Annotated in this window: 54 protein-coding genes and 1 pseudogene (1 of these 55 running past the window's edge); 42 read left to right on the forward strand and 13 right to left on the reverse strand. The window is 38.7% G+C overall.

Annotated features, from left to right (window positions below; genetic code table 11):
* The first annotated feature begins 26 nt into the window (after positions 1-26).
* Together IRB43_RS05545 and IRB43_RS05550 are read left to right on the forward strand one after the other, a co-directional pair.
* The gene (locus IRB43_RS05545; RefSeq protein WP_203362468.1) at positions 27-512 is read left to right on the forward strand and encodes a DUF4879 domain-containing protein; all 486 of its coding nucleotides are present in this window, start codon (positions 27-29) and stop codon (positions 510-512) included.
* Between the two features lie 4 nt (positions 513-516).
* A complete protein-coding gene (locus tag IRB43_RS05550) occupies positions 517-876 on the forward strand; it encodes a hypothetical protein (RefSeq protein WP_203362469.1) in 360 nt (119 codons plus the stop codon).
* 109 nt (positions 877-985) lie between these two features.
* On the opposite strand, the gene IRB43_RS05555 is transcribed toward IRB43_RS05550, so the two are convergent.
* The 4 genes and pseudogenes from IRB43_RS05555 to lexA form a co-directional block, all read right to left on the reverse strand.
* Positions 986-1843, reverse strand: coding sequence for a hypothetical protein (locus IRB43_RS05555; RefSeq protein ID WP_203362470.1), 858 nt, complete (start codon positions 1841-1843; stop codon positions 986-988).
* 117 nt (positions 1844-1960) lie between these two features.
* Positions 1961-2747: pseudogene (locus IRB43_RS18140) on the reverse strand (helix-turn-helix domain-containing protein).
* 642 nt (positions 2748-3389) lie between these two features.
* On the reverse strand, positions 3390-5261 hold the full coding sequence (asnB, locus tag IRB43_RS05565; RefSeq protein ID WP_203362471.1) for an asparagine synthase (glutamine-hydrolyzing): 1872 nt from the start codon (positions 5259-5261) through the stop codon (positions 3390-3392).
* A gap of 183 nt (positions 5262-5444) precedes the next feature.
* The gene (gene lexA, locus IRB43_RS05570) at positions 5445-6062 is read right to left on the reverse strand and encodes a transcriptional repressor LexA (protein ID WP_203362788.1); all 618 of its coding nucleotides are present in this window, start codon (positions 6060-6062) and stop codon (positions 5445-5447) included.
* A 155-nt stretch (positions 6063-6217) separates the two neighbouring features.
* Between lexA and yneA the strand changes: the two genes are divergently transcribed.
* From yneA to IRB43_RS05605, 7 genes are all read left to right on the forward strand, one after another.
* Positions 6218-6541, forward strand: a complete 324-nt coding sequence (yneA, locus tag IRB43_RS05575; RefSeq protein WP_203362472.1) for a cell division suppressor protein YneA — start codon at positions 6218-6220, stop codon at positions 6539-6541.
* A 102-nt stretch (positions 6542-6643) separates the two neighbouring features.
* Positions 6644-7303 (forward strand): YneB family resolvase-like protein, encoded by a 660-nt coding sequence (locus IRB43_RS05580; protein ID WP_203362473.1) that lies wholly within the window; start codon positions 6644-6646, stop codon positions 7301-7303.
* A gap of 72 nt (positions 7304-7375) precedes the next feature.
* Positions 7376-7609: a DUF896 domain-containing protein gene (locus IRB43_RS05585; RefSeq protein WP_203362474.1), complete on the forward strand. Its 234-nt coding sequence runs from the start codon at positions 7376-7378 to the stop codon at positions 7607-7609.
* 129 nt (positions 7610-7738) lie between these two features.
* Complete coding sequence (gene tkt, locus IRB43_RS05590) at positions 7739-9748, forward strand: transketolase (protein WP_203362475.1); 2010 nt, start codon at positions 7739-7741, stop codon at positions 9746-9748.
* A 194-nt stretch (positions 9749-9942) separates the two neighbouring features.
* A complete protein-coding gene (gene sirA / locus IRB43_RS05595) occupies positions 9943-10389 on the forward strand; it encodes a sporulation inhibitor of replication protein SirA (RefSeq protein WP_203362476.1) in 447 nt (148 codons plus the stop codon).
* Positions 10390-10469: 80 nt separating this feature from the next.
* Positions 10470-10685 (forward strand): YneF family protein, encoded by a 216-nt coding sequence (locus IRB43_RS05600; RefSeq protein WP_203362477.1) that lies wholly within the window; start codon positions 10470-10472, stop codon positions 10683-10685.
* A gap of 311 nt (positions 10686-10996) precedes the next feature.
* Positions 10997-12556 carry a hypothetical protein gene (locus IRB43_RS05605; protein WP_203362478.1) on the forward strand — a complete coding sequence of 520 codons (1560 nt, stop codon included), beginning with the start codon at positions 10997-10999 and terminating at the stop codon, positions 12554-12556.
* Positions 12557-12707: 151 nt separating this feature from the next.
* Here the strand turns inward: IRB43_RS05605 and IRB43_RS05610 are convergent, their stop codons facing one another.
* Positions 12708-12911, reverse strand: a complete 204-nt coding sequence (locus IRB43_RS05610) for an aspartyl-phosphate phosphatase Spo0E family protein (RefSeq protein ID WP_238941841.1) — start codon at positions 12909-12911, stop codon at positions 12708-12710.
* A gap of 197 nt (positions 12912-13108) precedes the next feature.
* Here IRB43_RS05610 and IRB43_RS05615 point away from each other — a divergent pair, with 197 nt between their 5' ends.
* From IRB43_RS05615 to IRB43_RS05625, 3 genes are all read left to right on the forward strand, one after another.
* The gene (locus tag IRB43_RS05615) at positions 13109-13816 is read left to right on the forward strand and encodes a cytochrome c biogenesis CcdA family protein (protein WP_203362479.1); all 708 of its coding nucleotides are present in this window, start codon (positions 13109-13111) and stop codon (positions 13814-13816) included.
* 42 nt (positions 13817-13858) lie between these two features.
* On the forward strand, positions 13859-14218 hold the full coding sequence (locus IRB43_RS05620) for a response regulator (protein ID WP_203362480.1): 360 nt from the start codon (positions 13859-13861) through the stop codon (positions 14216-14218).
* A gap of 80 nt (positions 14219-14298) precedes the next feature.
* Positions 14299-14763 carry a CcdC family protein gene (locus tag IRB43_RS05625; RefSeq protein WP_203362790.1) on the forward strand — a complete coding sequence of 155 codons (465 nt, stop codon included), beginning with the start codon at positions 14299-14301 and terminating at the stop codon, positions 14761-14763.
* 103 nt (positions 14764-14866) lie between these two features.
* Here IRB43_RS05625 and IRB43_RS05630 read toward each other — a convergent pair whose 3' ends face one another.
* A complete protein-coding gene (locus IRB43_RS05630) occupies positions 14867-15292 on the reverse strand; it encodes a DUF2621 domain-containing protein (RefSeq protein WP_203362481.1) in 426 nt (141 codons plus the stop codon).
* Positions 15293-15458: 166 nt separating this feature from the next.
* On the opposite strand from IRB43_RS05630, the gene IRB43_RS05635 reads away from it, so the two are divergent.
* The 9 genes from IRB43_RS05635 (at position 15459) to IRB43_RS05675 (ending at position 27041) form a co-directional block, all read left to right on the forward strand.
* Entirely contained in the window at positions 15459-16604 is a 1146-nt protein-coding gene (locus tag IRB43_RS05635; protein WP_203362482.1) for an exonuclease SbcCD subunit D C-terminal domain-containing protein, read from the forward strand.
* Positions 16601-19717, forward strand: a complete 3117-nt coding sequence (locus tag IRB43_RS05640) for an AAA family ATPase (protein WP_203362483.1) — start codon at positions 16601-16603, stop codon at positions 19715-19717. The genes IRB43_RS05635 and IRB43_RS05640 overlap by 4 nt, the downstream gene beginning before the upstream one ends.
* A gap of 145 nt (positions 19718-19862) precedes the next feature.
* The gene (locus IRB43_RS05645; RefSeq protein ID WP_203362484.1) at positions 19863-22019 is read left to right on the forward strand and encodes a heavy metal translocating P-type ATPase; all 2157 of its coding nucleotides are present in this window, start codon (positions 19863-19865) and stop codon (positions 22017-22019) included.
* A 97-nt stretch (positions 22020-22116) separates the two neighbouring features.
* Positions 22117-22704: an SCO family protein gene (locus IRB43_RS05650; RefSeq protein ID WP_238941842.1), complete on the forward strand. Its 588-nt coding sequence runs from the start codon at positions 22117-22119 to the stop codon at positions 22702-22704.
* Positions 22705-22929: 225 nt separating this feature from the next.
* Positions 22930-23109: a hypothetical protein gene (locus IRB43_RS05655; RefSeq protein ID WP_094835296.1), complete on the forward strand. Its 180-nt coding sequence runs from the start codon at positions 22930-22932 to the stop codon at positions 23107-23109.
* Positions 23110-23373: 264 nt separating this feature from the next.
* Positions 23374-23799 (forward strand): DUF1284 domain-containing protein, encoded by a 426-nt coding sequence (locus IRB43_RS05660; protein ID WP_203362792.1) that lies wholly within the window; start codon positions 23374-23376, stop codon positions 23797-23799.
* A 52-nt stretch (positions 23800-23851) separates the two neighbouring features.
* Positions 23852-25090, forward strand: coding sequence for a PucR family transcriptional regulator (locus IRB43_RS05665; protein ID WP_203362485.1), 1239 nt, complete (start codon positions 23852-23854; stop codon positions 25088-25090).
* A 103-nt stretch (positions 25091-25193) separates the two neighbouring features.
* Positions 25194-26306, forward strand: a complete 1113-nt coding sequence (gene ald / locus IRB43_RS05670) for an alanine dehydrogenase (RefSeq protein WP_203362486.1) — start codon at positions 25194-25196, stop codon at positions 26304-26306.
* Positions 26307-26531: 225 nt separating this feature from the next.
* Positions 26532-27041 (forward strand): hypothetical protein, encoded by a 510-nt coding sequence (locus IRB43_RS05675; protein ID WP_203362487.1) that lies wholly within the window; start codon positions 26532-26534, stop codon positions 27039-27041.
* A 92-nt stretch (positions 27042-27133) separates the two neighbouring features.
* On the opposite strand, the gene IRB43_RS05680 is transcribed toward IRB43_RS05675, so the two are convergent.
* Together IRB43_RS05680 and IRB43_RS05685 are read right to left on the reverse strand one after the other, a co-directional pair.
* A complete protein-coding gene (locus tag IRB43_RS05680; RefSeq protein WP_203362488.1) occupies positions 27134-28660 on the reverse strand; it encodes a solute symporter family protein in 1527 nt (508 codons plus the stop codon).
* Positions 28657-29013, reverse strand: coding sequence for a DUF485 domain-containing protein (locus IRB43_RS05685; protein ID WP_203362489.1), 357 nt, complete (start codon positions 29011-29013; stop codon positions 28657-28659). Before IRB43_RS05685 ends, IRB43_RS05680 begins: the two co-directional genes overlap by 4 nt.
* Before the next feature lie 222 nt (positions 29014-29235).
* Here IRB43_RS05685 and IRB43_RS05690 point away from each other — a divergent pair, with 222 nt between their 5' ends.
* The 5 genes from IRB43_RS05690 (at position 29236) to IRB43_RS17970 (ending at position 34220) form a co-directional block, all read left to right on the forward strand.
* Positions 29236-30807, forward strand: a complete 1572-nt coding sequence (locus IRB43_RS05690; RefSeq protein WP_203362490.1) for a hypothetical protein — start codon at positions 29236-29238, stop codon at positions 30805-30807.
* A 173-nt stretch (positions 30808-30980) separates the two neighbouring features.
* A complete protein-coding gene (locus tag IRB43_RS05695) occupies positions 30981-32498 on the forward strand; it encodes a glycine betaine uptake BCCT transporter (protein WP_203362491.1) in 1518 nt (505 codons plus the stop codon).
* Between the two features lie 129 nt (positions 32499-32627).
* Positions 32628-33218 (forward strand): lytic transglycosylase domain-containing protein, encoded by a 591-nt coding sequence (locus IRB43_RS05700; RefSeq protein WP_203362492.1) that lies wholly within the window; start codon positions 32628-32630, stop codon positions 33216-33218.
* A 19-nt stretch (positions 33219-33237) separates the two neighbouring features.
* Positions 33238-34014 carry a thermonuclease family protein gene (locus IRB43_RS05705; RefSeq protein WP_203362493.1) on the forward strand — a complete coding sequence of 259 codons (777 nt, stop codon included), beginning with the start codon at positions 33238-33240 and terminating at the stop codon, positions 34012-34014.
* Positions 34015-34088: 74 nt separating this feature from the next.
* On the forward strand, positions 34089-34220 hold the full coding sequence (locus IRB43_RS17970; RefSeq protein ID WP_275296752.1) for a hypothetical protein: 132 nt from the start codon (positions 34089-34091) through the stop codon (positions 34218-34220).
* A gap of 78 nt (positions 34221-34298) precedes the next feature.
* Here IRB43_RS17970 and IRB43_RS05710 read toward each other — a convergent pair whose 3' ends face one another.
* Positions 34299-36014 carry an AAA family ATPase gene (locus tag IRB43_RS05710; protein ID WP_203362494.1) on the reverse strand — a complete coding sequence of 572 codons (1716 nt, stop codon included), beginning with the start codon at positions 36012-36014 and terminating at the stop codon, positions 34299-34301.
* A gap of 207 nt (positions 36015-36221) precedes the next feature.
* On the opposite strand from IRB43_RS05710, the gene IRB43_RS05715 reads away from it, so the two are divergent.
* The gene (locus IRB43_RS05715; RefSeq protein WP_203362495.1) at positions 36222-36677 is read left to right on the forward strand and encodes an OsmC family protein; all 456 of its coding nucleotides are present in this window, start codon (positions 36222-36224) and stop codon (positions 36675-36677) included.
* A 51-nt stretch (positions 36678-36728) separates the two neighbouring features.
* On the opposite strand, the gene yppF is transcribed toward IRB43_RS05715, so the two are convergent.
* Positions 36729-36950 carry a YppF family protein gene (gene yppF, locus IRB43_RS05720; protein ID WP_203362496.1) on the reverse strand — a complete coding sequence of 74 codons (222 nt, stop codon included), beginning with the start codon at positions 36948-36950 and terminating at the stop codon, positions 36729-36731.
* Positions 36951-37140: 190 nt separating this feature from the next.
* On the opposite strand from yppF, the gene tlp reads away from it, so the two are divergent.
* The 11 genes from tlp to IRB43_RS05775 all read left to right on the forward strand — a co-directional run bounded on the left by tlp (position 37141) and on the right by IRB43_RS05775 (position 51351).
* On the forward strand, positions 37141-37377 hold the full coding sequence (tlp, locus tag IRB43_RS05725) for a small acid-soluble spore protein Tlp (protein ID WP_203362497.1): 237 nt from the start codon (positions 37141-37143) through the stop codon (positions 37375-37377).
* Between the two features lie 175 nt (positions 37378-37552).
* On the forward strand, positions 37553-40228 hold the full coding sequence (locus IRB43_RS05730; RefSeq protein ID WP_203362498.1) for a YhgE/Pip domain-containing protein: 2676 nt from the start codon (positions 37553-37555) through the stop codon (positions 40226-40228).
* A gap of 119 nt (positions 40229-40347) precedes the next feature.
* Positions 40348-42501 (forward strand): DNA topoisomerase III, encoded by a 2154-nt coding sequence (locus IRB43_RS05735; RefSeq protein WP_203362499.1) that lies wholly within the window; start codon positions 40348-40350, stop codon positions 42499-42501.
* A gap of 125 nt (positions 42502-42626) precedes the next feature.
* Positions 42627-43619, forward strand: coding sequence for a dihydroxyacetone kinase subunit DhaK (gene dhaK / locus IRB43_RS05740; protein ID WP_203362500.1), 993 nt, complete (start codon positions 42627-42629; stop codon positions 43617-43619).
* Between the two features lie 18 nt (positions 43620-43637).
* Positions 43638-44261 (forward strand): dihydroxyacetone kinase subunit DhaL, encoded by a 624-nt coding sequence (dhaL, locus tag IRB43_RS05745; protein WP_203362501.1) that lies wholly within the window; start codon positions 43638-43640, stop codon positions 44259-44261.
* Positions 44258-44635, forward strand: coding sequence for a dihydroxyacetone kinase phosphoryl donor subunit DhaM (gene dhaM / locus IRB43_RS05750; protein WP_203362502.1), 378 nt, complete (start codon positions 44258-44260; stop codon positions 44633-44635). Before dhaL ends, dhaM begins: the two co-directional genes overlap by 4 nt.
* 39 nt (positions 44636-44674) lie before the next feature.
* Positions 44675-47209 carry an AAA domain-containing protein gene (locus tag IRB43_RS05755; RefSeq protein WP_203362503.1) on the forward strand — a complete coding sequence of 845 codons (2535 nt, stop codon included), beginning with the start codon at positions 44675-44677 and terminating at the stop codon, positions 47207-47209.
* Between the two features lie 187 nt (positions 47210-47396).
* Positions 47397-50117 (forward strand): aconitate hydratase AcnA, encoded by a 2721-nt coding sequence (acnA, locus tag IRB43_RS05760; protein WP_203362504.1) that lies wholly within the window; start codon positions 47397-47399, stop codon positions 50115-50117.
* Between the two features lie 152 nt (positions 50118-50269).
* On the forward strand, positions 50270-50413 hold the full coding sequence (locus tag IRB43_RS05765; RefSeq protein WP_203362505.1) for an FbpB family small basic protein: 144 nt from the start codon (positions 50270-50272) through the stop codon (positions 50411-50413).
* A gap of 197 nt (positions 50414-50610) precedes the next feature.
* Positions 50611-51030 (forward strand): acyl-CoA thioesterase, encoded by a 420-nt coding sequence (locus tag IRB43_RS05770; protein WP_203362506.1) that lies wholly within the window; start codon positions 50611-50613, stop codon positions 51028-51030.
* An 18-nt stretch (positions 51031-51048) separates the two neighbouring features.
* On the forward strand, positions 51049-51351 hold the full coding sequence (locus IRB43_RS05775) for a hypothetical protein (RefSeq protein ID WP_203362507.1): 303 nt from the start codon (positions 51049-51051) through the stop codon (positions 51349-51351).
* Between the two features lie 36 nt (positions 51352-51387).
* On the opposite strand, the gene IRB43_RS05780 is transcribed toward IRB43_RS05775, so the two are convergent.
* Positions 51388-51684: a HesB/YadR/YfhF family protein gene (locus IRB43_RS05780; RefSeq protein WP_203362508.1), complete on the reverse strand. Its 297-nt coding sequence runs from the start codon at positions 51682-51684 to the stop codon at positions 51388-51390.
* A gap of 167 nt (positions 51685-51851) precedes the next feature.
* Here IRB43_RS05780 and IRB43_RS05785 point away from each other — a divergent pair, with 167 nt between their 5' ends.
* On the forward strand, positions 51852-53813 hold the full coding sequence (locus IRB43_RS05785; RefSeq protein WP_203362509.1) for a FapA family protein: 1962 nt from the start codon (positions 51852-51854) through the stop codon (positions 53811-53813).
* Between the two features lie 59 nt (positions 53814-53872).
* On the opposite strand, the gene plsY is transcribed toward IRB43_RS05785, so the two are convergent.
* Positions 53873-54454 carry a glycerol-3-phosphate 1-O-acyltransferase PlsY gene (plsY, locus tag IRB43_RS05790; RefSeq protein ID WP_203362510.1) on the reverse strand — a complete coding sequence of 194 codons (582 nt, stop codon included), beginning with the start codon at positions 54452-54454 and terminating at the stop codon, positions 53873-53875.
* Between the two features lie 172 nt (positions 54455-54626).
* Between plsY and IRB43_RS05795 the strand changes: the two genes are divergently transcribed.
* A complete protein-coding gene (locus tag IRB43_RS05795) occupies positions 54627-55928 on the forward strand; it encodes a purine/pyrimidine permease (RefSeq protein WP_203362511.1) in 1302 nt (433 codons plus the stop codon).
* Between the two features lie 41 nt (positions 55929-55969).
* A complete protein-coding gene (locus tag IRB43_RS05800; RefSeq protein ID WP_203362512.1) occupies positions 55970-56386 on the forward strand; it encodes a CoA-binding protein in 417 nt (138 codons plus the stop codon).
* 138 nt (positions 56387-56524) lie between these two features.
* On the opposite strand, the gene IRB43_RS05805 is transcribed toward IRB43_RS05800, so the two are convergent.
* Positions 56525-56920 carry a DUF1259 domain-containing protein gene (locus IRB43_RS05805; RefSeq protein WP_203362513.1) on the reverse strand — a complete coding sequence of 132 codons (396 nt, stop codon included), beginning with the start codon at positions 56918-56920 and terminating at the stop codon, positions 56525-56527.
* Between the two features lie 287 nt (positions 56921-57207).
* On the opposite strand from IRB43_RS05805, the gene parE reads away from it, so the two are divergent.
* Positions 57208-57671, forward strand: partial view of a DNA topoisomerase IV subunit B gene (parE, locus tag IRB43_RS05810; RefSeq protein WP_203362793.1) — the 5' portion only. Its footprint extends 1489 nt past the window's final position; 464 of the gene's 1953 nt are visible here — the first part of the coding sequence; it begins with the start codon at positions 57208-57210; the stop codon falls past the right edge of the window.

The following is a 57671-nucleotide window of genomic DNA, read 5'->3' on the forward strand; positions in this document are numbered from 1 at the left end:
TTACATATATAAGGAGGAATGGTAAAATGAAGAAAGTATTTTCGGTTTTAGTAACATTAGCTTTAACTATGTCTGTAGTATTTTGGGTCACTCCAAGTAAGTCTTTGGCAGGACCAGCCCCAGCGTTAACGGATTTACAAATTATTGGCATTACATCGGATGGTAACAACTTTGTGTGGGAAGATATCCATCCTTATCAAATGGCAGCAAAAAAACCTTTAAACGGATCTGAAGTTCGTATCGCGGTATATTACAAAGGTACTGAGAGTTATGGAGGGTCACGAATTTATAGTGATGGAGTGGATATCACTTCACAAACAAGCAAGGCAGCTAATGATGATTTATTATCGGGAGCGGATAGAATTGTATATGGATATATAAAGTATTACAAAATCCCAATTGAATTATTAAGCTCTGGGGGAATAACTGTTTCTGCAAAGAATTATTATCCTCCTAATAAAGTTTTTAATGATCGTTTAAGTTTCACAATAAATAATGGAGAGGTGAATTGATTCAATGAGTGTTGATTTTAGCAATCCTAGTAATAAAGCAGCTTTTCAGGCGTATAGTCAATTGACTTTAGTTTCTCGTTTCAAACAGCACCTGGAAACAGGGAGTGATTTTGGAGATCAAACAATAGAAGAAATAGAAAGTCAGATGGGTTTAAGCGAATTTATGGATACAATTAAATCCGACAAAGTGGTTAATCCTGATTTATCTCGTGAAGTATCAGACTTTCATAATGGGATTTTACAGGACAGAATGCGACTCTCTGGAGACGTAGCTTATGCTGGCCAAGTATCTTCTATCATTAATAAAGCTTTTAAGTTAGGGTTAGTAGGTAATGACCAAGAGCTCATTAAAAAATACAAATAATAATTTATTATAAGTTAAAGCATAGATCACAAGCAGTCACTATTTATAATGTGGTTAATTGCAAGGTAAGTAGAACAAGCCCTTCTCGTGTGAGAGGGGCTTTGGTATATTATTTATCGTTTTCGTTTGAAGCAGAAAACAAAATTCCTATTTCTTTGGAGGCGCTGAGGTAATATTCGATTCCGTTTCTTGTAGTTCTTTCTTCTTTACCAATTATATCACTTCCATCAAGACCTAAATCTTTGATCACATTTCCTCGCTCATTTTGTGACAAATCGGGGTTAGTAGTCGTGATAATAAGTCCTAATACGGTTAGTATGTCCAATGCAGATTCTTGACTGCCGTCGCCTACTCCTATCATAGAAACGTCTCTGACTGTATCATCTTTTTTATTGATCGTTATAGTTAAAATAATGTTGTCATTCAAAGTTACCTGTGAAACATCTTGGGCTTTGCCAGATTGGACGCTAGGATTATTAATTTTAAAATCGGATTTAAATTCGTCAGAAGCAGCATTAAATCGTTTAGCAAATTCATCTAAGTTATATCCTAATGATTTATTTTTTAATGCTTGAGCTTCTTCCTTTTCTTTAGCTAGTCGTTTCTCTTCGGCTTCTTTTTTAGCAAGTTCTTTTTCTTTCTTTTTCTTTTCTTCTTCAGTTCTTTTTAATCTTTCTTGTTCTTTTATCTTTTCTTCCTTTTCTTGTCGCTTAGCTTCTTCTTCAGCTAGCCTTTCTTCTTTTTCAATCTGCTCGGCTTCTTTTTTTGCTTGTTCTTCCTGTTTTGCTTCTTCCATCGCATCTTTAGTTTCTGGAGATACAGCTGCAGCAGTAAACATCACTAAGAACCCGGCAGCGATAGTAATTACTGAATTTCGTTTTTGTTGTTTCTTAAATAGATTCTTGATTAATAAAATAATACCAACAATCATTGCTACAAAACCTATAAACACTATAAAACTAATCATTCCACAATCCTCCTGTTTAGTATAATCAACTATATTTTACCTTTCATTGGAGAGATGTGGAAGGAGAGATTTAATTATCTAGTACCAAGTGTTTGCTCCTTTCACATGTAATCAGGACTAGAAATCAAACACACTGGTAGCAAGAGCTTTAATGTGTGCAGATTTCAACTGTTTACGAACGATAGCTGTGTACAATCCAAACTGGTTAGTAACCTTCGAGTTTTTAATCTTCCACACAAGGTCTTTAAATGATTGCAGCGCCACTTCAACCATTTTTGGAGTATTAATATTGTCATACTTTTTGGAGTTAACCAGAGCGATTCTGTACAGCTCTACGATGTCTTTTGAGTCATTAAAAAACATAGATACATAGTCAGCAAAGTCTTTATCGATCCAAGAAGGAATAATTCTGGATAACTCCTTTTCGACACGCTCTGTACGTTTGTTATTAATCTTTTGTTTTAAAGAAATAGATTTTGTTTTATTGGTGTGACAATTTTCTTCATTTTTAATAGGTGCTTGTGTGACAACTTGCTTTTCTTCCACAATTAAAGGTTGGATAACAATAAGGTTGCTTGTTTGCTTCATGTCGCTTCTGCGCTTCATTTCTAGTTGCTTAATAATCCCTAACGACTCCTAAGTGTTGACATGCACGAATAACCGTTCTGCGGCTAATTTCAAGCGATTCAGCAATATGTTTCTTTGTTCTAAAAGACACACCAAAATATTTAGCTGAATAATTGTGTAGGTGATTCAATACAGCCAACTGGTTCTTGTTCAGTTGATCGACAAACTTCTCCTTATATGCGCGAACAGTTTCGTTCAGATCGTCAATCGTTTTAAATGTTGCTAGGTTTTTATACGTTTCATTACCAGCAATAATTGTGATCGCTTGTTTCTTCATATTATATGTCTCCTTTTTGGAAACAAAAAAGCAACGGCCTGTGTAAGCAAACCGTTGCTTGAAGAACCCATATGGTTTAAAATATCCATATGAGCATAGCAAGTGTTTGCCTGGTGTGATCAGGCGGACGGTACATGAGTGTTGGTAGCACTACATGCACACGCTGTGCTCTTTTGTTTTTAGTATAAAAATGCCCGATAAATACCCGATAATTGCCCGATTTTACAACGTCTATACTGATTTATTTTGACGGGTTTAAATTTAAAAACATTGATAAACAATGATTTTTATATTATTTTGATGTGTTTTTCTTCTATAATATATGTTCCGCACACAAGTTCACCCTTGGGAGCGCGAGCAATATTTGCAAATGTATTAATAGAGAAACCCCTTGAGCCATAAGGCTTTGAGGGGTTTTTGTGTAGGGGCAGAATACAAATATAAAATTACTTTTTTAATTCTTGCCCCTTTTTCGCCCCCAATGTAATTTTTGGAATGTATTTGCTTCAGTTTCGATCTGAATCAAATACATAACTACGGAAAACATAATACTGTTTCGTGAAATATACGGTTGTTTCATTTAACAAGTTATATAATAAAAAAGGCCCTTAAAGCTTAATATTCGCTTTAAGGGTCTTCTTATTATGCACCAACTACTTGCCGGTCATATGACTTTTCAACAAACACAGCATGCCAAATCATGAAGATCAGAACGGTCCATATTTTGCGGCTGTAATCGCCTTTGCCTTGGCAATGGTCTTCTAACAGCTGCAGAACATACTGTTTATTAAGAAGGTGGTCTGTTCCGCTCGTCTTAATAATTTGAACAGCCCAGTCGTACATTTCGTCTTTTAACCAATGTCTAATAGGAACAGGGAATCCTAATTTCTTTCTATTTAGAACGTGATCTGGTACAATTCCTTCCGCTGCTTTACGTAAAATATATTTTGTTGTGCCGTCAGCTGTTTTCAATTGTGTAGGAACTTGAGAAGCTACTTCAAATACACGTTTATCTAGAAAAGGAACCCGAAGCTCCAATGAATGCGCCATGGTCATTCGGTCTGCTTTTAATAAGATATCGCCGCGCATCCAAGTATGAATATCGATATATTGCATGCGGTCCACATCGTCGTAGCCAACGGTTTCTTTATACAACTGCTTCGTAATGTTCGTATAGTCCATGCCTGTTTGGTAGTTCTGCAATAATGTTTGTTTCTCTTGCTCTTCAAACATTTTCGCATTCCCGATATAACGTTCCTCCATCGGGGTTACTCCGCGTTCAATAAAGCTTTTTCCTTTTACTCCTTCAGGCATAATTTGCGACAATTTTTTCAAAGAAGCTTGGAGCATAGAAGGTACGTAATTAAAGAATTTCAATGATTGAGGTTCGCGATAAATATTGTAACCGCCAAATAATTCATCGGCGCCTTCGCCAGATAGTACAACAGTTACATGTTTTCTCGCTTCTCTAGCTACGAAATACAGTGGAACACAAGCTGGATCAGCTAGTGGATCGCCCATATGCCAAATGATTTTTGGAAGTTCCTTCATGTATTCTTCAGGAGAAATGATATAACTGATATTTTCTAATCCTAACTTTTCCGCTGTTTCTTTCGCTACATCAACTTCGCTAAAACCATCACGCTCGAAGCCGACAGAGAACGTCTTAATGCTAGGGTGATAAGTTTTTGCAATCGCAGCAATAACGGAAGAATCGATTCCCCCTGATAGGAATGAACCCACTGGTACATCACTTCGCATATGTACTTTTACAGAATCGAAAAGTACATCTTGGACCATTTTGACATAATCTGTTTCAGAACGAAGAACTGGAGAAAAAGAAGCTTTCCAGTAACGGTGAATTTTCATTTCTTCTCCGATCTTTTTCGTGAAGTAGTGCCCAGGCTCTAATTTATATATATCTGTATCCATCGTTTGCGGTTCAGGTACATATTGATAAGTTAAATAATTTTGCAGCGCAGTCTCATTTAAGTTAGTGGCAGACAACGCTTGTAAAATACTTTTCTTTTCAGATGCGAAATATGTCCGGTTACCGTCTTGTTTGTAGAAGAACGGCTTAATGCCAAAGGGATCGCGGGCACCGAATAATTCTTTACGCTTTTTATCCCAAATAACGAATGCGAACATTCCACGCAGTTTATCTACCGTTTTCTCTCTTATTTGACTGTATAAAGCGATAATAGTTTCAGTATCAGAAGAAGTATTAAACTTAACACCTTGTTGTTCTAACTCTTCTCTTATTTCTACATAATTATAAATTTCGCCGTTGAAAATGATCCAATAATTCTCGTTTTCAAAAGACAGCGGTTGTGTACCACTTTCAATATCAATAATACTTAGTCTTCTGAAACCAAATTGGACATAATCATCTTGATAATATCCTTCCTCATCAGGACCTCTATGATAAATAATATCATTCATATCTTTAAACTGCTGATCGGACAATCGGATAGCAGTTGTTTCATCGTAAGCACAGCCTATAAAACCACACATATCTTTCACCTTTCTATCATTGATTATTAAAATATTAAATGCAGTCAGTAAAGCATATTAACTCATTATACAGGGTAACACAATCTGCTTCAAACGGGAAACAATATATAAACTTATTTCTTTAGTAAATAAAAAAAGCTTTCTCATAGGGAGTGGTATCCTACGTGAGAAAGCTTCTGATTTTTAATGGATTTGGCGGAAAACCCCAATCACTTTTCCGAGAATCTTGACAGTTTTTAAGATGATTGGTGCCATGGAAGAATTTTCTGGTTGTAATCGAATGTAATCTTCCTCTTTAAAAAAACGTTTAACGGTCGCTTCATCTTCCTCCGTCATCGCTACAACGATATCACCATTTTTTGCTGTTTGTTGTTGCCGAACGACCACGTAATCCCCATTTAATATACCTGCTTCAATCATGCTGTCTCCCATGATTTCTAACATAAAAACATGCTCATCCCCAGCTGCTAGTTTTTCTGGGAGTGGGAAATATTCTTCAACATTTTCAATGGCTGTGATGGGAAGACCAGCAGTTACTTTCCCGATTAATGGTACGTTAATAACATTTTGTTTCGGAACCGTTTCGTCGATATCAAGAACTTCAATTGCTCGCGGCTTTGTAGGATCTCTGCGAATATATCCTTTACTTTCAAGACGTGCAAGGTGTCCATGTACGGTTGAACTTGAGGCAAGACCAACGGCTTCTCCGATTTCCCTGACAGATGGGGGATATCCTTTCGTTCTAACTTCTTGTCTAATAAAGTCTAATATATCCTGTTGCCTTTTCGAAATTTTCATCATCATTTACACCTCTTCCATTCGACTCTTTTCTTCATTATACCATGTTTGAAAATTAGGTACAAACATAAGTTCGAAAATAGACTTGACACAAACAAATGTTCTAAATAGAATAATAGTAGGTTTACGAACAAATATTCGATCAAGGGGTTGAACATATGCAAACTTTAATAAAAAATTACTCTTTCGTCTTATTATTTATAGTTGTGACAGTAGTTGCTGGTGCTATATTAATTTTTAATATCGGTGAAGAAAGCGATCCCTATTTAGAGGTTGTTGTACAAGAAGGAGACTCATTATGGACGATTGCAGAAAAATATCATAAGATAAACGGCATGAAACAGGAAGATTTTATTATTTGGGTTCAGACAGAAAATGAGCTGCATACAGCAAGAATTCAACCAGGTGATGTGTTAGTGCTTCCGTTGAGTTCCGCTCACTCAACCTACTCTGACCATCAGTTAGCTTTTAAAAAGAACTAAATGGGTAACGGCCATGTCTTATAGAAAAAGCGAGTAATAGTGGATAGATGTGTTTGCGCACTGGTTATTCGTTCAGTTTTTTATCAAGGAGGAGTATTTTTAATGAAGGCGATTATTTATTGCCGGGTCAGTACGAAGAAGGACTCGCAAGAAACGTCTCTTGAACGGCAAGAAGAAGAGCTATTACAATTAGCAGCCACCTATGGATATGAAGTGGAAGCTGTTATTAAAGATCAAGCCAGCGGTTATGAGCTTGACAGAGAAGGGATTCTACAATTATTAGATGTCATAAAAGAAGGAAGAGCTGAAGTGGTTCTCATTCAAGATGAGACGAGGATTGGCCGCGGTAACGCTAAGATTGCTCTTTTGCATTCTTTATTTAAAGATGGAGCAAAGGTATATACTATAGCCGATGAAGGAGAACTGCAACTATCCGAATCTGATTCGATGGTCATCAACATTGTAAGTATGGTGGAGGAGTATCAAAGAAAAATACATAATTTAAAAATTAAACGCGGCATGAAGAGAGCTGTAGAAAATGGCTATCAACCGGAAAAAAACTTAAAAAATCGAGGGAATTTAGCAGGAAGAGAGCGTAAAGAGGTACCAATAGAAGAAATTGTCCAGTTGAGAAAGAACCGGCTGACATTCGGGGAAATTGCCGCTACTTTAAGAGGATTTGGATATGATGTTTCGAAAGCGACCGTACATCGCCGATATAAGGAATACATAGAAAGTCAGCCGAAGACAAGCGAGCAGTAGCGTCTTGCTTGTTTGCCTGCTTTTTCTTTAGTAAAATAGTGTCGGAAGTTGCGAGGAAAAGAGGGGAAATCCATGCTATCTGCAGAAAAAATAGCGAGAATTAATGAATTGGCTAAAAAGTCCAAAACAGAAGGTCTAACCGGTGAGGAAAAACAAGAGCAAGTACATTTACGCCAAGAGTATTTACAAGCGTTTCGCCGTTCAATGAGAAATACAGTTGAAACCGTTAGAGTTTTTGACCCTGAAGGCAATGAAGTAACGCCTAAAAAAGTGAAAGACATACAAAATAAAAAAAGAATGCACTAAGCTGGGAAATCCCAGCTTTTTGTGTATAGTAAGAAAAGTAAAAGAGGAGTTCACCTACGTCTTGTATATTTGGACAAAGACCTATAATATTAAGAATGACTATTATGCGCTGAAGAAAGGATGTTTGTGATGTTTGATAAAGTAGATCAACAGGCAGTGAATACTATTCGCACACTTTCAATTGATGCAATTGAAAAGGCTAATTCTGGCCACCCAGGTTTGCCAATGGGAGCGGCACCGATGGCCTATACTCTTTGGAGCCGTTTTTTAAATCATAACCCTAAAAATTCAAAGTGGTTTAATCGTGATCGTTTTGTATTATCAGCTGGTCATGGCTCCATGCTATTATACAGCTTGCTTCATCTATCCGGTTATGATCTTTCCATGGAAGAGATTAAAAACTTCCGTCAGTGGGGAAGTAAAACGCCGGGGCATCCAGAGTATGGTCATACAGACGGGGTAGAAGCAACGACAGGTCCTCTTGGACAAGGAATTGCGATGGCAGTAGGAATGGCCATGGCTGAACGTCATTTAGCAGCTGTTTACAATAAAGAGGACATGGAAATTATCAATCATTATACATACACATTATGTGGAGATGGTGATTTAATGGAAGGTGTTGCGTCAGAGGCGGCATCTTTAGCAGGGCATTTGAAATTAGGACGCTTAGTTGTATTGTACGATTCCAACGATATTTCTCTTGATGGGGATCTGGATAAATCGTTCTCAGAAAGTGTAAAAGGCCGATTTGAATCATATGGATGGCAATATTTACGAGTGGAAGATGGGAATGATATGGAGGAGGTTGCCAAAGCAATAGAGGCAGCTCAAAAAGATACAGATCGTCCATCTATCATTGAAGTTAAGACAGTTATTGGTTATGGTTCGCCAAATAAATCAGGTAAATCAGATGTTCACGGCGCTCCGTTAGGCGAGGATGAGCGGAAATTAACAAAAGAGGCTTACCAATGGACGTTTGAAGAAGATTTTTATGTGCCTGATGAAGTGTATAATCGTTTTGAAGAAATGATTGTTCAGCCAGGACAAACGAAAGAAAATGAGTGGAATCAGTTATTCGAACAATATAAAAATCAGCATCCTGAACTTGGCAAACAGCTAGAACTTGCTATTAAAGGAGAGTTAGCAGAAGGTTGGGAAAAGGATATTCCTGTTTATGAAGAAGGAACGAGCATTGCTAGCCGCTCTTCTTCTAGCGAAGTCATTAACGCGATTGCTAATAACCTTCCGACTTTTATTGGCGGTTCTGCTGACCTTGCCGGCTCGAATAAAACAATGATCAAGAAAGCAGAAGATTTCTCTGCTACTTCCTATGAAGGACGCAATATTTGGTTCGGTGTTCGCGAATTTGCGATGGGAGCGGCAATGAATGGAATGGCGCTTCATGGAGGTCTTCAAGTATTCGGTGGAACATTCTTTGTTTTCTCTGACTACTTACGTCCAGCGATACGTTTAGCTGCTTTAATGGGTCTCCCTGTTTCTTACGTGTTTACTCATGATAGTATTGCAGTAGGGGAAGATGGACCTACGCATGAGCCGATTGAGCAACTTTCATCGTTGCGCTCGATGCCTAACTTAAACGTATTACGTCCGGCAGACGGGAATGAAACAGCGGCCGCTTGGAAAATCGCACTGACATCTAAATCTACACCTTCTGTACTCGTGCTAACTCGTCAAAACTTACCGACTATTAAAGGGACAGCTCAAACAGCAGAAGAAGGAGTAGCGAAAGGGGCTTATATCATTTCTGCCTCTGAGAAAGAAACTCCTGATCTTCTTCTTTTAGCAACAGGTTCCGAGGTTGGCCTAGCGGTTGAAGCGCAACAAGCTTTACTTCAAGAGGGAATTCACGCTTCAGTTATTAGCATGCCTTCATGGAAGTTATTCGAACAGCAATCAGAAGAGTATAAACGTTCGGTGCTTCCGAAATCTGTTAAAAAGCGTCTTGCGATTGAAATGGGTGCTTCTTTAGGTTGGGAGCGTTACACTGGCGATGAAGGTGATATTATCGCTATTGATCAATTTGGTGCTTCTGCTCCGGGCGAGTTAGTGATGAAAGAATATGGCTTCACTGTTGACAATGTAGTTTCACGCGCTAAATTATTATTAGAAAATGAATAAGCTACAGCCAACTCCTGTATAAGGGGTTGGCTTTTTTACTTTGTTAAACCATAATGTTGCTACTTGAACAGAGTTATTCTTTAAATAGAATAGCCGAATCGACAAAACTAGTGGTGTTTTTTTTCAAGCTTCAACAAGTTTACGTTTAGTTATTGACTATAATTAGGATAAAAAGCTTGCAGGAGGTTCAATAGATGAGAAGCTATCAAATTTACTGGATTACTGAAGAATTTGCTCATTATTTTTATGGACGAGAACAAAATTTTTTTCAGCTATTTTTTGAAAGCTCCTGTGGGGAAAGTGAACAGCAACAAATTATTGAAAAACAAATTCAATACATTACAAACAAGTTTTTGATTTCTGAAGTGAGAGATTTGCTCTGGGAAGCTTTATCAGCAAGAAGTTGGTTTAATATACACAATGATCATTATTTTCAGATTGATCTCCCAAATAATAAGGGACGAGCAGAATTGTTTGTTGATGAACAATGCTTATATTTACAGGCCTCGGGAAGCTATGAATCAGAAGCAATTTTTTTCCATGCACTGAAAAAAATGAACGCATATCTGTTTGCAGTTGACTTTAAAAGGAAAAATTATGGCTGGCTTGAGCCTATCAAGAAAGAAATCCTGTTTAGATGAGGAAAATTTCTCTTTCATGTTGTATAATGACTTGTGGTTTAGTAAACTTTTAGTAGACAACATGAAGGAGGAAGTATTTTATGTGGTATGTGCTAGTTGGAATTCTGGCTCTAGCGGCTGGAGTTGCAATTGGGTTTTTCATTGCTCGTAAGTACATGATGGATTACTTGAAGAAAAACCCACCAATTAATGAACAAATGCTACGCATAATGATGATGCAAATGGGACAAAAACCATCCCAAAAGAAGATAAATCAAATGATGGCGCAAATGAACAAGCATATGGATGGGAAGTGATTCAGAGTCATTTCAATGATTTTCACAAGGAGGACTGAATGCTCCTAGAAACTCTTGAAATTATAATTGAGTTTACTTTTCATGCTTAAAACGCTTCTTTTCTATGTATTGTATAGAAGAGAAGCGTTTTTTTATTGGTAGGAGATGGATCATTTACAAATGCGGTGATACATGCATACTATCAATAAAATAAATTCGAAATTATCAATTATAAAAATAATCAATAAATGCCTAAAGCTGTATAAATTAATATCATATATATGGTAACAGAAATACTTTAAAGATAATTATATGCAGGAGGAAAATGTATAATGCCGAAAAAAATAAGTGAAGATATGATGGATCCGAACTTTGTTAAAAAAGTGAATGATACCGTTGAGTATTTGGATGATGTTTCAATTAATATAAAAAAATTCGGAGTTGTTGGAGATGGTATTATTGATGATACAAACGCGTTACAAGCAGCATTTGATTACTCATCTATCCATAAAGCTAAAGTCTTTAATGGAGATAAAAATGCTGTTTTTAGAATCACTTCACCACTTTATATTCAATCACATGCAAATATTGATCTTGGCCATGCTGAAATTAGAAAAGTGAATAACAAAAAAGGTGAGGGTTCAAATCTTTTTTTTACAGCTGAAGGAATCATCGATTATTACACTGTTGATGCTCATATGATTATAAAACATCAAGATAATGAATATGCAGAAAATGTAAAAATTAAAAATGTGTATTTTGGATCAAAGCACACAAATCAATGGCATGAATATGGTATTTTTGCGCCTAGACTGACTAACTCAGAAATGGATAGTATTAAAGGTGAAGCGTATAAGTTCAATACTTTAGTTAAAGGCTTTACATGGTGGTTGATACCGACATTGGATAACCTCAGACAGGATGGAGGCTTTTGTGTTTTTCATTTAGATGACGATGGATCAGGGGCTGGTGGATCAACTTCTATTCACTCAAAACAGATTGTTGGTACTGATATGAAAAACTGTCTAAAAATTTTCGGGTTGTCATATTCTGTATTTGATGTTCCTTTGGTGGATTATTCTAGGGAAGAAGCTTTTTATATAGAATCATCTGAAAGTCTTATTTTTAATTCTCCATCGGCAGAATGGCTTAACTCTGGTGAATTTCTGGTTATGACAAATTCAAAGGTGGTAATTAATAGTCCTAGAGCTACTGAGATAAAAGGGTCGGATATTAAAGAAACGTACCTACTGTCTATTGACAATGGAAGTTCTTTAGTGATGAATGGTGGCATTTTTAAAGACTATATTTCAGGGAATTATGCTGTAAACTTACCTCTTGTAGTAAACAATGATTCTCATGTAACATTAAACCAAACCATCCTTCCTAGTAATGGAAATTTATATAATCCTCTTACTGGCGGATCAACGGTCACAGAAATCAATTCTAACGGGATAAGTGTAAAAAATTCAGAAGGAAAAGGAATAATAATTAATGGTAGGAAGATTTTTTTTGAATCGGACATTCCGACAAGTGGTGAATATGCACTCGGCGATGTGGTCATCAACTTATCTCCACAAAAGCATGGCGTCGGTTCGTGGGTATGCTTAGAGGCTGGAAGCCCTGGTAAATGGGGAGTTTTATCAATTATAAAAAGCGAGAAATCAGGTACTTCTTATTTGAGTGGTAATAGTATTCAAAAGACGTATAGTATACCACATGGGCTAGGAGAAGTACCTAATGTTGCGTTTGTACAGCCAAGTAATGCAGTAGCAGGTGAAGCAAAAATCAATTATATTACTTATAATGAAAAGAATTTGATCATCAATTTTTTAAATGCACCTAAAACGGGAACGAATAATGTAAAAGTTCACTGGAAAGTGGAGGGGTAAGCAGTGTGACTTTTGGCTTGTTATGCTAAAAAAGAGCAAATAGAAAAAGAGTTTGCTCTTTTTAATTTTAGCTCTTGGTTTGATAAGAAAAGGTGAGGGCTGAAATTGTTAAGCCTTATAAAGAATATGGGCTTTCTTTGTTTTTGGATAATTAGGTCAACGGTTTATTTTTATCGACTAAAGGTTGAATATAATTACGATCATAATCATTTAATAACGTATCTAGTTCTTGGCTGTATTGAATCGCTAATGGAGAATTTAATCCGTAAATGGATACAATGTCTAATAATTCTAGGCGTTTTTTTTCTATTGTATCTAATAAATGTTCTTTAGACACTCCGGTAAATCCTTTCATGATTGTATTTAATGGATTATTGATAGTATAACCAATTTTTTTCTTTTTTTCAAAAAATTCTTCTTCCGCTATTTTCTTTGTCTGAATAAGATCATTAGGAGGGGAGGTTGTTATTTGTCACAAAGTATTCATAAATTATTTTTTCGCGTATCTTTAAAAACTTTGTTACAATAGCAAAAGAAAGGCGGGGGGTCTTTATGAGTGATGTCAATATTTTTATAGCCTTCGGGGCTGGGTTTTTAAGTTTTATTTCACCTTGCTGCTTACCACTTTATCCAGCATTTTTATCATACATAACGGGAATGAGTGTAAATGAAGTAAAAAATGATAATGCGATGCTCCAAAGAAGAAGCATGCTGCACACTCTCTTCTTTTTACTAGGTTTTTCTATTATTTTTATTGCGCTCGGCTTTACTAGTTCTTTTATTGGGAATATTTTGTTTCAGTATCAAGATTTAATTCGCCAAATGGGCGCGATATTTATTGTCTTTTTTGGTTTAGTCGTAACAGGTATTTTGCAGCCTAAATTTATGATGACGGATCGTCGGATAGAGTTTAAAAATCGGCCGAGCGGTTATTTAGGATCTGTATTGATTGGGCTTGCTTTTGCGGCAGGATGGACTCCTTGTACAGGGCCGATATTACTATCTGTATTTACCCTTGCAGCATCCAATCCAGGTTCTGGTTTGCTTTATATGCTTGCTTATACACTTGGATTTGCTATTCCCTTTTTTGTACTTTCTTTCTTTATTGGCCGTATGAAGTGGATTCGTACGCATAGTGCGAAAATTGTGAAAGTGGGCGGCTATGTTATGATCATCATGGGGATTGTTCTATTTTTCAACTGGATGACGAAGATTATTTCGCTGTTAAGTCCGATTTTTGGAGATTTTACTGGGTTCTAACAGGGCATATGAAATAGAGGTTAAAATTGGGGAGGAACGTATGTGGCGAGTGTTTTGATTGTAGATGATACAAAGTTTATGAGAGCAACGTTAACAGACATGTTAGTCAAGTTGAATCATAATGTCATCGGTGAAGCTGAAAACGGAGCAGAAGCAGTGAGCTTATATCGAAAGCTACGGCCGGATATCGTGACGATGGATATCACAATGCCTATTATGAATGGGATTGAAGCAACAAGTAAAATCAAAGCTGAATTTCCTGAAGCGAAAATTATTATATGTTCAGCGATGGGGCAGCAAAGAATGGTAATGGAGGCGATTGAGGCGGGAGCAAAGGATTTTGTGACTAAACCATTCGATGAAGCACGTGTAGATGAATCCTTGCGGCGCATACTAAGTTAAATCATTTGCGACGGTTTCGAATGATTCCGTTGCTAATATGGCTACTTATAAAATTTATTTTAGGATAAGGGTTGATGAAGATGTTATATGTAGCTTCATCTGTGTTCGCAGTTCTGATGGGAATTGGCGTGATTGTTATTCGAATGAAAGCTTCGAAGAAACCAACGTCCGTTAAAAAGATTATTTTGCCTCCTGTATTTATGAGTACAGGGGCATTAATGTTTATTATTCCTGAATTCAGAGTGAGTTTAATGGAACTATTAGAAGCGATGATAGTAGGCATGTTGTTTTCCATTTTATTAATTAAAACATCTAATTTTGAGATTCGAGATCAGCAAATTTATTTGAAACGTTCTAAAGCGTTTCCGATTATTTTAATTAGCTTGCTTATTATCCGGATTATTGGCAAAGGAATATTAAGTAGTTCGATTGATGTGGGCGAGCTAAGTGGCATGTTTTTTATTTTGGCCTTCTCCATGATCGTTCCTTGGCGTATTGCGATGTATATAAAATATCAAAAGTTAAGCCGAGAACTAGGTAAATAGAATGAAAAGAACACGCAGAGAAAAAATTTCTGCGTGTTCTTTTCATTCTGTTCAAATAAGCTCAAAATCCATTATCACATTTTAATGAGACAACATAATAAGATTAAAACAAATGTTCATAGGGAGAGATATCAATGTTCATTTCGTCGAGTTTTTTTCGCAAAAACTTATGGTCTCGTTTTGGAGTCGCAATGATGTATCCGCGGATTACTAGGTCCTGTGTGACTTCTGTTGCCTTTTCTTTTAACGTGATCTCACCAATTTTTCCGGCAATTTTATGACGAGCAACATCGCGGAACAATTCAGGTACTGGGCTGACAAGCTCCTCTAGTAAGTCCTTTTCTTGCTGTTTCCATAAGTTTCTCGTTTGTGTTACATAGTATTCTTCCCAATCCATATCCGAAAAGCCATCTTCTTTTGGAAAGCGTTTTAAAAATTTTCTAAACATAAAGAAGCCACCAATAGCAAAGCTTCCCATTAATATAACGACCCAGAATAAAATAAAATAAGAAAACCAGCCTTCTAGCATTATGCAACCTCCAACTATCACTTACTTTCGTTACTATTATAGACAATTGATGGAGGTGAAACAATAGATAAACAGTAGGTGCGGAGCTGTTTGCATTTTGTTCATTTGCATTCATTCAATAATTCGTTACTATTAAATATACAGATTATGATAGAGGTGAGACAAGGTGAAGTTTATTCATACAGCGGATTGGCACTTAGGAAAGCTCGTTCACGGGGTATATATGACGACTGAACAAAGAGAGGTGCTTAGGCAATTTGTTGCTGTTGTTGAGCAAGAAAAACCGGATGCTGTCGTCATTGCTGGGGATTTGTATGATCGTTCCGTTCCGCCGACAGAAGCGGTAGAGTTGCTGAATGAGGTCATGTTTCAAATCAATGTGGAGCTTAAGACACCGATTGTGGCGATTGCGGGAAATCATGATAGTGCTGAGCGGCTTTCTTTCGGTGCTTCGTGGTTTAAACAGAGTAGCTTTTATTTAAAAGGAAAGCTTGATCAAGATTTTGCACCTGTATCGATCAATGGCGTAAATTTTTACTGCATCCCTTATGCAGAACCTGGAGTCGTTCGCGAATTGTTAGGTGATGATTCGATTCAGTCTCATCAACAAGCAATGAAGGCAATTATTGAAAAAATAGAAGAAGAGATGAACAAGAAAGAGATTAACGTATTTGTCGGTCATGCGTTTGTTCTTGGCGGTCAAACGAGTGACTCGGAACGAACGTTGTCTGTCGGTGGTTCAGGTTGTGTCAGTATCGATTTATTTGAGCCTTTTCATTATACAGCCCTTGGTCATTTACATAGTCCTTATGCGATTAAACATGATACGGTTCGCTATTCTGGTTCTCTATTAAAATACTCTTTTTCCGAAGTGAAACAGCGGAAAAGCATTTCGATTGTTGAGATTACAGATGGAGGAAAAGTGACGATTGAAGAGCGAACTCTCACGCCGAAAAGAGATATGCGTGAAATAGAAGGAACGCTTGAAGAACTGCTGGACCCAAGTCGTATTCAAAATGAGAAAGTGGAAGATTATTTAAAAGTTACCTTGCTAGACAAGGGGGCGTTGATTGATCCGATGAACAAATTGAGACAAGTATACCCAAACGTCTTACATCTCGATCGGAAAATCGAGCTTACTGATCAAAAAAAGAAACAAAATTATACTTCGGTGCGTGATGAAAAGAAAACTGAACTCGATCTTTTCGCAGACTTTTACACCCAAATGACGACGGAGCCATTCACAACAGATAAGGAGAAAGTAATGAGAAAGCTAATCCAGGAGGTCAAATTGGAGGTTGAGCAAACATGAAGCCGTTAAAATTAACGATGCAAGCATTTGGTCCTTATGCGGGAAAGGAAGTCATCGATTTTGGTCAGCTTGAAAATCATACGATGTTTGTTATTTCTGGCCGAACAGGTTCAGGAAAAACGACGATTTTTGATGGGATTAGCTTTGCGATTTACGGACGGGCAAGCGGTGATGGAAGAACGGGTGCGGAACTTCGCAGTCACTTTGCCAGCGATGACTTATTGACCGAAGTTATGCTTCAATTTTCATTGAATGGTCATACATATGAAATTTCTCGTGCACCTCAGCAAGAGAAGAAGAAAGAACGGGGAGACGGTTATCGAACTGTAACAGCAAAAGCGGAGCTGTATGAGTGGACAAATGATGGAAAAAGAAAGCTCTTAGCAGCGAATGTGAGAGACGTTGATGAAAAGATTAAAGAAATTGTGCAACTAGATGCCAATCAGTTTCGCCAAATTTTAATGATCCCTCAAGGAGAGTTCAGAAGGTTACTTGTTTCGGACAGTAAAGATAAAGAACAAATACTTCAGCGGCTGTTTCACACTCAGTTTTACAAAAAGATTGAAGAGAAATTAAAAGTAGAAGCGAATTCCTTAAAACAGAAGGTGCAATCGGGTGCAGAGGAACGAACGCAGCTGTTAAAAAGTATTCAATCATCTTCGGAAGAAATGGTTCAACTACTTCAAGCATCACCATTAAACGAAACAGCTGTCATCACTCAACTAGCCAAAGATATCGAAGATTTGACAGTTCAATCAAATCATATTCAACAAACTCTTTCCAAGAAGAGTCATTTGCGCGATGAATGGAATAGAAAGTTGGACCAAGCTGAGCGAATTGTGGTGCAAATTGAGAAAAAAGAGCAGTTAGACAAACAGCTCGAACAATTGCAGGAAAGACAAGAGGAGATGGTACATAAACAAGAAGAAATTATCTGGGCTGAAAAAGCAACGAAACTTGAACAGCAAGAGAAAGAGTGCAAGGCGTTAAAAAGGGAGCTAGATCGGCTTCACGAGAGAATGGAAGGGACACAAAAGGAACTAGCTCTACAACAGGAAGCTTATATGCAAGCAGACAGAGTATGGGAAGAAGAGAATTCTAAAGAGGAAGAACGGCATCGGGCGACCGAGGATGTCAGCAGATTAAATGCAATGAAAGAAGCGGTTTACTCCCTTGACCAAGAACAGCAACAGCTTGAGCGATTGAAGAGACAAACGAAACAATTAGAGGAGCATCAACTTCAATTGTCAGATAAATATGAGGAAGTCGAGCGCCGAATTGATCAAGTAGAGATAGAGCTGTCTTCTCTAGACCAACAGCAAAGTCAGCTTTATCAAGAGGAAATGAAGCTAACTAAAGTAACGCAGCATATTCAGCTTTATCAAGAAATAGTAACGAAGCAAGCAGACATTTCACGCTTGCAGCGCCAGCATTGCGAGTTAACGAACCAAGAAGAAGAAAAAAGTGCGCAGCTCCTTCAAGTGCGAATGAAACTGCAGACGCTAGAATCGGAATGGAATAAACATCAAGCCGGGATATTAGCTGCAACATTAGTACATGGTAAGCCTTGCGCTGTCTGCGGTTCTACTCATCACCCGCATCCTGCTTCAGAAATGTTAGGGGGGCCTAAGAAAGAAGAGATTCAATTAGCAAAAGCCGAAGTAGAAAGACTAGAACATGAACATCGTCAAATAGAAAAGAACAAGATGGAGAAGCAAACCCGCCTGGAAGTAACTGCGGAAGCGTTGGATAAGCTAGAGAAAGAAGCAAAAATGATTGGTTTAGATCACGATCTCGCCATTCATGAGCTGTTGGAACAAAAACGAGTGAGTGAAGCGACCATTCAAGAAGCGAAGGAAAGACTCAAACTAAAAACAAAATGGATCGAAACGAAGGAAGAGTTGAAACAAGCGAAACAAAAGCTTCAACAAGAGATAAGTGAGTTTCAAACAAAGGCAGATCAAGTCCAAGAACGATTTGTAACAAAGCGTGCAGAAATGGAACATTTATTAAAAAGTATCCCTGTTGCTATTCGGCAAAAAACAGCTTTTGATCAAGCGCTCCAGCAGGCGGAAAAACGGAAGCAACAACTGTTTGAACGATTAGATCAAGCGTTGAAGCAAAAACAGTTAAATGAAAAAAATGTCGCGACGGTAGCAGCGACTCTTCAAGAAGTCGAATATATGCATAGAGGTAAACAGGAACAACTGGAAAAAGAGCGGAATGTGTTTTTGGAGTTAATGAATCAGTATCAATTTAAAGATTATAAGCAATACGAAAGTAGCAAACGATCGGAAGCTATAATTAAGCAAATACAGCAAGAGATTATGACCTATAATGAGGACTTGCGATCAGTATCAGACAGAAGACATGAGCTAATACAATTGTTAGAGGGTGTGGAAAAACCGGATGTGGATCGAATAAAGCAGGAGCTAGTATCGATTACAGAGCAGATCACCGCCGAGCAGGAGAAATGGGCGCTCTCATCCGCTCTCATTCGCGACTGCCAGAGGATTAAAGAACGAGCAGAAGAACTAAACGAAGATTTAAAAGAATTAGAGGAGCAATATCAATTAATTGGTCATCTGTATGACATGACACATGGGAATAATGTTCATAAGTTAACATTTGAAAGATATGTACTCGCCTCATTTTTAGATGATATTTTAGCGGTAGCAAATGAACGGCTCGTCAAAATGACGGCAGGGCGGTATCATTTACGCCGAAAAACAGACCGAGCGAGAGGCAATGCACAAAGTGGTCTTGAATTACTAGTGTTTGATCAATATACAGGACAAGAACGGCATGTGAAGACGTTATCCGGCGGAGAAAGTTTTAAAGCCTCTTTAGCGTTAGCACTCGGTTTAGCAGAAGTAGTTCAGCAATATGCAGGTGGTGTATCGTTAGAAACGATGTTTATTGATGAGGGCTTTGGTACGCTTGACCAAGAATCGCTCGATCAAGCGATTGAAGCGTTAATGGACATTCAAAGCAGTGGTCGATTAGTGGGCGTTATTTCGCACGTTCCGGAGTTGAAAGAGAGAATTGAAGCGCGTTTAGAAGTGATTTCTACTCAAAGTGGAAGCTACACGGAGTTTCAATTTTTCGGATAACGATCATTGGAGGTTTGGGGGGTGAACGAGCTTCACGCCCCTTATCATCGGTACGCATTTTCTAATATGAGCATATAATCATATATGTGATTTGGAAAATATGCTATCATTAATTTAAACGATATTTAAGAAGTGGGGGGGTTTGATGGCGGAGTATCGGTTGAAAGGTCTTTCATGTGCGAATTGTGCTCGGGAAATGGAAGAAGAAATACAGAAGCTTCCACATGGAAAAGAAGCCAAAATACATTTTAACTCAGGTAAGCTGTCCGTACCTGAAGGGATGAATTTGCCTCATGTAGAGAAAATATTAGCGAAAGATGGAGCGGCGATCATTAAAGAAGAGGGTTTTTCCGATGAAGAAGGACATCAGCATGTGGAGGATCATGGTGGTCCAAATTGGAAAGTATTACTCTCTCTTTCTGCGGTCTTGTTTGTTGCTGCTTTTCTGCTTGAAGATGATTTGCATATGGCGGCAGTTGTATCTATTTACGTCGCTGCAACAGCGATTAGTGGCTACCAGACGTTTATGAAAGGAATAAAAAATCTTTTTCGTTTGAAATTCAATATTGATACGTTAATGACTGTAGCCTTAATTGGTGCATTTAGCATTGGGGAATGGCGAGAAGGCACGCTAGTAGCGATTCTTTTTGGATTAAATGAATATTTAGAAGGACTAGGAATGGAAAAAGCGAGACAATCGATGGCTGCTTTACTTCAAGTGGCGCCGAAAGAAGCAGTCTTAATCGATGGAGGGCATGAGAAAGTCGTTCAGATCTCTACTTTGAAAATCGGAGACATCGTTCTTGTGAAGGCAGGCGAAAAAATTCCTTCTGATGGGAAAGTGATTGAAGGGAAAAGTTCGGTCAACGAATCAGCGATTACAGGAGAATCGATGCCTGCTGATAAGCAAACCGGAGACGATGTTTTTGGAGGAAGCGTCAATAATGAAGGGGTATTAAAAATTGAGATCGTAAAGGCTTACGAAGATTCTTCATTGGCAAAAGTTTTACACCTTGTCGAAGAAGCTCAAGAAACAAAAACACCTACTGAGTTATTTATTAATCGATTTGCTAAATATTATACACCGGCGATTATGTTGATTTCAGTTGTCGTGATGATTGCGCCGCCCCTTTTGTTTGGAGGTGACTGGGGAGCATGGTTTTATCAAGGATTAGCAGTTTTAATTGTTGGTTGTCCATGCGCTTTAATCTTATCTTCCCCGATTGCCATTGTGTCTGGAATTACGAGAAATGCTAGAAAGGGCATCCTTGTAAAAGGTGGAGTTCATTTAGAACAATTAGGAAAAATAGAGACGATTGCTTTTGACAAAACGGGTACTTTAACAAAAGGCGAGCCCCATGTAGAACAAACGATTGTCTATGAATCGAGTTTTTATCAAATTGCTGGGGCTATTGAGAAAAACTCCTCTCATCCACTAGCGATAGCTGTCATAAGAGAAGTGGCAAAAAAAGAATCTCATATAGAGGAGGCAGTGGACGTCCAAACAATTGTGGGGCAGGGGGTTTCCGCACGCGTTAATGAAAAAAGCTATTATTTAGGAAATGAAAATAGTTTGTCTCATCTATCATTACCGAATAACATAAAAGAAGATATCGCACAATTAAAAGAAAATGGGTATACTTTAGTAGCGGTAGCTGATGAGGATCAAGTGCTTGGCTTATTTGGTATCTCTGATCAAATTCGTCCAGAAGCTCATCAATTAATGAAGGATCTTCAAGAAAATGGAATCAAACGAACCGTTATGCTGACAGGCGATCATGAAAAATCTGCAGAAAAAGTGGCAACAGCTATTGGCTTAACTGACTATTATGCAGGTTTACTGCCAGATGAAAAAGTGCAAAAAATTAAAGAATTAACGAAAACGTCTATTATAGCGATGATAGGTGACGGCATTAATGATGCCCCGGCATTGGCGACAGCCGACCTTGGCATTGCGATGGGAAAAGGAACGGACAGTGCCATTGAAACGGCTGATATTGTGTTAATGCAAGATCATCTCGGGAAACTTCCTTCAGCTATTTCCATTAGCAAACGAGTCAATCGCATTATTAAGACCAATATTACGCTTGCTTTAGGCTTAAAATTAATTGCTTTATTGTTAACGATTCCAGGATTACTTACCCTTTGGATTGCGATTTTATCTGACATGGGCGCAACGATCATAGTTACGCTCATTAGCTTAACAATCTTAGTTGAAAAGAAACAAGAAAAAATAAAGAGTGTTCCAGTAAACGGCAGTGACAAAGGGTCTTCCTCCACTGTTCTTCAAAGACGTTCATAAATTGTTCAGATTCATTTACAGTATGCCATTGAGAAATAGAAGAGGATACAATACGATTGAACTAGCATACCTTGCATTGATGTAGGAGGGAAATTATTTGAAGTTATATCGTTTCATTATACTTATAATGGTGACATCACTTGTTTTGATCACCGGATGTAGCAATAGTGACTTTCAAGGCAATATGGATGTGAAAATGCAAGATTTCACTCATGTTAATCAAGACAATAAAGAAGTGAGCCTGAAAGATTTGAAAGGCACAGTGTGGATCGCTGACTTGATCTTTACGAACTGCACAACGGTTTGTCCGCCGATGACTAAAAATATGTCTGAGCTGCAAAAAATGTTGAACGACAAAGGCATTGAAGATTATCGGATTGTTTCTTTTAGTGTGGATCCTGAAAATGATACCCCGGCTAAATTGAAACAATACATCTCTTACTATAATGCTGATGAAAGTAATTGGGATTTATTAACGGGATATGATGCGGACTATGTTAAAGAATTCGCTGAGAAAAATTTTCAAACATTAGCTATTCCTGAGCCTAATTCAAATCAAATTATGCATGGAACAAGCTTTTATTTAATCAATAAAGACGGAACGATTGTAAAAAGTTATAACGGTAATGAAGATGTACCATTTGATGAAATTGTGCTCGATGTTAAACAACTAACTGAAGAATAAAAATGCGGCTGCCTAAAGATGCTATATTTAGGTAGCCGTTTTGCATAAATGAGCTGAAAATGATTGAATCGCTTTCATTGTTTTACAAGGTCTAAATAAAAAAACAAGACTTGACTTTATTAAAATTAACAAAAAATTCACATTTTTCAATTGAAATTCAAGCTTGTATTGTGTAATATTAGACTACAGAAACTATTCTGAAAATTTATTCGAGGGGTGAGTAATATGAACTATGGCGTGTATAAGTTTGGCTCATTTAATAAAATTAAATGTGATTGCGGTTGGGAAGGTGTTCGTGCTGATTTGCGAAAAGCTTTAGTTGTTCTTGAGCAAACGAAGTGCGGAACCATTTTTGACGCAGAAGATGTATATGTTTGTCCGAACTGTGACTCTAGAAAATATTGATTCCCTCCCTAGCCTTCGTATTTTTTCCCTACTTGTCTACCGTCAATTTTGACCGTCTGCAAACTTAAAACCTTTCAGTTAATTTATAATATCAAAAAAGAAGTGTCCCATGCTAAAACGGACGCTTCTTTTTTTCTTTGACTCATTCGGATAAAATGGCTATTTTTCCTAATTTAACATAACCTTTTCTGTTAGAAAGCAAGTCTTTATTACTGTATCAAACAAGAATATTGTATAATAAACACATAATGGAGGGAAACGATGATGAAACAAATGAGAGGACATCATCTTCTATGTGTTCATGGATTTCGGGGAATGGGATATAGTCAAGACTTTATTCAGATGATGACAGAAATCGTTAAGGATATAAGAGATAACCAAAAGGATTTTACCATCCGGGTTGTGGTCGGGTTTGATGAAGCTTGCTTTTCTTGTCCGAATAAGGGAGAAAACATATGTGAAGCATCACCGACATCGCAGGAGCATGTCACTACGCTTGATCAAAATGTTATTCGTCACCTAGAACTAGAAGTTAATGGGGTATATCACAAATCTGATTTAATGAAACGAACAGTTGAAAGGGTCAATCCGGAAGACTTGGACTTTCTTTGTAAAGGATGCTCCTGGCTGAGTACAGGTGTTTGTAAAGAAGGGATTCGTCAGCTGAAGCAGAGTAGTGAGAGACTGTAATAAAATGATTATAATATTTTGTGTATGAAGTTAATGGAGGAACAAAGTTTATATGGCAAATGCAACAGGAAATTATTTTGCAAATGATTATGAGTCGATCGAACTACTAGCCGATCGAATTAGTGAGGAGTTAGAATGCCCGATTACGATAGAGGATGCCAATCATCGGATTATTGCTTATAGCCGACATGAGGATGAAGTGGATTCAGTAAGAATTGCTACGATTATGGCTCGGCGAGTGCCAGAACATGTGATCAATAGCTTATGGAAGAGTGGAGCGATTCCGAAATTATTTGAAACGGAAGAACCGGTTATTATTCCACGAATTGAACAAGTGTCGTTGGGAGAACGTGTAGCGATTTCCGTTCGTAAACAAAATCAAGTAGTAGGATTTATTTGGGCTCATCCTAAGAAAAGCTTTACGGACGAAAAGCTAATGATTTTGCAGGAGGCCGCTAAGGCCGTGAAAAATCAACTGCTTCAACATCAAAAAAAGAAAAAAGAAACAGAGAAAAGCTACCAAGAATTTTTTTGGAAACTGTTAACTGGTCATTTTGCTAAATTGAAAGAGATTGAATCGATGAATGAACAACATCATTTGCAGTTGAAAGGACCGCTTGCAGTAATTATTTTTGATTTTCCTCAACCAATTAACCAGTCAGTTGAGCGGCAAACAGATTATTTAGTAGAAACGATTCATCAACTGCCAATTGTTGCGAGAACATTCGATAATACACAATTAATTTTATTGGCGAAACTACCTGAAAAAGATCACGTGAATAGTCTGCTTACTTTTATTGATAGCTTTATTTCAAAAATCAATGAACGCCAGCAAATCGATGGCATCACAGCAGCGGCAGGCGGTGTGGCTGATCAGCCGTTGCATATTGGTCGGAGCTATCAAGAAGCATTGTTTGTTTTAAAGATTAAACATCAATTTCCAAAAATCACGAATGAGATTTGCAGTTATGAAAAATTAGGCGTATTTCAATTCATTGAAGACTTAGCGGCTATTCGCAAAAAAACGGGATTTCAAAATTCAATGATTACAAAGTTAATGAAATATGATCGTGATCACCATTCAAATATGAGAGAAACGATTTTTGTTTTTCTTCAACACGATGGGAATATGAATGAAGCGGCGAAAGCATTGCATATTCATGCCAATACATTAGCCTATCGATTGAAACGAATTTCGGAAATCGCTGAAATTAATTTAAAAGATGCTAATCAAAAGATGACACTTTATTTAGATTTATTAATTCAGCAATTAGAGGAACATGATTTGTAAGAATTCACAAAAATATCTCCCTGAATTTTTTATTTATAATGATGAAATGTTATGAAAATTGTCATACTATAGACATATAATAAAAAACAGGGAGATGGTCAACATGATTATTGGAATTCCTAAGGAAATAAAAAACAATGAAAACCGCGTAGCAATTACTCCTGCAGGCGTTAGCACATTGGTTCGTGCAGGTCATAAAGTTCTTATCGAGAAAGACGCAGGTATTGGAAGCGGTTTCACGAACGAAGAGTATAAAGAATTCGGTGCGGAACTTATTGATTCGGCTTCTGATGTTTGGGGTAAGTCAGAAATGGTCATTAAAGTAAAAGAGCCGTTAGAATCCGAATATCAATATTTCCGTAAAGATCTGCTTCTTTTCACTTATTTACATTTAGCAGCAGAACCTTCTTTAACAAAAGCTCTTGTTGACCATGGAGTGACAGGAATTGCTTATGAAACTGTTTCAGTGAACCGCACGTTGCCTCTTCTTTCACCAATGAGTGAAGTGGCAGGCCGCATGTCTGCTCAAATTGGGGCACAATTTTTAGAGAAGAATAAAGGCGGTAAAGGAGTTCTTCTTGGCGGAGTTCCTGGAGTAAGAAAAAGTAAAGTAACGGTTATCGGCGGCGGAATGGTAGGAACAAATGCTGCGAAAATCGCTTCTGGATTAGGTGCAGATGTAACAATTATCGACTTAAGTGCCGATCGTTTACGTCAGTTGGAAGATATTTTCGGATCCAGCGTGCAAACGTTAATGTCTAACCCATTCAATATTGCTGAAGCAGTAAAAGAATCGGATCTTGTGATCGGGGCTGTGTTAATCCCAGGAGCAAAAGCACCAAAATTAGTAACAGAAGAAATGGTCAAAACGATGTCACCAGGTTCTGTTGTTGTTGACGTAGCTATTGACCAAGGTGGTATCTTTGAAACAGTTGATCATATTACAACGCATGATAATCCAACATATGAAAAACATGGTGTTGTTCATTATGCTGTTGCTAATATGCCGGGAGCGGTTCCGCGTACGTCAACAGTAGCTTTAACAAACGTAACGATTCCATATGCTCTGCAAATTGCTAATAAAGGATTTGAAAAAGCAATTGCTGAAAATCCAGCATTAAAGCTTGGTGTCAATACGCTTAACGGATATGTTACTTACGAAGCGGTAGCAACAGATTTAGGTTATGAATTTAAATCTGTTGATGAATTACTATAAAATATAACATAGAAAAGACTAGGCTTCTCCACTATGGAAAGCCTAGTTTTTCTTTTGATGAACGTTTCACTTTATATTCTTCCTTGCTTATTTCATAAACTATTTTTTGTGAAAATAACAAAACTTTTCTTCTAGATGAAACGTATAGATATACGAGGAAGAAAGTACGAACGAAAAATTGTATACATATGTTTATAAAAATAGTGGGGAAGGGTAAAGAGTTATATGAATAAATCTACTTTGCAATTAATACGTCTATTCATTGTTTTGGCCGGTTGTTTCTTTTTTTTATTTGGCGCTCTCTTTTATCAACAACATAAACTACAAAAGGAGAAAGTCATTTATGCAAGAAAAATGCAGAAAATATATTTTTTGATGAAAGAGAACGCCACGACTGCACAAAAAATGATGGCTAGTGAGTCTGAATGGTTATCTGCTCTAGATTATAAGGAACAAGCTGTTCAACAAATGCAACATGAAATGGAAGAGTGTCAAGTGATGCTATCTGAATTACCTGAGCCGCCTGAGACGATGGTTGAAGAATATTCTACCTTACTTGATGTTCATATTGTTTATAAACAATACATGAACTTAGCGATTAGTCATCAAAAAGAAGTATCTCACTCTGTTGCGGTGAAAGAAGAAAAATTAAAAAGTGAATTAAACGCTCTTTTAAGCAACTTTGAAGAAATGACACGACAGCAGCAAGAAAAGAGGGGTGAAGTTGTGTTGTGAATCAACCTACGATCAATATGACATGTGACTCTAGTTCTCAAAGTATGCTCCACTAAGTTGATTCGCTTAGTGGAGCATACTTTGAGAAAATATTACCCTTTATACCCTGTATTTGCCTTGACGGTGACTTCTGCGAACTTGCGAGTATCAGTTTTTGCAGATAGTACAGTGCCAAGGTAGCCAGCTAGGAAACCAGCAGGAACAGATACGATGGCAGGATTCGTTAATGGAAAGATGGGGGTACCAACAAAAATAGCTGTACCTTCAGGGCCGAGAACGTTTGGACTGATAGCCACAAGGATTAAAGCAGTAGCCAGTCCTGTAATCATCGCAGCAAGTGCGCCGGTTGTATTAAAGCGCTTCCAATAAATTGTGTAAATGATCACTGGCAAATTTGCACTGGCAGCCACACAGAAAGCAAGTGAAACTAAGAAAGCGACGTTCATTTTTTGAGCAAACAGTGCCAAGATGATCGAAAAAACGGCGACAGAAATGGAAGCGTAGCGGGCTGCTAGCATTTGCTGCTTTTCTTTAATTTGCCCTTTTTTAATAATTTCTCCGTAAATATCATGAGCAAACGCCGATGCACCTGATAATACAAGCCCGGCGACTACGGCTAAGATGGTTGCAAAGGCTACCGCGGATACAAAGGACATAAGCATGTCCCCTCCAAGTGCCTGTGCGAGTAAAGGAGCGGCCATATTCCCTGCTGCATTGGCAGCGATAATCTTGTCCGAACCGACAAATGCTGCTGCTCCAAATCCTAAGAAAATCGTTAAAATATAGAAAACACCTACAATCCAAGTAGCTACTACGACAGAACTTCTTGCTGTTTTAGCATCTTTTACTGTAAAGAAACGCATTAATATATGTGGCAATCCGGCTGTACCAAGAACGAGAGCGATCGTGATAGACATCGTGTCCACTGGATTTTTATATTTCACTCCAGGATGTAAAAAGCTTTCGCCGAGCGGTGTGGCTGTTTTCATTTGAGAAAACATGTCGAAGATATTGAAGTTGAATTTCGCTAAAACGAGAAAAGAGATAATGACTGTTCCGATCATCAATAGAACAGCTTTGACAATTTGTACCCAACTAGTGGCAGTCATACCACCAAAAAGAACATACACCGTCATCATTACACCGACGATTAATACAGCGATCCAATAATCGATGCCTAGTAATAATTGAATAAGTGCGCCTGCTCCAACTAATTGAGCAATCATATAAAAGATCACGATAGTAATTGTGCTGAGAGCAGCGGCTGCTCGAATCTTTTTTTGATCGAATCGAGCATGAATCATATCCGCCAGTGTGTATTTACCAAGGTTTCGCAGAGGTTCAGCCACAATATATAAAACGACTAAATAAGCCACGAGATACCCGATACTGAAGAAGAAGCCGTCAAAGCCATTTAAGGCAATAGCTCCCGCAATACCAAGGAAAGAAGCGGCCGACAAATAATCCCCGGCAATCGCTAATCCATTTTGCCATCCGGTTAATCCGCCTCCCGCTGTGTAGAATTCGCTTGCTGAATTTGTCTGTTTTGCCGCCCAGTAAGTAATTACAAGTGTTAATGCTACGATAGCCACAAAAAATGTTAATCCTAATACACTCATAAATGAATCTCTCCCTTGCTTTGTTGATCGATGTCTTCTAAAATTTCATTAGCCATATGATCAAATTGATTTGCTTTTTTGACATACAGCATACAAAGAGCCCATGTCATAATAAATTGAGCAAATGCAAACAACCAGACCCAGGAGATTGAACCAATAGCAGGAGTGTTTAAAATGGTTGTGTAAGAAGTCAATAGAGGCAATGAAAAGTAGAAAAGTAAGAAAAAACACGAAACTGAGATAATGAATTTGTTTTTTGTTTGAATTAAATGTTTGAAGTCGTTTCTTTCTGCAATTTTTTCATATTTTGTTTTCGATTCTGCCGTTGTAGCATGTAGTAGTCGATTGCTCATGTAAAACCCTCCTTTTTAATTGAAATCGCTTTCAAATTTCAGAATTATAAGTTAATTTTAAGAAAGTGTGGTTATTTTCGCAATAAAAAATTCATAATTTGTCAATTTTTTTGAAGACATGTTTCGACAACACTATTGATTAACTACTGACAGGAAATTTTTCTCTTTCTCTGTTTTGATATATAATAGAACATAGAGATTACGTAGATTGGACGGATGGGAATGAAGGAAGGAAAACAATTAGCACAATCACTCGTTTTCTTAACAGGCAAACAGTTACGTTTTGTCTATGTCTTGCTTAACGATGTGAATCTTTGGGAGATCATCTCTTCAAAAACGAAGGATGCTGTTTCTAAAGATAACCCAGCTCATTTTTATGCATGGTTAAGTAAAGAGGCAGAAAAGTTAAACGATGTTGACGATCAGGAGCTTCAGCTTGATTTATTGTTGCAGTTAAGTAAGGTATTGAAACTGCCTGCAAAATTATATAATGAGTCTTATGAAATTGAAAACCAATGCGCAAATATTGTGCAAGAAGTATTTAATATTTTGCAAAAAAAATATAAACAATTTGCTAATCAGTATGAGCAATTTCACCTTAAAAATAAGTTGGAATTTTTCATACATTGGGAAATAGCTGAAATGTATATTCATTTAAATGAACAACACTATAGAAAAAAAGAAGAGAATGTTATTGCGTTATGGACAGAAGAAGTTTTAACATTTTTACAAGAAATGCCCACTTACCAGCAAGAACAGGTCATACAGCAGTTAAATTTAAGCGCATGTACACAAAACGAGTTGTCAAAGGCTCTACAAACAGATGCTTTTTCTGTATTTACAGCTATAAGCGAAAGGACAGGATTTCATTTTTATCAATTTCTTCTACGAAATTTTTCAAGAAATAGAACAGCTACTATTCAGGAGGATGCCTATTTTTCATGGATGACCAATCCTAATTTATTGCTATCTTTAATTTTCAAAGGTGGGGGTATCCTTTCCCGATACCAAAACCTTTTATTTAATAAAGGATTGCTACCAATCGTTCTTTTACAGGCTACATTGCCCTTCTTATCCGAGGGTATGGAAAACCAGAACGATTTATCGCCATTGTCATCTTCTTGGCGATCTCGTTTTGATCACTACCGTTCGATGTTAAGGACAGTAAACGAATTAGTGAGAAAACAAAATGATTGTCAAGCAGCTCTAGACATACTTTATAAAGAAAAACAAACGTTAGAAGAAACGGCTTATCAGACAAAGAGTTATCACGAACAAATGCTTCAAAAACTGACTCAGCTGTTGAAGCAAGATCCGTCGAGACCATATTTTGGTGAGTTAAGTGTTAAACAGAACCGTTTGCAAGAAAATTTAAAAAAAGTCAATGAAAAAATGAATGCCCAGTCATCCGAAACAAAAGGAGTTGTCGGCAAAATTTCCTCTTTTGTCAAATCAAGTTATTACGGGACAGAAAAAGCGCAATTGGAAAAAAAATTAGAGAAAGTATTTAATGAAATTACGGAAACCGTTTTAGCCAAATATCCAGATTATGAGCCTGAAATTGTTCAAGAAATTATTTATTTGAGGGAACACTTAGCAGAGATTGAGCGAGAATTGACATCGATCAAGACAAAAATTGATCAACTCGAGCAAAATTTATTGTCTTTCAAACAGAGTGAAAAGGAAGAAAGAGAGAAAATCGTTAGTGCGGAAAAACGCACATATGGCTTGGCGGAAATGTATCAATTAGTTGTAGAAAAAGAAAATAAACAGTCCATTGGATTAAATGATTAACCTCCGCAAAAGCGGAGGTTTTTTCGTCACTCTCGTGTGTAAAGTTTTAAATTCTTGATTGCTGGGTAAATATTTGTTAGGGTTATAAAGGGTTTCCCAATCACTCCCAGATCATTTAATACTACCCATTCCCATGTGCACTAATGAACAATTCAACTAGAGAGGAGAATTTTGTGAGGAGAATTTCTAACGTTTTTTGGTATGCAGCTTCAATCACCTTGATTGCTGTGATTTTTGGAGTTGCTGTACCAAAGTCATTTGAAACAGTAACAGCTAATCTACAAGCATTTTTTACATCAACATTTGGATGGTATTATTTAATATTAGTCTCAGTCATTGTTCTATTTTGTCTACTGTTAATATTTAGTCCGATCGGAACGCTTAAATTAGGCAAGCCGAATGAACAGCCAGATTATTCAACACCAACGTGGTTTGCGATGTTATTTAGTGCAGGTATGGGAATAGGTTTAGTATTCTGGGGTGCTGCTGAACCATTAAGTCATTTTGCTACAAACCCTCCTTTATCAGAAGCAGGTTCAAATGCTGCTTTAAAAGAGTCGATGAGGTATACATTTTTTCATTGGGGCATTCATGCTTGGGCGATTTACGCGCTCGTTGCATTAGCGTTAGCTTACTACAAATTTAGAAAAGGTGAGCCAGGGTTAATCAGTGCGACATTGGTTCCTATTTTAGGAAGCAAAGCAAAAGGCCCGGTTGGAACTGTAATCGATGTGATCGCTGTATTTGCTACGCTTGTTGGGGTAGCAACAACGCTTGGTTTTGGCGCAGCACAAATCAATGGAGGCTTGTCTTATTTATTTGGTATCCCTATTAGTTTTAACATTCAGCTATCCATTATCATCATCACCACTATTTTATTTATTATTTCAGCAATGAGTGGACTAGGTAAGGGAATAAAAATTTTAAGTAATACTAATATGATTCTTGCTGTAGCATTACTTAGTTTAGTACTAATCTTTGGACCAACACTGTTGATTTTTAATATGTTTACTGATACGATTGGCTCGTATTTTCAAAATTTAATTACAATGAGCTTCCAAATTGCGCCGTTAAACGAGGAGCACCGCTCATGGATCAATGGTTGGACCATTTTCTATTGGGCATGGTGGATTTCTTGGTCTCCTTTTGTTGGGATCTTTATTGCTCGGGTATCTAAAGGACGGACGATACGTGAATTTTTAATCGGAACGCTTCTAATGCCAGCGGTTGTGAGTTTTTTCTGGTTTTCTGTATTTGGTGTATCAGCGATGGATTTACAAATGTCTGGAGCAGTTGACTTAACAAAGAATGCGACAGAGACTGTGCTGTTTGCTGTCTTCAATGAATTTCCTTGGTCGTCTGTACTTTCCGTTATCGGGATTACTTTAATAGGCACTTTCTTTATTACATCTGCCGATTCAGCGACATTTGTTTTAGGGATGCAAACGACTTACGGATCGTTAACACCGCCGAATAACGTGAAACTGACTTGGGGTATTGCTCAATCATTAATTGCCATTGTTTTATTATACAGCGGAGGGCTACAAGCTTTGCAAAATGCATTAATTGTCGCGGCCTTCCCATTTTCCTTCATTATGATCTTAATGATGCTGTCTTTATATAAATCTTTATCTTTGGAACGAAAACAGTTATTAAAAATGTTAAGGTCCCAACAAACAGTTGAAAAATAAGTCTATAGAAGGACCATCCTTTCAGCCAAAGGGTGGTTCTTCTATGAAGAGCACTTATTTTACTTGCAGTTTTGCAAAAGCTTATCTAATATAGATTCGAACCTATTATTTAGACTTGAGGAGATGGATATGGCTAGACGAAAGTTAAAAAAATCAGTGAAACGAGCTTTATTTTTAATTCCATTACTCAGCTTTGTTATGTATATGTTTGTCGCGCTAGATTATCCGCAATTGAAGGGGATTTCAAACGCTTCTATTCCGGATGAATTTATTCCGATATATAAAGCAGCTGAACAAAAATATGGCGTGCCTTGGGAGCTTTTAGCTGCTCATCATCGCGTTGAAACGAAATTTTCGCAAATGGACCCGCTAATCTCGCCAGCAGGGGCAGAGGGGCCTTTGCAGTTTATGCCATGCACATTCGTCGGTTGGGGTCATCCCACTTGCTCAGATCTTGGAAAAGGCAATATCCCTGATGAGGAAAAGACCAATCCTGACGTTATTAAAAAGTATGGGGGTTATGGAGTGGATGCTAACGGCGATGGAATAGCTGATCCATTTGATATAGAAGATGCTGTTTTCAGTGCTGCTTACTATTTGCAGAAGCATGGAGCGGCAGATGGAGAATTAAAGAAAGCAATCTTTGCCTATAACCATAGTGATAAATATGTTGATGATGTCCTTTATTATTTAAAGGAATATAAATCGATAGAAAAATAAAGAAAAAAGGAAACGGTTTATGCGGTTCAAAACAAAAGTTAGTCTATTGTTTGTTGTCCTTCTTGTGCTTAGCGGGTGTTCGCTAGATGCGGGAAGTCACAGCACAAAAGAAGCAAACGTCACCAGTAATGAACAAAAGCATGATACAAATACAGAAAAGAGAGAATCCTCTGCAAAGAATGATGAGATTAGGGGAGTTGTCTCTTACGTTGTGGATGGAGACACAATGGATGTGTTGCTCCCCGATCATACGACTGAGCGAGTGCGTATGATTCTTGTTGATACGCCGGAGACAAAACATCCTCGTTTAGGGGTTCAGCCATTTGGTCCAGAAGCATCCGCATATACAAAAGAACTGTTAACGGACAAAGAAGTGAAATTGGAAATGGATGTGCAAGAGCGAGATCGATATGGCCGAATGCTCGCTTATGTTTGGCTAGATGGAGAATTAGTGAATGAACAGTTAATTGCTGAGGGGCTAGCTCGAGTAGCGATCTTTCCGCCAAATACGAAATATGTGGACCGCTTTGAGAAAGTGCAAAAAGAGGCTCAAAAGCAAAAAAAAGGTATTTGGTCGATAGAAGATTACGTCACTGACCGGGGCTATCAACCAGACGTAAAAGATGAGTCTGTTCGTTCGAATAAAGAATGTGACATAAAGGGAAACATAACGAGTTCAGGTGAAAAGATCTATCATGTTCCTAGTGGTCAGTCTTATAACGTAACGAAGGCAGAAGAGCTGTTTTGTACGAAGGAAGAAGCAGAAATGGCTGGGTATCGCGCGGCGAAAAGATGACATAGGACTAGGAACTTTTCTCGATGGTCTGCATAAAATGTGGTGTCAACCATTATGAGAAAGGAGTTCTTATCATGGCTAATGAAAGACAACCAGAAAAAAGAAATGAAATGACAGAGGAAGAACGCTTAGAGCTGATGAAGCGCCGTCATGAATTTTGGTGGGGAAAACGTCGTCCACGTCCAGATGAAAAAGACGAAAAATAATTTAGTGAACATCTCACTCATGCCAGTGCGATTGATGCAAAAAAAAAACGATCCTATAACAGGGTCGTTTTTTACTGATTAACTGGCGACTGATCCGCTAATAATCTCCTCGATTTCGTGGCCTTCGAGTGTCTCTTTTGTCAGCAAAGCATCAACTAGCTGTTGAAATTGTCGTTTATGTGCTTGAATGATGCTCTCTGATTTCTTTAGTGCTTCTTGGAAAATCTCTTGCATTTTTGTTTCGCGGTCTGCTGTGTTAAAGGTTAAGGTGAAGCCGTCTTGCAGCATACCAGAGTCAACCATTTGTTCAATAATTTGTTTTGCTTGTTGCACATCCCCACTAACTCCAATACTATGTTCTCCTAGAAACAATCGTTCCGCTACCCCGCCAGATAAAATCATAGCTACTTGGTTAAGCAGTTCTGTTGTTGTTGATAAATGGAGATCTTTTGGAATTGGAGCCATATAGCCAAGAGCCTGTCCTCTTGGGATAATCGTCGCTTTTCGAATCGATCCGGGCTTGGTTACCGATTGAACAATTGCATGCCCAGCTTCATGGATCGCGACTCTTCGTTTCATTTCACGGTCATGAAGGGAACGGGAAGAATGGCCAAGGACAATGCGATCTAGCGCCTGGTCCAAGTCGCTTTTTTCTATGTGATCACGCCCGTTTCGAATGGCATTTCGGCTTGCGCTTTCAAATAATGAATGCAGTTCGGCGCCAGAAAAGCCGGATGTGCTTTCGGCTAAATGATCCAAGCTAGCATGGACAGCTGCGGATAATTTTCGATCTTTTACATGGATATCAATAATTTCCCTTCTTCCTTTCGTATCAGGAAGCGGGATGAGAAAAGAAAAATCGATTCGCCCTGGACGAAGAAAGGCTTCATCTAGCATATCTTTTCTGTTAGTTGCGGCGATAAATAAAATATCATCGTTCGCATGTCCTCCGTCCAATTGTACAAGCAGCTCTGTTAATGTTCTTTCTGCCTCTTCTCCTCCGTGTGCTTTCCGGCGAGCAGCCAGCGCGTCCACTTCATCAATAAAAATGACAGCGGGTTTTTGTTTTCTTGCCTGTTCAAACAAGCTGCGTACTCTAGATGCGCCCACTCCGACAAATAATTCCGTAAAGGCCGAACCGCTTGCTGAGAAGAAATGGGCATTTAATTCTTTAGCAATCGCTTGAGCAAGCAAGGTCTTACCTGTTCCAGGGGGGCCGTAAAATAAAATGCCTTTCGGAGGCTTGATTCCGACCTCTTGCGAACGTTCCTTATGTTTGATAATGGATACGGTCTGTAAAATCTCTTCCTTTATTTCTGTAGAAAGCCCTCCTACATCAGTTAAGGAAATAGAAGGAAGCGGCTTTGCTCGTGATAAGCTATGTTTCATGGATTTGCTACTAGCGCTGCTTTTTTTCTGACTAACGATAAAAGCGCCTACAGCGATGAGTAAAATTGTGAATCCGCCCATGATCCAATTATCCGCGGGGGCTTGATCAGAATACGTATATTGAACATTATATATTTCTACTAATCTATCAACGGACTGACTTCCGGGAGAAATATGAGATACATATTGTTTATTTTCCGTTGTAAGATACAGTGTGCCGTCAGAGGTTTCCTGAAGGCTCACTTTCTCTTCGGCATGACGTTGAATAATTTTTTCTATGGAAGAAAAGGGGATCGGTGTAGCTTGATCTACATTTCTCATATATATAGCAATTCCAGCGGCAACGACGATTAACACCGCAAGGAGCGGGAGGATTTTCTTCATCATTTTCGATTTGGAATTCACTGATGTCATCTCCTTCATTCATGTATTCCCATTATAAATACATGTCACTAAAGTTGAATAGATGTAATCTAGTGTAAAATATGTTTAATAAAACCTTTATTAAATTTTCAGAAAAAACTTTACGGATTGTTGATTTCGTTATATATTTAAACATATAAAACAAAGTTGATTTATAGGAATTAAATATATTGTGAGGAGTAAAGGAAAATGGCTGATATTAAACAATTGGTGAAATTAACAACAAAAGGGGCTTGGGATGAAGGGGTGAAAACATCCATTTATATTAGAGATTTTGCTCCGGTTATTATGGATGAGCCTGAAGATTTAGGTGGGACAAATCAGGGAGCTAATCCGATGGAGTACGTGCTTGCTTCATTAACAGGCTGTGCATCTGTTATGATTTCGATGATTTCTAAGGAAAAGAACTTTCAATATAGTAGAGTTGAATTTGAGAACACCGGAGTGTTAGATGTCAGAGGATTAATGGGGGTGCCGAGCGTGTCACCGCATTTTCAAACCGTTCGCTACCACGTTCGTTTAACGACAGACGAAAGTGTAGAGAGAGTCGATGAGCTGAGGAAAGAGGTGGAAAGAAGATGTCCAGTTTACAATTTATTGAAAGATGCGGGTGTGCATGTGCAATCGACTTGGACAATTAAATAATATTAAAAACACACGTTAAAGATCAACCCATCTTTAGCGTGTGTTTTATTTTTATTGAGCTTGAGGTTGAATCACGAAGCTATATTGATCCATATAATAAATCGGTTTGTAAGCTTGGCGTTGATCGAGCTCATAGAAAAGTTGCTTATATTCTTTAATGGTTAAGTCTCCGTTCAAATAATTTGTTTGAATAAAGTCGAGTAATTCATTGGCGTGAGCAGGCTGCCGCTTTTTTAATAAAATAAACTGATAAATCAATTCCTTCATGACCATTTTTTCCCCTCCCGATAATGGTTGTATAAAAAATGATAACATACATATGGTGTGTCCTTCCTTTGAAATCGTTCAACATTTTCCACCAATTTTTTTAATGTGAGAAGATTTTTCTCCGAAGATTGCCGGTTATTTTTTGAAAAGCGAGGGAAGCTAAATGATGTTTGAATAATGAAAGGAGGAACAGTAAATGAGAAATCGACCGAAACCAGATGATCGGGCAGATAATGTTGAAAAGCTGCAAGATATGATAGAAAACACAGAAGAAAACATGCAAAAAGCGCAAGAGACGATGATGAATGTAAAAGGGGAAGAACGTACATCTATTGAAGCGAAAAATCAGCGCCGAGAAAAAAGTATTGCTGCTTTTCGTGAGGAAATGCAGGATGAAGCCAACGCAAGGCAACATGGATATTTAGATCAATAATAAATTTAAGAAAGGGACGTAAAAATTCGTCCCTTTTTTTAGTGGAAAAATACTTTTAAGGAGATGATTTGTAATATGATGGAACTTAACAGTATGGTTTAACAAAGTCTATAGAAAATGCTAAAATGAGACAATCTAATAAAGTATGCACAAGGGGGAGTTTAAAAAGATTACTATGAAAAAAATCTTACATATTTATAAAACAGACTGGTTAAGGTTATTCAAAGTTCCGACAGGTATTCTTCTTGTTATAGCCATTATGTTTTTACCGTCCGTTTATGCCTGGGTCAATATTGAAGCGATGTGGGACCCTTACGCGGATACATCAGGTATAAAGGTTGCTGTTACAAGCGAAGACCAAGGTGCAAATGTTCGAGGAGAAAAGATTAATATTGGCGATGAAGTGGTCAATAATTTAAAAAAGAACGATAAACTTGGCTGGACGTTTGTCACTCGAAAAGAAGCAGAACGAGGAGTCAAATACGGAGACTATTATGCTAGTTTATATATTCCAAAAGACTTTTCAAAGAAGATCACAAGTGTGCTCAAAGAAACACCTCAAAAAGCTGCAATTGATTATACAGTGAATGAAAAATTAAATGCAGTCGCGCCGAAAATTACGGGAAAAGGAGCTTCTAGCGTTGTCGCTCAAATTAGTGAAAACTTTACTAAAGAGGTAGACAAAGCTGTTCTATCCGGATTCAATCAAGCGGGAATTGAGCTTGAAAAAGAGTTGCCTACTATTAGAAACATTGAGAATAAGATTTTTCAACTGGAAGAGCGTTTGCCTGCTATTCGGGAAATGGGCGATAAAATACTCGTACTAGAAACTAAATTGCCTGAACTCCGAGAGAAAGGGCAAAAAATCATCGAACTGGAAAAGAAAATTCCCGAAGTAGAGCAAGCGGGTGACACGATTATTAAATTGGAACAAAAACTTCCTCAAATTCAGCAAATTGGAGAGGAGATTTTATTGATCCAAAGCAAGCTACCGGATATTCAAAAAGCGGGAGAAAGAGTGGTCGAGCTCGATCAAAACTTTTATAAGGTAGAAGAAGCGCTAGATAAAGGAATTCAAGATGCGCAAAAAGCTAGTGAAATCATTATGGATGCCCAAAAAGCTTTGCCTAAAGTGAAAGAAATAGCTGACAAAGGCAGTGCATTTGCTGATCAGCTGAATGAATTTATGCAGCAAAATGATGGAGCGTTTGATACGATTGTGCCGGTCGTTCGGCAAAATCTTGTTCTCCTTCAGCAAACAGCTAACTCTGTTACTCAGTTAATGGAACAAATACAAAGTGCAGATTTCGATCCTGCACAAACACTAGAAAGCGCGGAGTTTATTAAAAACCGTTTGCAATCAGGTATAAAGATGATTGATCATCTGATTGATTTGCTAACAAGATTAGATCAATATGTTAATGGAAATGTATTTGTGGATATGGTTCAGCGATTAACCGCCATCAAGCAAAACTTTGAACAGCAAATCAATCAAATCAGTCGGATTCAAGAAGCGATCAGAAAAGGCGAACAGCCTGCTAAAGATATCGTTGAAAACGTTAGACAGTTTTCCGTAAGTGCAAGTGATTCACTGACTGAATTACTTCCTGTGTTTGATTCAGAAATCGTTCCTGCTTTAAATCAAGCACTTGCCACTTTAAAAGAAGAGGCATTACAATCTTCTGAGCTATTGCAAGCAGGGAAAAACCGTTTGCCAGACGTAGAGGCGATTTTGAAAGATGCGCAAACTGGTGTGCAATTTGGGTTGGATCAATTAATAACGATCCAAAAAGATCTCCCTTCTGTTCAGAAAAAAATTCACGAAGCCGCGGTCAATATTCAGCATAAAATGGGACAAGTAACAACGGCCGTTAATGCAGCGGCGCGCTTCGTTCAACAAGACTTGCCTGAAGTAGAGAAAAAAGTGCATCAAGCAGCTGACTTTGTCAGAAATGATTTACCAGCGGCTGAAAAAGAAGTCCATAAAGTATCACATTTAATCCAAACCAAGTTTCCTGAAGTCGAGAAAGCCGTTCATCAGGTCGCTAATTTAATTCGAACGGATTTGCCGGAACTAGAAAAATCAGTGAAGAATGCGGCTGATCAAATAAGAGGATTTGAAAGTGAAAGCGATTTGAAAGAAATTATCGAATTATTGAAAAATGATGTGCAAAAGGAAAGCGACTTTTTAGCCGATCCGATCACATTAAAAGAAAATAAATTATTTCATATTCCTAATTATGGTTCCGCTATGTCTCCTTTTTATACCACTTTATCTCTTTGGGTTGGAGCGATGTTGTTAATCTCGCTGTTTAAAACAGATGTAGCCGATCCTGAAAAGGAGTATAAGAGTTATCATATTTATTTTGGAAGACTGCTGACTTTCCTTACGATTGGTTTCTTTCAAGCTGTCATCGTGAGTCTTGGAGATATCATTTTATTAAATGCTTATGTGATTGAAAAATTTTGGTTTGTTGTATTTGCAGTCCTCATTAGTGCTGTATTTGTGACGGTCACATACACGTTAGTATCGGTATTTGGGAATATCGGAAAAGGGATAGCGATTATCTTTTTAGTGCTCCAATTCTCCAGTTCAGGAGGGACATTCCCAGTTAGCTTAACACCTTCCTTTTTCCAAAAGATAAGTCCGTACGCTCCTTTTACGTATGCTGTTAGTTTATTAAGAGAAGCGGTGGCAGGGATGATACCTGAATTTGTAATTAAATATGTGTTGATTTTACTCCTGTTTATAGCCATTTGTTTTGTCTTTGCGCTCCTGTTTAAAAAACCGTTAAGCAAATATACAGAAAAAATGGCTAAAAAAGCAAAAGAAACGCAAATCATTGCTTGATCTTTTTCACAGGTGGCATTGTAAAGATTTATAAAAGATTGTTCATGTATAACACCGTTCTTGTCGAACGGTGTTATACTGTTTTCAGTAGTAACAGATATCACTATAAGGGGGACAAAATGAAACTCATTATTGCTGAGAAACCGGATCAAGGTCGCACACTCGCTTCACCATTTCGCGTGAAGAAAAGAGAAGGGTATTTAGAAATTGAACCGAATCATTTATTTCCAAAAGGGGCATACGTCACTTGGGCTATTGGTCATCTCACACAGCTATGTCCGCCGGAAACGTATCACTCCTCGTGGAAAAAATGGACATTGGATACATTGCCGATCATTCCAGAGAAGTTTCAATATGAAATTGCCAAATCTAAATTTAAACAATTTCAACTTGTGAAAAAGCTATTAAGAAGTCCGGAAGTAACAGAAATTATTCATGCGGGCGACGCCGGTCGGGAAGGCGAGTTAATTATCCGCAATATTATCAGCTTAAGCGGAGTCAATAAGCCAATGAAGCGATTGTGGATTTCTTCTCTGACGAAAAAAGCGATTGAAGCAGGGTTTGAACAGTTGTTGGATGGAGAACAAACGAGGAATTTGTATTTTGAAGCCTATACGAGAGCGTGTGCCGATTGGCTTGTTGGGATGAATGCATCGAGAGCTTATAGCCTTTTATTAAAAAAACATGGAATCAATGATGTTTTTTCTGCTGGAAGAGTGCAAACACCAACCCTTGCTCTAATTGTCAAACGGGAGCATGAAATTGAACAATTTCGTTCAGAGCCGTTTTGGGAAGTCATCGCTCAATTCAACATCGATGGAAAGCGATATGAAGGCAAGTGGGAAAAAGATGGAGAGTCCCGCTTAAAGCAACAAGAGCTCGCTCAAAAAGTTGCAGCTTTTTGTCAAGATAAATGTGCGGAAGTAACACAATTAAAGAAAGAACGGAAAGTGTTTCAGCCTCCACTTCTATTCAATCTTTCCTCCCTTCAAGCGACCGCTAATAAAGCTTATAAGTATTCACCGAAAAAAACGCTCGACCTTGCACAATCACTATATCAAAAAGGGATTATTTCTTATCCTCGTTCCGATTCCACCTATGTTACTCAAGGAGAAGCGGAGACATTTCCTGATATATTAAAGAAATTAGCTGCCTTTTCGGAATATCAACCATTCTTCCCGACTCCTCATCTGTCGATTTCTTCTAACAAACGCTTTGTAAATGAAGAGAAGGTATCTGATCACTATGCGATTATTCCAACAGAGCAGGTGAAAAACCCTAATCAGTTATCGAGTGATGAAAGAAATATTTATGATTTAATTGTTCGGCGCTTAATTGCTGCTCACTATGATCCGGCTATTTTTGACTATACGACCGTACTCACGAAAGTAGACGGACGAGCGGACTTTATTTCAAAAGGAAAACAGCAAATTCAAGAAGGGTATCGAAAAGTCATTTTTCAACATGAAGAGGATAAAGATATCATTTTGCCGCCGCTCGTTGAAGGAGAAACAGGAATGGTAGAAGAAATAACAGTGAAGGAAGGAAAAACGCAGCCTCCAAAACGTTACACGGAAGGCCAATTAATTACGTTAATGAAAACAGCAGGCAAGTATTTAGAGAACGATGAGCTCGAAAAAGTGCTCAAGCAAACAGAAGGTCTCGGAACGGAAGCGACGCGGGCTGGAATTATTACAATGCTGAAAGATCGAAAATATATAGAGGTGAAGACAAACCAAGTATATGCCACAGATAAAGGCAAAATATTAATTAAAGCTATCGGTGATAAAATTTTAGCCTCTCCAGAAATGACAGCGAAGTGGGAACAACGATTAGCGGAAATTGGCGAAGGAAAAGCCTCGCCAGCTATTTTTATGGAACAGACGAAAAAACTCGCAGCCAAAATTATTTCTGATGCGATGGAAACTTCTAATCATTGGACATTTGAAGAATTCGATACAAGCTCGATTCAACGAAAAAGTAGCAAGAAGTCGATAGGCAAACCAGTCGGTTCATGTCCGAAATGTGGGGGGCAAGTGGTTGATAAGAGCACTTTTTACGGGTGCAGCAACTATGCCAAAACAAAATGCGATTTTACTCTTTCGAAAAAGATTCTTGGAACGACGATTTCCCAAGCGAACGCTAAAAAATTACTCGCAGGCGAAAAAACAGGCATCATTAAAGGTTTTAAAAAAGGAGATAAAACATTCCAAGCTGCCCTTGAGTATAAAAAAGAAGAGAATAAAATCAATTTTGTTTTTGAAAATAATTAAATCAAGTTTTGCAGGGTTTTTCGTGAAACTAGATTTTAAAAAGAAAAAGGGGCAATTAAAGTTGCAAATTTGTAGTGTTCACTTCACTATGAAATCAATGATCAGATGAAAAGGGGAAGAGACGAGTGAAAAAGATGATAAATAGCCCGGAAAATGCAGTAAAAGAAATGTTAGAAGGATTCGCTTTAGCCTCTCCTAATGATGTTGAGCTTTTAGCCGATTATGCTGTTATTAAGCGCAAGCATTTGAAAGAGGGGAAGGTAGCCATTATTAGTGGTGGGGGTAGCGGACATGAACCTGCCCATGCTGGGTATGTAGGTGAAGGTATGTTGGATGCGGCGGTCGCAGGAGAAGTGTTTACCTCTCCTGCACCGGATCAAATCTTGGCTGCTATGAAAGCGGTTCATACTGGCGCAGGCGTTTTATTAATTATTAAAAACTATAGCGGGGATGTCATGAATTTTGAAATGGCTGCTGAATTAGCTGAAATGGAAGGCATTTCAGTAGAAAAAGTGATTGTCAACGATGATGTTGCGGTTGAGGATAGCCTGTTCACAACAGGTCGGAGAGGAATAGCGGGAACAGTCTTTGTACATAAAATTGCAGGTGCTCTTGCCGAACAGGGAGCTTCTCTTTTAGAAATAAAGCAGGTTTGTGAGCGAGCGATTGAACGAATTCGTTCGATGGGCATGGCCTTATCTCCTTGTATCATCCCGATGAGCGGCAAACCAAGTTTTTCGATCAGTGAGAATGAAATGGAGTTAGGGATGGGGATTCATGGAGAGCCTGGTTTAGAAAGAGAACTGTTAAAATCAGCTGCTGATATTGCAGAAGCATTAGTAGAAGCAGTGTTGCATGAAGAGGTCTTTCAAACGGGGGATGAGCTAGCGGTAATGGTGAATGGACTTGGGGCGACACCGATGATGGAGCTTTATATCGTGAATCGCACCGTTCAACAATTACTGAAAGAGAAAGGATTTCAAGTCATCAAAACATTTGTCGGTGAATATATGACATCGCTTGAAATGTCCGGTTGCTCGTTGACTTTGTTTCAATTAGACGAACAATTGAAGGAGTTGTTAATCGCATCGAGCCATGCGCCTGCATTTAAATGTTAACGGAAAGGAGGATGAGGAATGAAATTGACGACAGAATTAGTTATTTTATGGTTAAGACGAGCTAATGATGCCATCCAAGAAAATCAAGAGTATTTAACCGAGCTTGATCAAATCATTGGGGATGGTGATCATGGAATTAATATGGCACGCGGTTTTCAAGCAGCGCTTGAGCATTTGAACAGTCAAACATACGAAACCCCAGGAGCGGTATTGAAGGATGTTGCGATGGTTCTTTTATCCAAAATTGGAGGGGCGGCCGGTCCGTTATATGCATCAGCTTTATTGAAAATGGCTGCAACGATGAGGGATGAAGAAGCAATTGCTTTTCCTCTTTTTCAAAAGGCGATCGATGAAGCGGTCAAGGGCTTGCAGCATCGCGGAAAGTCAGTTGAAAATGAAAAAACGTTGATTGATGTATGGGCACCATTTGCTCAATACCTTTCGACCCGATCCGACTGGGGCATGGAAGAATGGTCTAATGTATTGACAGAAGCGAAGAACAAAACAAAGGCTATGCAAGCTACAAAAGGAAGAGCAGCTTACTACAAAGAAAAATCGATCGGCCATCTAGATGCTGGAGCAACTTCTTCTTACTATCTTTTGATGGCGTTGATGGATGTGTTAAAGGAGCAATCAATATGAGCAAAGTAGGTATTGTGTTAATTTCACATAGTAAGCAAATTGTTGATGGTTTATATGAATTGATTCGACAAGTGGAGAAAGAAGTCGTGATTGCTTGTGCAGGTGGAACAGAGGACGGACGAATTGGCACAAGCTTAGAAAAAATCCAGCAGGCTATTCAAGAAGCAAACAGCGAAAAGGGCGTGTTAATGTTTTATGACCTCGGTTCTGCTAAAATGAATGGCGAATTAGCGGTCGAGCTTGGTGATATGTTAAATGTATACCTCGTAGATGCGCCGCTCATTGAAGGTAGTTATATTGCCGCGGTAGAAGCTGGTTTAGGAAAGGAAGCATTCGCTATTAAAGAAGAAATTGAGAGTTATTATTCAAGGTAAGTAATAAGGAGAATTGGTAATAAGTAATGGAGTGACAAGATGGATTTAAAAAAAATAATGAAAGAATGGGCCAATGCCCTAGCACTAGAAATCAAAGAGTTAAAACAGCAGGAAGGAAGAGGGCTTCCCTTGATAGAAGGAGAATGTATTGAATCCTCTTCAGAAAAAGCGATTTATCATTTCAAAAGCTTGTTAGATATGCGATTGCCAGAAGGTGTGCCTGTCAGAATAGAGACGGCAAACGAACAAATAAAGGGAACGGTCCTTTCTTGTTACGGAAAAGAAATAACGATTGAATTGCAATCCCTGATGAGTGATGACATCGAGGAAGCTGAGTTGTTTAGCGAGCCATGGGAATTATTGCAAAAGCTATCGGAGCGTTTGCAAGAAGCAGGAGAGACGGCAAAAGGCGTGTCTCGCATGAACAGGCTACTTCATCCATCTACGCCAGATCAGCATCCAAAAGAAAAAGTGAAAAGCCCGGTTCATGAAGCAGCTTTACGAGCACAATATAATCCAATCACTTATATATGGGGCCCGCCCGGTACAGGAAAAACTTTTACATTAGCAAGAATTGCCGCTAGACATTATGTCAATAAAAAGAAAGTCCTCATTGTTTCACATAGTAACGCCGCTGTAGATGTCCTGTTAATGGAGTTAATGCAGTTTTTAAAAAGTAGACAAAAATGGAGCTCGGGAGATGTAATTCGTTACAGTCATGCGAGTGCAGCACAGGCGGCTGAATTAAATGAAATGCTTCCTGATAAGTTAATGGAGCACCGTCATCCGGCTTTATATAGCCAATATATTCAGCAAAAAATGAACTATCGAATAAGCGGTGAAGATATAAATGACAGACATTCACAACAAGCGATCAAAGAGTGGAAAGAAAAGCGTGAACAAACGGTTGAGAGAGCTTCTGTTATTGGAGTGACGCTGTCTAAAGCAGCGCTTGATCCTTTTATTTATGAAAACGAATTCGACCTTGTCATTATCGATGAAGCTAGTATGGCATTTACTCCGCAGCTTGCCTTTGCAGCGACATTAGGTAGACATACTGTTGTATGCGGCGACTTTAAACAGCTGCCTCCGATTGCCGTGAGCTCGCATCCGCTTGTACGTAAATGGTTAAAACAGGATATCTTTTTTCATTCTGGTATTGCAGAAAGCGCGTCTTCTTCTCAAGGTCATCCGCATTTATTTATGCTCAATACTCAGCGGCGAATGCATCCTCATATTTCAGCCTTTACGAATAAAGAGTTTTATGATGGGAAAGTTAAAGATGCTCCCTCATTAGAAAAAGACAGGCGATCCATCGTGTTAAAAGCGCCCTTTCCTGGGGAAGCGATGACTCTTGTTGACACAAGCGGTGCATGGCCGGATGCGTTAAAAGAACAATATTCCGCATCTAAATACAATCTTACCTCCTTATTGATCGCTCTTCAGCTATTTTCAGAAGCAAAAGCATCAGGGGTTCAAACAGTTGGCTTTATTTCTCCTTATCGTATACAAACTCAATTAATGAACGCTTGTTTAGCCGAGTTGTTTAGCGAAGAATGGGCCAATCAGTCGTTTACAGCCGCCACTGTTCATAAGTTTCAAGGATCTGAACGAGATTTGATTATTTTTGATGCGGTGGATGCGCCCCCGCAACTGATTTCAGGAGGGCTTCTCAGGGGGAAAGAGAGCGAAAGATTAATGAATGTGGCCATGACGAGAGCGAAAGGAAAATTTATTTTACTGGCTAATCAAGCTTTTTTCCAAAAGACAATGGCTCCTCATGAAAAGCTAAGAAGACTTCTGTATTATCTTGAAACGACGAAACAAACCTATCAACTAGAGCAGCTGTTTCATAAAAAGGAATCGTTAAACAAAGCGATTACCCATGTAGTAAAAGAAGAAGAATCCCTTTGGCTAAAGGATCTATTGAAGGCGAAACAGTCCATTATAATAGGCTTGCCCCCTAAATCTAAACCGAATAAACAGTTTTGGAGCGCCGTTAAGAGGCAGCAGTCGAAGTGTTCAATTAAACTATTATGCAAATTGAAAAAGGTGCCTTTTTCTAACGTAGAGCTAGTTGCGGAGGCTGTGCCTTTTCCGTTTATGATCATTGATGCCAACATATTTTGGCTAGGAGCACCTTTAAGGAAAGAGCAAACGCCCAACGTTCGATTGCAATGCAAGACATTTATTCAGCATTTTTTAAAAGCGTTCAGCACGAAGAATAATCGTTTAGAGTTAAAAGAACTGCTGAAGTCAACGAAAAAGCGATCGTTTATTTTATCGAGGGAACAATTGTTACATGAGTACGTCGATCTATATAGTCGCTGCCCGATTTGTTCTCATAAACAGCAGATCCGAATGACGCAGCAAAAGTATGTAAGGCTAGAATGCAGCCATTGCGAGCAAGGAGAGTTTCTTTCTAAGCAGCTATTGCAACATTACTTATCAGCCGTTGGCGCCAAGTGTATCGCTTGTGACTCAACGCTTCAGGCGGAATGGACAGGAGAGAAGATAGCCGCTGTTTGTACAACATGCCATCAAGAAATCCTTCCTTTTCAATTTGTTGAATAATCGAATTGATAAGAAATATCACTATTTCCTTTATTTTGATATAAGAAAAACTTATTGATTCCGATTCAATTCTTGTTATTTACTTATGTAAATGATTGTATTATGATGAAATTGTGTGAAAAGTTTCGACTCTATTTTAAACTTTTCTACCATTGTCTACATATTTGAGAAAAGAGGGGGAATCGGGATGACAAAAAATGATGTGTTTAATGCCCGTTCTAGTTTTGAACTTGATGGTAAGCGCTACAATTACTATCGTTTAGCTGCTTTAGAAGAAGCGGGTGTGGCGAAAGTTTCCCGCCTGCCATATTCTGTGAAAGTCCTTTTAGAATCTGTACTTCGCCAACATGATGGCTATGTAATTAAAGATGAGCACGTTAAAAATTTAGCGAACTGGGGTTCTGCTGATGTGAAAGATGCAGAAGTACCATTTAAACCTTCTCGTGTTATTTTACAAGATTTCACGGGCGTTCCGGTTGTTGTTGACCTTGCTTCTTTGCGTAAAGCAATGGCTGACATGGGAGGCAACCCGGATGTAATTAACCCTGAAATCGGTGTGGATCTTGTGATCGACCATTCCGTTCAAGTTGATACTTACGGTACACCTGAAGCGTTAGATAAAAACATGGAGCTTGAATTTGAGCGTAACGCTGAGCGTTATGAATTCTTAAGCTGGGCTCAGAAAGCATTCGATAATTACCGTGCAGTTCCGCCGGCGACTGGAATCGTTCACCAAGTAAACCTTGAATACTTAGCGAACGTTGTCCATGCGGTTGAAACAGCGAACGGTGAATTTGAAGCATATCCGGATACGCTAGTAGGAACAGACTCTCATACAACAATGATTAACGGTATCGGTGTTCTTGGCTGGGGCGTTGGCGGAATTGAAGCGGAAGCAGGAATGCTTGGCCAGCCTTCTTATTTCCCAATCCCTGAAGTAATCGGTGTGAAGTTAACAGGCGAACTTCCAAACGGAGCGACGGCGACAGACTTAGCGCTTAAAGTGACTCAAGTTCTTCGTCAAAAAGGAGTAGTAGGTAAATTCGTTGAGTTCTTCGGTCCTGGAGTTGCTCAGCTTCCGTTAGCTGACCGTGCGACAATCGCCAACATGGCGCCTGAGTATGGGGCAACTTGCGGTTTCTTCCCAGTGGATTCTGAGTCATTAGACTATATGCGTCTAACAGGCCGCGAAGAAGGTCACATTAGAGTGGTTGAACAATATTTGAAAGAAAACGGCATGTTCTTCACAGCTGATAACGAAGATCCTGTTTACACAGATGTTGTCGAATTGAACCTTGCTGAAATTGAGCCGAATTTATCAGGCCCTAAACGTCCGCAAGACTTGATTCCTCTATCTAGCATGCAGAAATCATTCCAAGAAGCGGTAAGCGCTCCAGCTGGAAACCATGGTTTCGGATTAAATGCAGATGAGTTAGACAAACAAACAACAGTGAAACTTGCTGATGGCGAAGAAGTAGAGATGAAAACAGGTGCGGTAGCGATTGCAGCGATCACATCTTGTACAAATACATCTAACCCTTACGTATTGCTTGCTGCTGGTTTAGTAGCGAAGAAAGCTGTTGAATTAGGTCTTGAAGTACCTAAATACGTAAAAACATCTTTAGCGCCAGGATCTAAAGTAGTAACTGGTTACTTGCGCGATGCTGGGCTACTAGGCTACATGGAGAAAATCGGATTTAACCTAGTCGGTTACGGTTGTACAACATGTATCGGTAACTCCGGTCCGTTAAAAGATGAAATCGAAAAAGCGATTTCTGAGTCAGATCTTCTAGTGACATCTGTTCTTTCAGGTAACCGTAACTTTGAAGGACGTATTCATCCGCTAGTGAAAGCGAACTACTTGGCTTCTCCGCCATTAGTTGTGGCTTATGCCTTAGCTGGCACAGTGAATATTGACTTCGCGAAAGATCCGATTGGAAAAGATAAAGACGGCAATGATGTCTTCTTTAAAGATATTTGGCCTGAAACTTCAGAAGTGAAGGAAGTTGTTCAACGTGCGGTTACTCCTGAGGTATTCCGTAAAGAGTATGAGCGCGTATTCGACAGCAACCCGAGCTGGAATAAAATTCAAACAAGCAATGAAGCTCTATACAGCTGGAATGAAGATTCAACGTACATTCAAAATCCTCCATTCTTTGAAGGATTATCTGCTGTACCTGAAAAAATTCAGCCACTTGCAGGTTTACGTGTAATGGGTAAATTTGGTGATTCGGTGACAACAGACCACATTTCTCCTGCTGGTGCGATTGGCAAAGATACACCTGCTGGTAAATACTTGCGTTCAAAAGGTGTAGAACCTCGTGACTTTAACTCTTATGGTTCTCGTCGTGGAAACCATGAGGTTATGATGCGTGGTACGTTTGCTAACATTCGTATTCGTAACCAAGTGGCACCTGGCACAGAAGGTGGATTCACTACGTACTGGCCTACTGGTGAGATCATGCCGATTTATGATGCTTGCATGAAGTATCAAGAAGATGGTACAGGTCTTGTAGTTTTAGCTGGTAAAGATTACGGAATGGGTTCTTCTCGTGACTGGGCAGCAAAAGGTACGAACCTTCTTGGCGTAAAAACAGTAATCGCAGAAAGCTATGAGCGTATTCATCGTTCTAATCTAGTGATGATGGGTGTGCTTCCGCTTCAATTTAAAGCTGGAGAGAATGCAGATACTTTAGGCTTAACAGGTAAAGAAGTAATTGAAGTGAACTTAACAGATAATGTGAAGCCACGCGATATCGTTACAGTGACAGCAACTGATGAAGAAGGCAACAAGAAAGAATTCCAAGCGCTTGTACGCTTCGATTCAGATGTAGAGGTAGATTACTACCGTCACGGAGGCATTTTACAAATGGTTCTTCGCAGCAAGCTGCAAAACATTAATGCATAATTGTACATCAAGAGACAAGAGATCAGTGTGAAATCTGGTCTCTTGTTTTTGTATATTGAGCTTTTGTTAAAATTATTTGAAAATTCCGTATAAAAACTTGTGTTTTAGTTTAAAATGCTCATAATAAGACATGGAAAGGAGGGGATTTAATTATGAGAAAAGTAAGAAAAATGACATTTGCTGACTTAGTTAAAGAAAACAAACGTGAACTGCTGAGTAACCCAGTAGCGATGAAAGCGATCGAAGACAGATTAGAAGCAAAGCATGAAAGAAGATTATTGTCACAAGCCAAATAATCCTATCCAACCGAGTGACGTTGTTACATACATAAAAATGCTTATTAGGCTGCTTGCTATATAGAAGCAGCCTTTCTGATGGGGCCGATACTCTTTTCCTGTTTCTAATATTCTTTATTTTGTTGAAGTACTCCTATATACTTTAGAATGAATAGTTATTTGTAACTTCCAAATAAAGAGAAAAGGGAGAAAAATAGATGTTACTATCAAAAAAAGAAATACAAGTGCGCTACGCAGAAACAGATGCAATGCAAGTCGTCTATCATGGCCAATATGTCGTTTGGTTTGAACTTGGCAGAACACAGCTGATTGAAGACTTAGGATTTAATTACGCGGAAATGGAAAAAGAGGGGTATGTGTCTCCGGTTCTTGATATTCAGCTTTCTTATAAAAAGCCGTTTAAATATGGAGATTATGCCTGGGTCTATACATGGATTGAAGAGTATTCAGGTGTACGTACGACCTATGGCTATGAAATCAAAAACGCTCAAGGGGAAGTGTGTGTAACGGGAAAAAGTGTGCATACCGTTGTGAAAAAAGATACCTTTAGACCAGTTTCAATGAAGAAAGTGTTTCCGAATTGGCATCAAGCCTATGAGCAAAACAAAAAGCAATGATCGAGGAAGGGAGCAGGAATGGCATTTGGTATAACAAGAAAAGAAGTGCAGCAATGGAAACAAGCCATTGGTCGAGGGGAAATCGCTTTTCTCACTCATTATTGGTTAGATGACCGGTTCCCTAATTGCAAAACGGTGACGAAAGTTGGTTGTCGTGATCTGGATCAGCTAGCCGAGTGGGGAAAGCAGTATGGTCTTATGAAAGAGTGGATAGATGTAAGAAAAGTAAATTATCCTCACTATGATTTGTTCGGCGAGCGGCAAAAAATAATATTAGAAAGAGAAGGATTAGAAGAGCATATCGTTAAGTTTCGATTATAAAGCGAAAAGGAAGAAAGATGTCCTTTTCGCTTTTTTTCATTCGGGCTTCACGTATGTATATTCAGGCTCATCTAATTTCTGGTTATAGTGTACATGAAGATCATGTCCGTCAAAGAACCAAAGATCTTTTTGTTCAACAAAAAAGACGATACCATCATATTCTTTCTTTGCACCAATTTCTATCGGTTCTTCCTTCGTTAAACCTAGTGAAAAACTGTCATGAAGCGGACTGGACCCGCCATAGCGAACGAAAAAGCGAATGAACTCTCCTGATTGTACGTCTACTTCTTGTTTAAACCACGATAGTGCTTCTGAATGGATAATGATGTTCATAGTCATTTCACCTCCAGTTTAGTTTATCATTTTACGAGGAAGATTGATAATTTTTCTTCCTTTGTTTTATGAGTATTTATTAGTTCTAAAGTATGTTTTTGAAAATTATAAATAATACAATAGACATGTATAAATTTATGAATAATAATAAGATAAGGAGGTGTGTCATGGTAAAAACGATCAAGAAAAGTGCAAAAACAGTAGATGAAGCCATCCGATTAGCGTTAGAGGAATTACAAGTATCCAAAGAACAAGCGACTATTGACGTAGTGCAGCACCCTACTTCAGGGGTATTTGGATTCAATCAAAAACCAGCGATTGTGCATGTAAAGATAAAAGAAGCTATGCAAGCGAAAGAAGATGTATCCGTCCAACGATCGTCAGCTAGAATTGAAAACGAACAGTTTGTCATTCATGCTTCAGGATCGGAAGACATTATCATTATTCCTCATCCAAAATTGCAAGTGTATATTAATGATCAAAAGATTGAAAATGCAACCTCGGTTTTGTTAACGGATAACGTAGTCATTAAATCGACTATTGAAAAAAAGGAGCCTATTTATCAATTTATGATCGATAACGATAAAATGAAAGCGACGATACATATAGAGCCCGGAGAAGAAACGATATATAAGGTGAGTGACCATTCTCCAAGCGCGAAGCTTCAATTATCGGTTCATGAGGAGAAAAATTACTTTAATGAATTAACGAAGGAAATGATCATAGCTGAGTTAGAGCGTCAAGGGATCGCATTCGGTATTCAGGAAGAAAATATATTGGATGCCATAGGTGTATTGGTTGAAAAAGAGGTCGTTCTGGCAATAGGAACGAAAGCAACAGAAGGAAAAGACGGTCAAGTTGATTTTTATGTAGATTACAAAATTGGCATGACACCACCGGAAATTGACCAGCTTGGAAAAGTTGATTTTCGCGAGACACGAATGATTCCGCAAGTGAGAGCTGATCAATGTGTAGCTGCCGTTATTCCGCCAAAACCAGGCAATCCTGGTATGGACGTAAAAGGGAATGTGCTACAGCCTAAACCTGTGAAAGAAGTGTCTATCCGCCTTGGTCAAGGATTATATCAGCAAGATCAATCTATTTATGCTTCCATGTCTGGACGTTTGCATGTAGAAGTGAGAGGAACGACCGTTAGAATGGAGGTATTAGATCGTCTCTTACATGAAGGGGACGTTAACATTTCGACTGGAAATGTGCGCTTTCAAGGAGATGTTGAGATTACAGGAAAAATTGAAGAGAAGATGAAAGTGGAAGCAGAGGGCGATATTGAGGTCAAAGGACAAGTATCCGGTGCATCTCTTTTTGCCAGTAAATCTACAATTATTGAGAAGAATGTATTTGCAGCGGTTGTCAAGTCTGGAAAGACACACCTCATGGCAGATGTATTATTAAAGCAGCTAGAAAGCGTTGTTACACAACTCACTGCCTTTGAGACTGCATTGCAATCGGTTTTGAAGAGACTTGAGCAAGTATCTAAAGAAAACAGCGAAGCAGATATTCAGCAAGCGATCCAATTATTAATTGATCATAATTTTAAAGAATTGCCTTTAGGAATCAAATCGTTTGTTCGCGAGGCTTCTCAGCATCAGGATGCACTTCCGAAAGAGTGGATTCATCTGGCCAATCAGCTATACCTTACTTTTATGACGAAGAACAGCAAGAATATATCCCCTGACAGACTAAAGAATGTGGCAAAAGAAGCGGAGTATCTCCTTCATTATTACTCCACCCCAGCAGATGAAAATGTGTTTATTTCCATTCCTTATGCCATTAATAGTCAAGTCTCTTGCAGCGGAGATATTATCATTTGGGGACAGGGTGTCTATAATTCTACATTAAAGTCGGGGGGAGATATAAAGATCACTGGTTATATTAAAGGGGGAGTGGTTGAAGCGGAACAGAGCGTTCAGGCAAAAGAAGCGGGCTCTGAGTCAGGAGTGCCTACTTTGATCAAAGTGTCTGAAAAAGGTCGGATTATTTTAGATATTGCTCACATCGATACGGTGATCCAAATAGGAAAGAAAAAACATACATTTTTAAAGAAAACCAGTTTAGTGGAGGCTCATTTGAATGAAGAAGGGGAACTGAAGCTTGGGCCGAATTACTAAAATAGACCGCATCGAAAGTAGTAGTTTTCTACTCTCGGTGCGGTCTATTTATGTTCGCATTACATCCATTTAATTTTTGGTTCTGTTTTATTCATAATTCGTTTAATATTCGCCCGGTGTCTAAAAATGACAAAAAATGCAAGGGTGGAAACGATGCCGATCAAAAATGGGTTTCCTAAAATAATGGAATAAATAATCGCGGTGATTGCCGCAATAATCGATGATAAAGAGACATATTTTGATAAATATAATGTCATAAAAAAAGAAAACACTAATACGAGAAACATCACTGGCTGCAGCGCTAGAAGGACGCCTCCTGATGTGGCTACCGCTTTTCCGCCTCTAAATCCTGCAAAGATCGGAAACATATGTCCAATAACAGCCACCGTACCTGCAATGAGAGGATCTAATGTAGAACCTAACCATAAAGGCAGCAAGGTAGCGACTGTTCCTTTTAAAATATCCGCGAAAGTGACAATGAGCCCAGCTTTTACACCTAATGTGCGAAAAGAATTGGTTGCGCCGAGGTTTCCACTTCCATGTTCCCGGATATCGATTCCAAAAAAACGTTTGCCAATTATTAATCCTGATGGGATGGAACCAAGCAGATAAGATAGTACAATAATTATTCCGGTAAGCATAGATCTACCCCTTTTACACACTTATCATGATAAAAAGTAACACATGTGCTTTTTATTTTACCATGCATGGAAGCAGAAGAGGAGAATTTTTCATTGCTTGATTGAAAAATATGGCGTACCCTTAATAGGTGAATAGGCGATGTTATTAATTTTTTAAGAAATAGGTGGAAGAATGAAATTATTAATTAGTGGATTACAGTGGGCAGCCTTTATGCTCGCTAGTTCTCTCGTTGCGCCCATTGCAATTGCTGGCTTATTTGGCTTTTCTGGAGTAGATACCGCCATGTTTGTGCAACGGACCATGCTTGTATTAGGCATTTCGGGATTGATCCAAGCACTATTTGGACATCGTTTACCGATTAGCGAAGGACCTGCTGGACTTTGGTGGGGGGTTTTTGCCATTTATGCGGGCTTTGCGGGAACAATTTATTCTTCTAGTACAGAAGCGTTGCGTAGCTTAGAAGGTGGAATGATTGTCTCAGGTATCTTTTTTATTGTACTAGCAGCATTCGGGCTTTTAAATCGAATGGCAACGTTATTTACACCGACAGTTACTTTTGTTTATTTATTTTTGCTTATTTTGCAGCTAAGTGGTTCTTTCATGAAAGGAATGTTTGGGTTGCCGAATGAAGCGGGCGCTGTTCAGCCGATGATGATGGCAGGCAGTTTCATGACTCTTTTGCTGGCCTATTATTTTTCTGCTCATCGGTTTGATTGGATACGTCAGTATTCGGTCATCATTTCTTTAGTTTGCGGCTGGCTCATTTTTATTGTGATTGGACAAGCTCCGCCCATTGTTGATCATGGACAAGGTTGGATTCAACTGCCGAAATTATTTGTTTTCGGTTCCCCTTTATTTGACTCGGGAACGATTGTCACGGCCTTATTTATTACGTTACTATTAACGGCTAATATGATTGCGTCAATCCGAGTGATGGAAGAAGTGATGGCACAAGTAACGGGTGCTAAAAGAAAAGGAAGTTATCGCGGGGCTGGCTTTGCCGCAGGGGTAAACCAACTCATTGGTGGAAGCTTTTCAGCGATTGGTTCGGTTCCCATTTCAGGAGCGGCCGGGTTTGTAGCTCAAACTAGAAATGCATCCATTCCACCGTTTTTAGTCGGTTCATTATTCATCATTCTATTAGGGATTTGTCCGCCGGCAATGAACGTGCTAGCCGCTTTGCCAGCTCCTGTCGGTTATGCGGTGACCTTTGTGATTTTCTCGAAAATGGCTGGATTTGCTTTTAATGAACTAGATAAAGCGATCAATAAAGAACAGGCACGGATGATCAGTGGCATTGCCTTATTGGCGGGGGTAGGGGCGATGTTTGTGCCAGCTGCGGCGTTTGCTGACTTTCCAGTAGCAGTGACTTCCGTTTTAAATAACGGCCTCATTTTCGGAACAATCATCGCAATCATTGTGGAACAAGTAGTTATCTTTTTTTATAAAAAAGAGCTTCAAGCAGGAAAGTAATAGAGAGAGAACGAAATAGCTATGTATTAGGAGGGAATCAAATGATTGAAAATCCAACAAGAGAAGAAATGGGAAAGCTGTTAAAGGAAGCGAAAACCATCGCTGTCGTGGGCTTAAGCGCTAATCCGGAAAGAACAAGCTATATGGTATCGGAAGCGATGCAAAAAGCAGGGTATAAAATAATCCCGGTCAATCCGAGTGTAGATACGGTTCTTGGTGAAAAAGCGGTTTCTTCGCTGAAAGATATTACAGAAAAAGTCGATATAGTCAACGTTTTTCGCCGCTCAGAATTTCTTTTTGAGATCGCGAAAGAGTTTGTTGAAATCGACTGTGATATTTTCTGGGCCCAACTTGGTGTTGAAGATGAGGAGACGTATAATTTTCTGAAAGAGAACGGGAAAACGGTAATAATGAACCGTTGTATTAAAGTGGAGCACAGTCTAAGCCCACGAAATTAATGTTGTGGCATCGTCTGCCTCTGCGCGGCGTTAAGTGGAATCAATGATGCCGTTTATATGCAAGTAAAGAATGATTTAATCAGGATACAGGGTCTCCTTTGGAAAAGGTGGCCCTGTTTTTCCCGTTATATAAATTGACTACTCCATTCCTTTTAACATTCGAAAAGCTTCTGCTACTTTTCGAGCAAAGGAAAGAGGGGGTTCAATTGATTGAAAGTGGATATAGAGAATAGTTGGTTTGGTGTAGAGCCAGTGGTTATGCAGAGCGCTAATGATGATGCCGTTTTTGACAAGCATGTGGGTAAAGAGAGGTACTTCTTGCTCAAGAATAACGGTTTCTCCCATGTTGAGAGCATTTCCTTGATGATCCAATGATTCGAACATAATTTCAGCGTGCAGTTCGCCACGACTTGGACGGCCCTGAATCGTGACATCGAGATCGCGATGCATTTCGATAGAACATACCCCATGTTCAATTGTCGGTTTTTTGTTAAATATTTGAGCATATTGCTCACAAAGCGTGTGAAAGTTCATATGACCCCGCCTTTTTGATAACAATGTATGTAAGTCGTTCTGGCTTTATTACAAGCTATCAAAGGAGAGCGGTCTCACTTTTTCCTGTAATATCATTGATTTAAGTGTATGCTAAACATACAATAAGTCATAGCTATTTTACATACGATTATACTAACTCAACCGTATTTTCATCAGAGATGTCCTTTTTATGAAAAATATGATAAGATAAAAACGAACATTTGTTTGTTTTGCTTTTCCCCATGGAAAGGCTAGAAAGGGGAATATTTGTGTCAAAGAAGAAAACAATGATTGAATATAATGATGATGCCATCCAAGTACTAGAAGGGCTTGAGGCTGTGAGAAAGCGTCCGGGAATGTATATCGGTTCAACGGATGCAAGAGGGTTACACCATTTAGTATATGAGATTGTTGATAATTCCGTTGATGAAGCGCTGGCTGGATACGGCAATGAAATTAAGATTACCATTCATAAAGACCAATCTGTCAGTGTGCAAGATCATGGCCGGGGGATGCCGACTGGAATGCATAAGATGGGCAAACCGACACCGGAAGTGATTTTAACGGTTCTCCATGCGGGTGGAAAGTTTGGACAAGGCGGTTATAAAACGAGCGGAGGACTACACGGGGTAGGTGCTTCTGTCGTCAATGCTCTATCGGAATGGCTGACAGTCACCATTCATCGTGACGGCTTTATTTATGAGCAGCGCTTTGAAAACGGTGGAACGCCGGTTACGACATTAGAGAAAAT

Source organism: Bacillus sp. REN10, from assembly GCF_016820555.1.
GTDB lineage: Bacteria > Bacillota > Bacilli > Bacillales > Domibacillaceae > Bacillus_CE.

Coding starts and splice junctions, on each gene's coding strand:
- IRB43_RS05680 (WP_203362488.1), bottom strand. CDS start 28,660: ATGAGTGTATTAGGATTAACATTTTTTGTGGCTATCGTAGCATTAACA.
- IRB43_RS05550 (WP_203362469.1), top strand. CDS start 517: ATGAGTGTTGATTTTAGCAATCCTAGTAATAAAGCAGCTTTTCAGGCG.
- IRB43_RS05600 (WP_203362477.1), top strand. CDS start 10,470: ATGTGGTATGTGCTAGTTGGAATTCTGGCTCTAGCGGCTGGAGTTGCA.
- IRB43_RS05545 (WP_203362468.1), top strand. CDS start 27: ATGAAGAAAGTATTTTCGGTTTTAGTAACATTAGCTTTAACTATGTCT.
- IRB43_RS05665 (WP_203362485.1), top strand. CDS start 23,852: ATGGCAAATGCAACAGGAAATTATTTTGCAAATGATTATGAGTCGATC.
- tlp (WP_203362497.1), top strand. CDS start 37,141: ATGAGAAATCGACCGAAACCAGATGATCGGGCAGATAATGTTGAAAAG.
- tkt (WP_203362475.1), top strand. CDS start 7,739: ATGTTTGATAAAGTAGATCAACAGGCAGTGAATACTATTCGCACACTT.
- acnA (WP_203362504.1), top strand. CDS start 47,397: ATGACAAAAAATGATGTGTTTAATGCCCGTTCTAGTTTTGAACTTGAT.
- IRB43_RS05780 (WP_203362508.1), bottom strand. CDS start 51,684: ATGAACATCATTATCCATTCAGAAGCACTATCGTGGTTTAAACAAGAA.
- IRB43_RS05715 (WP_203362495.1), top strand. CDS start 36,222: ATGGCTGATATTAAACAATTGGTGAAATTAACAACAAAAGGGGCTTGG.
- IRB43_RS05795 (WP_203362511.1), top strand. CDS start 54,627: ATGAAATTATTAATTAGTGGATTACAGTGGGCAGCCTTTATGCTCGCT.
- IRB43_RS05605 (WP_203362478.1), top strand. CDS start 10,997: ATGCCGAAAAAAATAAGTGAAGATATGATGGATCCGAACTTTGTTAAA.
- dhaM (WP_203362502.1), top strand. CDS start 44,258: ATGAGCAAAGTAGGTATTGTGTTAATTTCACATAGTAAGCAAATTGTT.
- IRB43_RS05770 (WP_203362506.1), top strand. CDS start 50,611: ATGTTACTATCAAAAAAAGAAATACAAGTGCGCTACGCAGAAACAGAT.
- plsY (WP_203362510.1), bottom strand. CDS start 54,454: ATGCTTACCGGAATAATTATTGTACTATCTTATCTGCTTGGTTCCATC.
- IRB43_RS05645 (WP_203362484.1), top strand. CDS start 19,863: ATGGCGGAGTATCGGTTGAAAGGTCTTTCATGTGCGAATTGTGCTCGG.
- IRB43_RS05800 (WP_203362512.1), top strand. CDS start 55,970: ATGATTGAAAATCCAACAAGAGAAGAAATGGGAAAGCTGTTAAAGGAA.
- IRB43_RS05805 (WP_203362513.1), bottom strand. CDS start 56,920: ATGAACTTTCACACGCTTTGTGAGCAATATGCTCAAATATTTAACAAA.
- IRB43_RS05640 (WP_203362483.1), top strand. CDS start 16,601: ATGAAGCCGTTAAAATTAACGATGCAAGCATTTGGTCCTTATGCGGGA.
- IRB43_RS05775 (WP_203362507.1), top strand. CDS start 51,049: ATGGCATTTGGTATAACAAGAAAAGAAGTGCAGCAATGGAAACAAGCC.
- IRB43_RS05765 (WP_203362505.1), top strand. CDS start 50,270: ATGAGAAAAGTAAGAAAAATGACATTTGCTGACTTAGTTAAAGAAAAC.
- IRB43_RS17970 (WP_275296752.1), top strand. CDS start 34,089: ATGGCTAATGAAAGACAACCAGAAAAAAGAAATGAAATGACAGAGGAA.
- IRB43_RS05615 (WP_203362479.1), top strand. CDS start 13,109: ATGAGTGATGTCAATATTTTTATAGCCTTCGGGGCTGGGTTTTTAAGT.
- lexA (WP_203362788.1), bottom strand. CDS start 6,062: ATGATGAAAATTTCGAAAAGGCAACAGGATATATTAGACTTTATTAGA.
- IRB43_RS05610 (WP_238941841.1), bottom strand. CDS start 12,911: ATGAAAGGATTTACCGGAGTGTCTAAAGAACATTTATTAGATACAATA.
- IRB43_RS05585 (WP_203362474.1), top strand. CDS start 7,376: ATGCTATCTGCAGAAAAAATAGCGAGAATTAATGAATTGGCTAAAAAG.
- IRB43_RS05625 (WP_203362790.1), top strand. CDS start 14,299: ATGTTATATGTAGCTTCATCTGTGTTCGCAGTTCTGATGGGAATTGGC.
- IRB43_RS05555 (WP_203362470.1), bottom strand. CDS start 1,843: ATGATTAGTTTTATAGTGTTTATAGGTTTTGTAGCAATGATTGTTGGT.
- IRB43_RS05700 (WP_203362492.1), top strand. CDS start 32,628: ATGGCTAGACGAAAGTTAAAAAAATCAGTGAAACGAGCTTTATTTTTA.
- IRB43_RS05655 (WP_094835296.1), top strand. CDS start 22,930: ATGAACTATGGCGTGTATAAGTTTGGCTCATTTAATAAAATTAAATGT.
- IRB43_RS05705 (WP_203362493.1), top strand. CDS start 33,238: ATGCGGTTCAAAACAAAAGTTAGTCTATTGTTTGTTGTCCTTCTTGTG.
- IRB43_RS05730 (WP_203362498.1), top strand. CDS start 37,553: ATGAAAAAAATCTTACATATTTATAAAACAGACTGGTTAAGGTTATTC.
- asnB (WP_203362471.1), bottom strand. CDS start 5,261: ATGTGTGGTTTTATAGGCTGTGCTTACGATGAAACAACTGCTATCCGA.
- IRB43_RS05660 (WP_203362792.1), top strand. CDS start 23,374: ATGAAACAAATGAGAGGACATCATCTTCTATGTGTTCATGGATTTCGG.
- dhaL (WP_203362501.1), top strand. CDS start 43,638: ATGAAATTGACGACAGAATTAGTTATTTTATGGTTAAGACGAGCTAAT.
- IRB43_RS05735 (WP_203362499.1), top strand. CDS start 40,348: ATGAAACTCATTATTGCTGAGAAACCGGATCAAGGTCGCACACTCGCT.
- IRB43_RS05580 (WP_203362473.1), top strand. CDS start 6,644: ATGAAGGCGATTATTTATTGCCGGGTCAGTACGAAGAAGGACTCGCAA.
- IRB43_RS05785 (WP_203362509.1), top strand. CDS start 51,852: ATGGTAAAAACGATCAAGAAAAGTGCAAAAACAGTAGATGAAGCCATC.
- IRB43_RS05675 (WP_203362487.1), top strand. CDS start 26,532: ATGAATAAATCTACTTTGCAATTAATACGTCTATTCATTGTTTTGGCC.
- yppF (WP_203362496.1), bottom strand. CDS start 36,950: ATGGTCATGAAGGAATTGATTTATCAGTTTATTTTATTAAAAAAGCGG.
- IRB43_RS05685 (WP_203362489.1), bottom strand. CDS start 29,013: ATGAGCAATCGACTACTACATGCTACAACGGCAGAATCGAAAACAAAA.
- IRB43_RS05755 (WP_203362503.1), top strand. CDS start 44,675: ATGGATTTAAAAAAAATAATGAAAGAATGGGCCAATGCCCTAGCACTA.
- sirA (WP_203362476.1), top strand. CDS start 9,943: ATGAGAAGCTATCAAATTTACTGGATTACTGAAGAATTTGCTCATTAT.
- IRB43_RS05690 (WP_203362490.1), top strand. CDS start 29,236: ATGAAGGAAGGAAAACAATTAGCACAATCACTCGTTTTCTTAACAGGC.
- yneA (WP_203362472.1), top strand. CDS start 6,218: ATGCAAACTTTAATAAAAAATTACTCTTTCGTCTTATTATTTATAGTT.
- IRB43_RS05630 (WP_203362481.1), bottom strand. CDS start 15,292: ATGCTAGAAGGCTGGTTTTCTTATTTTATTTTATTCTGGGTCGTTATA.
- ald (WP_203362486.1), top strand. CDS start 25,194: ATGATTATTGGAATTCCTAAGGAAATAAAAAACAATGAAAACCGCGTA.